The organism is Phenylobacterium sp. VNQ135, from assembly GCF_049445735.1.
Lineage (GTDB): Bacteria > Pseudomonadota > Alphaproteobacteria > Caulobacterales > Caulobacteraceae > Phenylobacterium.
Genome location: NZ_JBMSDS010000005.1, coordinates 110,750 through 165,393, shown reverse-complemented (window position 1 = coordinate 165,393; position 54,644 = coordinate 110,750). Strand labels below are relative to the sequence as shown.

Genomic DNA, 54,644 nt, shown 5'->3' with positions numbered 1-54,644 from the left:
CTGGGCGCCGCCTTCCTCTGCGCGGACCTCGGCCTGGAGCTCACCCCGCGCGAGGACCACGCCAGCTACATCGACAGCTGGCTGCAGGTGCTTGAAGGCGACCGGCGGTTCGTCTTCACCGCCGCGGCCCACGCCCAGCGCGCGTGCGACTTCCTGCACGCCCGTCAGCGGGCGAACGCCGTCGCCGCCTGAGGCCAGGCCCGGCGCGCTCAGCGCGCGCCGGGCGCTTCGCAGTAGGGGCGCAGGTCATCCGGGATCGGCATCGGCTTCTTGGGCGGCACGTCGGCGCCGCCGGTGTTGCCGTGCGGCAGCCAGCCCAGCAGCGACAGCAGCCCGCCCGTCGAAAGGCGCAACACCTGGCCCAGCACCTCGCGCGCGTCGCGGCGCCGCCAGCCGATCTTCAGCATCAGCCAGTGCGTCCAGCTGTGGGCGTCGAACCACGGCTGGCCCAGGATGTGCGCGCGCTCAGCCAGGCGGAACGCCTCGCGCAGGTCGCCCCGTGCGTATCCGACGCGCGCGGCCGCGGCCTCGCGTTCGTAGGCTTCCCGCCGCGCCGTCGTCTTCAGGTTCGCCATCTCGCCGCCTCCCAATCCGCGGCGAGCGTGCATGCTCTAGCCACTGGAGGATCAAGGCCGTTCTGCGGAGCGCTTGCAACCCTGGCGGTTTACCTCTTGCCGAACGCACCCATCGGGCGATGATGGGCAGGGGGCGCGCGACCAGCAGGAGGCGCGCAATGGCCGATGAGGAGCAACACACGCTCCTGGACGGGAAGGTCCATGTCTACCGGCGGGCCAACAGCCGGTACTGGCAGTGCTCGACCTACCTCGGCAGCCGCAACCATCGCCAGTCCACCCGAGAGGAGAACCTCGCGGCGGCCATGGACTTCGCCCGCGACTGGTACATGGACGTCTACACGGAGCATCGGGTCCGCAATCGCGGCGGCGAGATCGTCGCCGCCGAGGAAGCTCGCTTGCGCCAAGCACGCCTGCCGGCCCCGCGTGGGCGGAGCCACACCTTCACGGAGGCCGCCGAGGGATTCCTCGCCGAGTACCAGGTCCTGACCTTCGGCGAGCGCAACGCCGTCTATGTGGAGGGCAAGGTCCGACACGTGCGCCTGCGGCTGGAGCCCTTCTTCGGAAGGGCGCCGCTGCACCGCATGACCGCGGGCCGCATCCAGGCCTACCGCGTCAGCCGCATGACCCCGCCGGAAGGCGACGCGGCCAAGGCGTGGCGGCCGCCGGCCAAGAGCACCCTGCACCAGGAGTTGGTGACGCTTCGGCAGATCCTGAAGTGGGCAAACCGGCAGGGCTGGATCCATGCCTTGCCGGACATGAGCGCCCCCTACCGCCAGTCCGGCAAGATCTCGCACCGGGCCTGGTTCTCGCCCGAGGAATACAAGCGGCTTTACGAGGCCACGCGGGAGCGGGCCCGGACGCCCAGGAAAGAACGCTGGCGGGCGCAATCGGAGAAGCTGCACGACTACGTTCTGTTCATGGCGAACACCGGCCTCAGGCCCGACGAGGCCTCGCGGCTGCAGTTCAGGGACGTCAGCGTCATCTCCGATACCGGCAGCGGTGAACGCATCCTGCAGATCGAGGTGCGGGGGAAGCGTGGGGTCGGCTTCTGCAAGAGCATGCCGGGCGCGGTGCTGCCCTTCGAGCGGCTGGCCAAGCGCGGCGCGCCGGCCCAGGCCGACCTGATCTTCGGAAAGGTGCAGCGGCAGCTCTTCAACGCCGTCCTGGCGGAGCTCGATCTCAAGCACGACCGGGAGGGCAATGTCCGGACCGCCTACAGCCTGCGGCACACCTACATCTGCCTGCGGCTGATGGAAGGCGCCGACATCTACCAGATCGCGAAGAACTGCCGCACCAGCGTGGAGATGATCGAGAAGTTCTACGCCTCGCACATCGCCGGCACGATCGACGCCGCCGCGGTGAACGTCAGGAAGGCGGCGGCGCGTCCGGCGGCCGGGCCGAAGCGGCCAGGCCCGGCGCCGTCGGCGAAGGCTCCGGCTCCGAAAGCTGCGGCGCGTCGGCCGCCCGCGCGGCGATCCGCATCGCCCGCGCCTGAGGCGTCGCCACCGTGAACAGGCCCTGGAACTCCGGGTCGGCGTAGTAGCGGACCTTCTGCGCCACGACCGGCGCCTCGCCGGGCCGCAGCAGGATTTCCAGCGACGGATGCAGGCGCATCACCTCGTCGGGGGTCATCAGCTCGCGGCGGGCCAGGTGCGTGCTGGTCGACGACCCATGGGTGCTGAAGAACTGGTTTGGGGCGCGCGAGACGGATGTGCCGGACGTCTCATACGCCACGGTGGTGGCGCCCAGCGACTTCGAGATCCACTCGGCGGTGTCGTAGTCGGCGACGTTGAAGACCTGCAGCAGACTGGCGTTGGAGAGGAAGGTGCCGGCGCGCTCGCCATAGGCGCCCCACAGCTGATGCATGTCCTGCAGGATCGGCCAGAGCTGGACGCCATAGCCGGCCATCAGGCCGAAGGCGCGCTCGATGGGCTCGAGCCGTCCGAGCGTGGCGAATTCGTCCAGCAGGAAGAGCACCGGCGGGCCCTCCTCAGCCGGCGTGCGCGCCAGTTCGCGCAGGCCCTGCGCCACCAGCAGCCGGAGCCAGCGCGCATAGGTGTCGATGCGGTCCGGCGGCAGCACCAGGAACACGGTGCACCAGGAGGTTTTCAGGTCTGAGAAGCGGAAGTCGCTGCCCGCCATGGCGGCGTTCAGCCGGGCGCTGTCGAGGAAGTGGGTGTGCCGCTGCGCCGAGGAGAGCACGCCCGCCGCCTCTCGGTCGCTCTTTGACAGATGGCGGTTGGCGGCGCGGCGGACGAGGCCGCCGGCGCTCGTGCTCTTCTGCATTTCGGCAAGCGTGCCGTCGAACTCGTCGGGGTTGCCGCTCAAGAGGTCGCGGACCGTCGCCAGCGTGCGCTCCGGCTTTGGGCGGCTGCAGGCGACGTGCAGCATCAAGCCGGCGATCAGCGCCTTGGCCTCTTCGTTCCAGTGCGCTTCGCCGAGATGCGCCGGCGGATCGTAGACGAGCGCGTCGGCCAGAACGGCGGCGTCCTCCGCGAGGTCCGGGTTGTCGGGATCGAGGACGTCCATCGGATTGTAGCGGGCCTGCGGCATGCCCGTGACGCCGAACGGGTCGAGCACATGGACGGGACCGAGCTGGCGGCGCCGGTCGTAGGTGACGCCAGTGTTCTCGCCCTTCGGGTCGAGGCAGAAGACCGAGCGATCGCAGGTCAGCAGATTGGGGATGATCGCGCCCACGCCCTTGCCTGATCGGGTGGGCGCGATGGTGAGCAGATGGCCGGACGCATCGTGGCGTAGGAGCGCGCCGCCGCGGCGGTTTTCGCGGCCGACGATGAGGCCGCGGTCGCGCCGCAGAGTCTGGCGGACGCGCTTGTCCGACGCGAACTGCGCCGAGCCGTGCACGGTGTCGTCCACCCGTTCGTAGCGAAGGCGCCAGTTGCCGAAGGCGATGACGGCGCCGAATAGGGCGCCGCAGAAGATCGACACCCGCCGCCAGATGTCGCCGGCGCCCATCACCTCGTCGATGAACCAGCCGGCAAGGCCGCCCGCAATCTGGCCCAGCACAATGCCCCAGACGACGAAGATGACGCAGAGGATGTAGCGGCCGATCACGGCGTCACCGCCGGCTGAGCGGTCAGGGACGCCTTCGCGTCTTGCTCGGCCGCGAAGGCGCGCTGCCCGCGACGGCGCCAGAGCGCCAGCGTCGCCTGCCGGTCGGCCGGAGACAGCGTCTCCGCCAGCGACAGCAGAGCGCCGTAGAGTGTCGCCCGGTCGTCGCCCACGGCATCGGCCAGACCGGACTTCTGGATCAGGCCGCCGAGTTCGATCAGCCGATGGGTGCGTTCGCGTCTTTCCACGACCCAACTCCGCGTATCTGTGCGCGCCCGGTAGGCTTCCGCCCGCCGAACGGCGGCGGCGTTGCTACGGAGCGCCCGGAGCGTGTTCCTCAGATCCGTTGCGCGGCGCGCCGCTCCGGCGTGCGCGTTGAAAGAAGGCGGCGCCCTTGCGGCGCCACGCCTCCTTCGCGGCCGCGTCCTTCTCTTCGACGGCGCTGAGCAGGACGCCGGCCAGGGTGTCGACGTCCAAGCTGTCGGCGCCGGTGGCGGCGACCAGTTCGCCGAGCTGGGTGATCTTGCGCGCCTTGAGGCCCTTGGCCTTGTCCGCGAGCGCCTTGAGTTCGGCGTCGATATCGCGAGGTTTGCGCATGCAGGTACGCTCCTTTCAGCGGATGCGCCCCCGCCAACATGCTAGCTCAGGTTGAGTTCGTCCGCCAAGTGGGCGATGCTACACCGCCCCGCCAGTCACGAACGGCCGCAGGTCTGAGTGCGCGCTTATACGTCGTGACCGACGTCGGCTGCGGAGTGACGCCGTCATGGCGATCTATCACTTCTCGGCGAAGGTGATCAGCCGCGCCAACGGCTCCAGCGCGGTGGCCGCCGCTGCGTATCGTTCGGCGTCGCGCCTGAACGACGAGCGGCTCGGCCGGCACCACGACTTCAGCAACAAGGCCGGCGTCGTCCACTCCGAGGTCATGCTGCCCGACGGCGCACCGGAGCGTTGGCGCGATCGCGAAACGCTCTGGAACGAAGTGGAGGCCGGCGAGGCGCGCAAGGATGCGCAGCTCGCCCGTGAGGTTGAATTCGCCATCCCGCGCGAGATGAACCAGCCCGACGGCGTGCGGCTGGCGCGCGACTTCGTGCAGCGCGAGTTCGTCGACCGCGGCATGGTCGCCGACCTCAACGTGCATTGGGATGTGGCGGAGGACGGCGCGCCCAAGCCGCACGCTCACGTCATGCTGTCGATGCGCCAGGTGGAGGGTGACGGTTTCGGCCAGAAGGCGCGCGACTGGAACCGCACCAAGCTCTTGTCGCATTGGCGTGAGGCCTGGGCTGAGCATGTGAACGCGCGCCTCGCTGAACTCGACATCGACGCCGCCATCGATCACCGCAGCCTGAAGGACCAGGGGATCGACCTCGAGCCGCAGAACAAGATCGGCGCCGCGGCCTCCGGTCGCGCAGATCGCGGCGAAGTGGCGGAGCGGCTCGCCGAACATCGCGAGATCGCGCGGCGCAACGGCGAGGTCCTGGCGGCGAACCCGTCGGTCGGGCTGAACGCCATCACCCGCCAGCAGAGCACCTTCACAGACCACGACCTGATGCGCTTCGCGCACCGGCACACCGATGACCGCGAGCAGTTCCAGCGCGCCCTCTCGGCGATGCGAACGTCGCCGGAGGTGGTCGCGCTGGGCAAGGACGGCGCGGGCCGCGAGCGCTTCACAACCCGGGAGATGCTGGCGGTCGAGCAGCGGCTGGAGGACGCCGCCGAGCGGCTCGCCGCCCGCAAGGATCATGCGGTGCGCCCGCAAGAAGATGGCGGGCGCGCCGCCACCCTCGGGCGGGAGCAGTCCGAGGCCCTGGCGCATGTCACCGGCGGCGGCGATCTCTCGCTGGTCGTCGGCTACGCCGGCTCAGGCAAGAGCGCCATGCTCGGCGCGGCGCGCGAGGCGTGGGAAGCCGATGGCCTGAACGTCCGCGGCGCCGCGCTCTCCGGCATCGCGGCCGAGAGCCTGGAAGGCAGCTCCGGCATCAAGTCACGGACCCTCGCCAGTCTCGAGCACAGCTGGGCGAACGACCGCGACCGGCTCGGTCCCAACGATGTGCTGGTCATCGATGAGGCCGGCATGGTCGGCTCGCGCCAGATGGAGCGGGTGCTGGGCCATGCGGAGCGGGCTGGCGCCAAGGTCGTCCTCGTCGGCGACGTGGAGCAGCTGCAGGCCATCGAGGCCGGCGCGGCCTTCCGCGCACTCGCTGAACGGCACGGCGCGTCCGAGATCACAGAAGTGCGCCGGCAGACGGCCGACTGGCAGCGGCAGGCGACGCGGGAGTTCGCCACGGGCCGGACCTCGCAGGCGCTTGATCGCTACGCGGCGCACGGGTCTGTGGTCGAGCACGCCACGCGAGCTGATGCGCGCGTCGGCCTCGTCGAGCAGTGGGACGAGGCGCGCCGCGCCAACCCTGCGGACCGGCAGATCATGCTGGCGCACACCCGGGCCGACGTCGCCGAGCTGAACGGCCTCGCGCGGCAGCGGCTCAGAGACAGCGGCCACCTCGGCGAAGAACACCTGATCCAGACGGAGCGTGGCGAGCGAGCATTCGCCGCCGGCGACCGCATCATGTTCCTCCGCAACGAGCGCTCGCTGGGCGTGAAGAACGGCTCCCTCGGCGAAGTCGAGCGCCTGGACGGCAGCACGATCTCCGTGCGGCTCGATGGGCCGGGCGCTCGCCAGGTCACCTTCTCGACTCACGAGTACGCCCACATCGACCACGGCTACGCCGCCACCATCCACAAGAGCCAGGGCGTCACCGTTGACCGGGCGCACCTCCTGGCGACGAGCGGCCTCGACCGGCATGCGACCTACGTCGGTATGACGCGCCATCGCTCCGAGGCGACGCTGCACTATGCACGTGAAGACTTCCGCAGCCGGTCGGAGCTGGCGGCGACGCTCAGCCGCGAACGGCCGAAGGACACGACGCTCGACTACAGCGATGGGTTCGCAACGCGCCATGGCGTCACCGACAAGGATCCGGTGACACGCCGCGCCGACCGGTTCATCGCCGAGTGGACGGAGGCAAAGAGCCGATCAGCGAAGACAGGCGGCGACATCTTCGCGCGCCGGGCTGCCGAGCGGGAGTTCCATCGCCTTGCTACGCAGCTACATCGCGATCCTGAGCTGCGGCAGGCGCTGGCTCATCGGCGAAGCGAACTTGGCATCGACCAGAGCGGTCCTCAGCGCGGTTTGACAGACGAATTGGCGCGCTCAGTCGGGCGAGGGAGAGGACTCGACCGCGGTCGCTAAGGCAGCTCGTGACTCTTAGCTGACCTTCGAAAGGTCAGCTTGCGGGCGACCTCCGAGCTTGGCCGCGGCAGCTCAGGAGATGACTCTTAGCGGACCTTCGGACCTTCCGCTTGGCGGACGCGAACGCAGATTCGCTGTGTCGGTAAGTGCGACTCTAAGCGAGGTTCGGCTGTAACTTCACTGATCTGCCCGATGCAGGGGCGGCAATTTCAGTGGAAGCCGCTAGCTGCGCTCCGCCCATTTGCGAAAGACTGCAAGCACGGGTTTGGACTTGATATTAAACAGCTCAGGTTGGTTCTGGTCGAGGACAGCCCTGAGGCGACGAGGTACCTCAAAGTGCCAGAACTTTGGAGCCGACGCCTTGGTGGTGCGGCCGATTTCTTGATAGTCGCCGTTTCCGGCCCACCCAAGACCCTTCGCACCTAGAAGAAGGCCGATCTGGGAAGCATGGAAGCCAAGCTCCTCGCCGATCTGGGAGGCGGTGAGGGTATAAACGAGAGCCGCTTCAGCTGAGACCGTCGGCAGGTCCGGTTTGCAGTCGAGCCCCGCCACCCGAGCGAAGGCCTCTTCCTTCTTTCCAGTGCGGACGCCGTGCATCTCAGCAACGAGCGTCTCTATTCCATTGGTGAGACGTTCAAGGCGCGATGCCATCGCCTCGTTGGCCTCTCTCAAGATGTCGTTCTGTTCTCGAAAATGATTCTGAATTGAGGATTCTACCTGGCGCACGCGTTCTTCGATCGAGCGCGGGCGCCGCTCCGCAGGCAGGTGAAATACCTTTGCAGAGCGCGGGCCTGTCTTGTCGGGCTTTTCGGTCATGCCGCGCGAGCTCCTGTGGTCCTAAGGTCCGCCGCAGCCTGGAAGGTCAGCTCGAAAACGCGCTCCAAATAATCGTCGCTACTTTGGCCGGGACGATCACGAAGCACGTCTTCGCGTACCTCATGGAGAGCTGCCTTCTTGGCGTCCTCAATTGCCTGAGCGACCTCCTGGAAAGCATCAGGGTTATCGACGTCTGCCTCCTGCATAAATCTCAGCACGAGCGATGGATCGCCCGCCAGGAGCCGGATCAACTTGTCGGCTGTTTTGCTCTGAGGAACTTTGCCGCGCTCCCAGCGGGTCCACGTCTTTGGACCGGTCGAGAGCATCTTTTCCAAGTCAGCCTGCCGCAGGGCATACTTGCATCGGATAGCGCGAAGCTCCTCGGCCGAAAGCAAGCCATCGATGTCACGCAACGCAGCAGCCACCGCATACTCATGCCTCGAGATTTGCCCGCCCACATAGCTGACAACGCCGCATGTGCGGCACACGGTCTGCTCGTCGGAGATGGTGCGGACTTCACCGCTGTGATGGACCTCGAACAATCGCGTCTCGACAGTCCGATCTGCGGATCCGCACTCGGGGCACTGGCCCTCTTGGAGGGCGGGGCGCTCAGTCGAGCTATGCATAACGGTTGTCCTCTTTGAACGAGGTGATCACGAGCTTCTTCGAGCCGCTCGCTTCCTCGCGAATAATCAGTTTCACAAACATCCGGCAGTCGCAGAAATCGATCCAGAGTGAGTAGTAGTCCGACACTGTCCCTGGATAGTATTTCTCCGTGACCCTAGATTTGAACCAGTGGGTCTCGCCGAGTTCGAACTGCAGTACATAGAGCAGATCGTCCGAGTCGACGTTGCGCGCCCTAAGCTCTGCCATGACAGCGTCGAAGAACTCACAGTTGGTCTCGTCGGAAGCGAGCTGCCGCACAAGTTCAAGATCGTGGCTCGGCATGTCGAAGCGCCTGAAGGGTAGCACGGTGCTACCCGCAAAGCAATGGGTAGCACCGTGCTACCTCACAAGCAACGGCCTAGCAGATTGGGCACGCTCACGTACCGCTGCGCGTAGCGCGCCATGGAGCGCGTGCGAGAAGGGGGGCAGTGCTCAAGCCAACGGCAAGCGAGGCGCGGTTGAGTCGTAAATCCGAACTTAGAGCTATATCCGGCAGATCGTCGCGCCAGTAACGACAGGTGCTCCCGGCGGGTGCCCTGACGAAGAAACCCTCCGAAGCATGCATTCCTCAATGTCGCAATTGGGAGTTGCGATATTCGATTATCGTGGTTAGCTCTGGTGTAAGAGGAGACTGAAAAGATGCAGACCGCACAGACCACCGCTCTCCGGACGTCGGTACTTAAGGCCAAAACGGCCAACCCGGCGCTTCAGCGGCTCCAAGGCCGTCTTCGCTCTGACGCGCAGGTCAGCGAAGTGATCACCAGCTACGATCGGATGCATCACCGCCACAATCGCTCGTAGGCGCGAAGATGGCGCCAGCGAGGATCTCATCTTTCCTCGTCAAGGTGGCCTCCCGCTGCAACCTCGATTGCGACTACTGCTACGTCTATCACCACGCTGACGAGGCGTGGCGATCTATGCCGCAGGTTCTAAGCGACGAGAACCGGCAGGCATTCGCCCAGCGTCTGGCGGACTACGCGCGGGCCGTCGACCTGAAGCGGGCCGCGGTCATCTTCCATGGCGGTGAACCGCTACTCGCAGGTGCAGCGTCGCTTTGCTCCTTCGCCAGCTTGATCCGCGCGACGGCGGGTCCCCACACCGACGTCGATATAGGCCTGCAGACGAACGGGCTCTTGCTCGATGACGCAGCCCTCGACCTTTTTGAAGCGCACACCATCGGGGTGTCGCTCAGCCTCGATGGTCCGCGCGCTGTAAATGACCTGCATCGAACCACCCGGCGGCGGCGTTCGAGCTTTGACAAGGTAGAGGCCGCTCTGGAGCGGCTAAAGCTCAGGCCCTCAGTTTTCGCTGGCGTGATTGCGGTCATCGACGCGAGCGCGGACCCAGAGGAGCTCCTGGAATATTTCGCGGGCCATGCGCCGCCGCGCGTAGACTTCCTTCTGCCTGACGCACACCACTTGCGCCCTCCGCCGGGACGCAGCGATGACCCGGACCTGTACGTGCGCTGGCTCAAGCGAGCCTTTGACGTCTGGCTTGACCACTACCCCTCCTTGTCCGTGCGCAGCTTCGAGGCGCTCCTCGACGCCATCATGGGCTTGCCATCAGCCACGGATGCCTTCGGGTTCGGGGACGTGAGCCTGATCTCCGTCGAGACCGACGGGACATATCACGACCTAGATGTGCTGAAGGTCGTCGGCAACGGGACGCAGCTCGGCGGGGGCCTGCTGGACACCTCAATCGCCGAGGCCGCGGGTTCCGCTCGGCTTGAAGCGCATCGCCGCCTGCTTGCGAAACCTGGCCTTTGCGCGACCTGCCAGGCCTGCCCGATTTCGGACATCTGCGGCGGGGGCGCCGTACCGCACCGCTGGAGTGACGCTGGTTTCGACAATCCCACCGTCTACTGTCGCGAGATGACGGCGCTCATTGCGCACGCGCAGTCGCGCCTGAGCGAAGCGCTGGAAGCCGAGGCCGCCGAGCCAGAGCTCGACATAGACGTCGACGCCTTTGAGCTTGCGGAAACGAGCGAGGCGGTGATGGCAAGCCTGCGCGAGCGAGCGTGTCGCGCGCATCGCGACTCTCTCGATGCGGCCTTGCGCTACATCGCCGGGCTGGGTGGACGGACCGGCGCGACGGCGCTGCGCATCCTGTCGGGATCGCCAGAGCGCCTTGACAAGATCAGCTGGCAACCCGGCGTGGTGGCATGGAGCGGAGTGACGCTTGCGGCGCGCGACGGGCGAACCGTCACCGACGTGTCCGGAAGCGCGCTGAAACTCGATGCTGACTATGTTGACGACATCGAACGCCTGTGCAGCTCTGCTATCGAGATGCCGATCGTGGGCGCCGACGATCGCTGGCTCCGCCGGCCTTTCGGCGAGGCGATCGTCTTCGAGCCGGAAGCGGTCGCAGCCGTTGCGCGGCCGCTGGTCGAAGAGGCGCTTCGCATTCTTGCCAGATGGCGGCCAGCGCTGGGCCGGGAGATCGAAGCCACCAGTCCGGCCGTGCAGTTCGTCCGGGATCCGACAGCCCATCCGGAAAAGATCGTCTCGTTCAGCGATGACGCTGTTCCAGGTGCCCTATTCGTGTCCGTGCGCCAGGGGGAGGATCTAATCGACGCCTATGACCTGGCCGACTCCCTGCTCCACGAGCACCGACACCAGAAGCTTTATCTCTTCGAGCGCCGCTTCCCGACGACGCTTCCCGCCGATCTCGTGGTCTCCCCGTGGCGAGAAGATCTGCGACCCGTGTCGGGCCTGTTCCACGCCATCTTCGTTTTTGTCGAGCTGCGGCGCTTTTGGGAGCATGTCCTGGCCTCGGGGCCGCCGAGGATGCAGACCCGCGCGCGCAACCAGCTAGCGGACACGGACCGCAACTTGGCTCGCGCGTTTGAGACCCTGGAACAATGCCAGCTCACCCGTGCGGGCGCAGCGCTCGCCGCTGTGCTCCGCTCGCGCGGCACCGTCTCGCTGGCGGCCTGAGAGTGTGGCTACCCCGAGACAGGCTGCCGGACGAGCCACACGCGCGACACGCACGGCTGAGAGACTACTTCTGCGATCGTGATGCGGTGGCGACGCCGGAGGACGGTGGCTGGCGGCTGGACTTTCGCTGGCCGGACGAGCTTGAGCGGCATGTCGATCCGATGCTCGCCGGTCACCTCCGAGGGTGGGCGCCCGGGCTCGGCGAGATGGTCCAATCCGTGCGCCGGCAGGGTCGGGTCACGACCGCGCTCTACGACACGTGGACGCTGGTAAGCTGGGCCGATTGGGCGGCGAGGTCCAATCCAGGCCCGGATGCGCACCTGACCATTCTCCACGTGGACGATCATCGCGATCTGATGTCGCCGCGCCTGTTCGTCGACGGCGGCGTCTGGCGTGACCCTATCGCCGGCGGCGCTTTCGAGTTCGGGAAGCCGGACAGCGTGCGAAGGGCTCTTGAGAGCGGCGCGGTCGGTATGGGCAGCTTCCTGACGCCTGTGCTACACGGTTTCCCGGCGGCCGAAGTCAGACATCTCTGTCAGCCGCCAAAGGCACCATCGACCGCAGTCTTCGAAATTCAGCCCCATCTGCAGCGCGATGACCTGATCGACCCTGATGCGATGCGACCTGCGATCACTCTCGTACCGGCTGATCGCCATGGTCCAGGACGCTACATGCTCACCCCGGACGTGGGTGACTGGTTGAGAGATCTCGCCACCGGGCCAGTGCTCCTGCACATCGATATGGACTACTTCAACAACCGCTTCGATGGCGACGGAGACTGGGCCGAAAGACCCCAGCGACTGGATCCTCCAGCCGGCGCCGTCATCGCACGAATTCGCAGCGTGGCCGAGGCCCTTCGGCATGCCCGGCTCCTGCCCCGCATTGAGGATGCCGTTATCGCCTATTCTCCGGGCTTCTTTCCCTCGGAGCTCTGGGACCCCGCCGACCGCGCCCTGCGTGAAGAACTTGAGGCGCTCTATGCCTAAGCCGGTCCGGCGTCGCCCGTCGACCCGCCCCACACCCAAGCCTAAACCCGTCGTCCCGGTTCCGCCGGAAGAGCGGGTCTTGGCGGGCCAAGTCCGGATCGTTCGCGGGAAGGGCGGCCCCGAGACAGGCGGAGGTCCAGGCGGCGAGGCTTGGGCGATTTTTCATGAGACCAACCGCGCCGGCCGAATCTACATCAACTGGATCGACGAGCCGCCGATCGGCCCTCACGCCTCGATCCAAATCTATCTGAATCGGCAAAGCCAGGGGCGGGGTATCGGCTCCATCGCCTATCGACTGGCCAGCGAAGAGAGTCAGTACGACACCATCTACGCCCATATGCGAAAATCGAACGAGGCGTCGAAGCGGGCCGCGGCGGCGGCGGGCTACGACGACATCACCCCCGCCGACCAATCGCAGTGCTTGATGCGCTGGGTCCGGCAGCGCTGAGCTGGCGACGATGCTCGTCGCCTTCATCATCCCCTGCCTGAACGAGGAGGCGCGTGTCCGAGCAACAGCGATGTCTCTGGCAGGGGGTGGGGATCAGCTCCCAGCGGATACCGACCTCATTCTCGTCGACAATGGATCGACGGACGCCACCTGGACCATTCTTGGCGACCTTGTAGCGCTCGGGAGAGGTCGCATCCACCGGGTGCGAGAACGCAGGCGCGGCTTCGTTCCGCCCCGGCATCGCGGCGTCATGCACGCGGCCGGCCTGGCGCGCAGGCGGGGCGTTGCCACCGACGATGTGCTGATATTGCAAGGAGACGCCGACACAATCTATCTGCCTGACTATATCGACCGCATGCGCTCAGCCGCTGCCGCCAACGTCCTTCTTGAGGGATCGATTGGCCGTGTGAACGAGGGCGATCCCCGTCTGCTGGCGTATCGCGCTCTCGAGCTGAAGGTGGATCAGGTCATCCGCGCCTATGAAGTCGACGACGTCCAGGAGACGCTCGTTGACGACAAGGCGTGCGGTTATCGCCTCACTGATTACGAGCGCTGGGGCGGCCTCCAGCGTGAATACGCTGCGGACGGGTCTGAGTTACACGCCGAAACGACGCGATTGTTCCTGCGTGCTCGCGCTCTGACAGGCGCGATGCGCCATCGCGTCGAGAGCGCCAGCGCGCTGACCTCACCGCGCCGCATCCTTGAGGATCCTGTCCTCTACTTCTGCACCGCTGGATACCCTCGGGAGCGGAGTTGGGTTGCCCGTTTGAGGCGGGCGGCGGCCACGGCTGGCGGGCCTCGGGTGGCCTTGGGCGAGGACTCTAGTTACGCAAACGAAGCGGCCATCCGCTATCGGCTCGGCCACACGCTCGCGCTTTTCTGGATCCTGCCGTGGCTGACAGCAATCCTCCTTGAAGACAGCCTGCCCGACATGACGCCTGTGGGTTTTGGCCCGCACAACTTCAGCCGCAGCGACCTCGTAGAACGACCTGGAGCGGTGCTGATGCGCCTGCTGGCCATGATCGACGAACCCGAGGCAGCGCTTAGCAAGCTCCTGGATCAGCATGCCAACGAGGCGGCCCGCGCCCTCAGATGAATTACCGTGAAGCGCTTAGGCGTCATCTTTGTGCTCGCCCGCCGCAGCTTCTAGCGATTGCGCGAGCACAGCGCGATGGATCCCCGCGAACTGCTGGGCACGAGCGAGCGGCCTCTCCGCTTCGGCAAAATCATCGATGTAGGGGAAAGTCTCAGTCTCCAGTCGATCACCATATCGCTCGCGCAGCTGGTCCAGGAGAAACTCCGGATCCGCAATCAAGGCCATGGCGTCGTAGTTGTGGCGCTGGAAGTCTGTCGGTACCGGCGCGCCCGTCTCCATGCTGTAGGCTTGGCTGGTGCAAGCGGCCAGAAGTTGATCCGCCCGCAGGCCATCGCGGTCGCCTTCCAAGAAGGTACGAACTTCCGCTTTCACCTCGTCTCCAAAACCAGCGTGAACGATACCGATCAGGACCCTTACGAAGTCCGTTCCCAGCACCTCAAGGAGGGATGAGCTTTCCGCTTCCTCTCGGATACGCTCCCAAAGCGATTGGTAATGGGGGCGAGCGTCGTCTTCCCCGAGCCAGCCGCGGCGCTCTCCCTGCTGTGTCCTCCGAACGGCGCACCAGTCGAGCACCTCTGTGGCAAATCCGATGCTGGGGCTTGAGGAAATGATGAAGTCGAGGAGCTGTGATTGATCGGCGCCTGCGCGCGCGAGCAGATGCGAGAGCAGGATCGCGCATTGCCGAAAGGTGTGGTCCCCCAACATCGGCTCGCGCGTCCTTGGGATGTCCTCCGACCGCCCGGCCACCAATAGTGTTAGCCCGGTGATTGCGTCCGTCGGCAGGTCGCCCTCCCGCAGGCGGAGTTTCGAAATGAGCAGTTTAGTGGCTCGCTTTTCCCGCGCCTCGGCCCATAGCTTCCCCAGCCGGTCGGCGTCTTGGGCCTGGGCTGCGGCAATCAGGTCATCAATCGCTGCATCGGCCATGTCCCCGGCGGGGATGGCGTAGGTGAAATACCTTCGGAAATAGCCGGAGGCGCAGATGCGCTTTTCGCCAGCCCAGGTTTCTTCCCAGTCGCCGCCGTAGCTGCTTGAGGAGGTGCGAGGAAAGAGGTGCTCAACGAGCCTCTGCAGCCGCTCGATCTCTGGGTCGGAGACTTCTACGCCCAGCGCTTCGCGGAGGATGGCACCCTGCTGTGGCCGGTCGCGCCCTTCTGCCGTCGCTTTGAGAAGACGTGAGGGATGGTCGCGGATGAACGCGTAGAGATCCGGATAAAAGATCCGCACACCCTCAATAAGCATCTGATCGCCGACGTTCACCTCTCCCTTAAGAATGGGCACCGCAAATGTGAGCGCGTTGTCATACAGCCTTACTTGCCGTGGTGTTTTGAGCGCCGGCATGAGGCTGTACGCGAACTGGTTTGCAAACTCCGCCGCGCGCTGCTCATTGAGTTTGATGCCGGAGAGGTTCAGCGCCCGATCACAGGCCGAGAATGCCATGTGCTGAAGCGTTTCGGGATTTGCAGGCGGCAGGTGGAGCGGAACCTGAATAATCTTCTCCAGAAACCTCCGTCCGGCGGCTGTGTCGCCCTCGCCGTAGACCTCGCTGAGAGCGTCCGCGACCACACCGTCGTCGAAGGCGAGAACATACGAGGTGTACGGAAAATCGCCCGATAGCCGGACGAGCTTGAAGAGCGTCTGGATTTCCTTGCGGTCGAGGCGGTCAATGTCGTCAATGAAGACGACGACGCGCTTCTTGTGCTTACCGAGAATTCGCCCGACGTCATGCCGCACTTGGGCGAGCTGCCTGACTGAAAGCGCTTCACCGACCCTCTTTGCCGCGTCTCCCACCTTCGGGATGAGGCCGCCGTACGTAGCGAGCAGGCCGCCGATCTTCTCCTTCGAGAAGAGCCCGGAGCGCTCCAGGGCGTCGCCTATCGTAAGGAAGAAACTCTTGGCGATGGCCTCGGCATCGCCACTGAAGAACCACGGATTGTATTCGACCACAACTACGTCGGGATCGGGCCGCAAGGCCTCCTTGATCATGGCAAGGGCGGACGTCTTTCCGTCGCCCCACGGGCCAAATAGCCCCACGACGATACTGTCGGCCGCTGGTCGATCGGCCAGCACCCCAGCCACACGCCTCGCGAACGGTGCGCGATCTAGCCTGTCGTCGTCCGCGGTCTCGAGTGGCCGCTCGGACTGTAATTCGCCTTCGACCTGGACGGGCTTGTCGCCTAGTCCGCCGATCTCGCTAGGGGACGATCCTCCCACTCCTCCGCGCAGCCATCGCCAAAACGACTCACCTAACATGGCGCTATTGTAACCTGCCGCATTGACGCCTTGGTGTCCGCCAAGCGCGAGGTAGCCCTAGCTTAAGCTGGCGCCTGATGTCCGCTTTCCGGCCCGAGGTGAATGTGTGTTTCTGGCGCAGTGCTGACAGGCAGAGCCTAGTCGCACTTCTCCCTGTATTTTTCAGCGACGCTGTCTCTGGAGAGAAGGTAGTCGTCGACCCAAACGCGCCCATTTGACCGCGCGTTGACGTAGTAGATTTCCTTGAATCCGTAAGACGACAGTTTGCCAGCGATGGTATCTCCCTTCGACGGTGAGTGACCGCCATACCATTCGAGCAGGTAATAGCCCTGGGGCCCGTCGGCGATGAAATAGTCACACCCGGATTCCACGTGCACAACCGTCACAAGGTTCGCCGGTCGTGCCGGCGCAGCAGGCGAGGTGGAGGGCGCAGAGCGCGCGGGGCTCACGAGCACCACGTTGAGGGACTTGCCTTTGACGATCAGCTTGGATGAGGCGGGACAGATCACCGCCTCGGGCTGGTACTCGTACATGTACTCATACTCGTATTTCACCTCCCATACTGAGCCGTCACTAAGCTGAACAATCTCGCCATTGTTTCCCTTGAACGGCGAAGGCTTAGTGATCGTCACCTCATAGCAAGCGGCGGCCGCGGCGGGTGTGGGCGCGAGCAGGGCCGCCCCGAAGAACAGACCGCCCCACAATGCTAGAACTACAGTCGCACGTACGCACGCAGCCCGGCTTTGTACGCCGGCCTTTGGAGCGGCAGATGCTAGGTCACTCTTCATCTTCGCCGTCTTCCAGCGCGTCGTCGTAGGCAGCCTGGTAAGCTTCGGCAAAAGCCTCGCATCCCTCGACGAAGGAGTCGCTGTTGCCGTTACAGTCTGCTGGATCAGTGATGTCGTTCTCCTGAGCCCACTCATATCCAGCACCGTGGCCCGAACAGTCGTCCGTACACCCGTAGGGCATGCCTTGGTCGCTGTAGGTCGAGCCTGCCACCGCGTCGGCTGCGGCGTCGCTGGCCGCGTCCACTGCTTGGGCTGAAGAATAGCTTTCGCCGGGCTCGTTGCTTGTGTTGCCGATGCACTGCGACAAGCCCCACAGTGCGCCAACCACCACAAGTGCAGTCACGCAGCCGGAAGATTGCTCGCTCACTCGCAACCCTTACCGTCGCCGTCGCGATCGAGGTGAGACCCGTAGCCAGGGTCGCCGCGGCGGACAGGCGCAGCACCGGCCGCGCGAGCCGCCGCGCAATTTGGATAGTAGACGCCATCACTGGACAGCCGCTGAACCAGTCGCGGGGCGGCGGGTCGATGGCAGTGGTAGTCGCCTGTCTTTCGGTTGTTGTGACAGCCATCAGCGTTGAGGCCGCCAGGATGCGCGGCCGCGGGCGACACAAAAATCGAGCAGATCGCAACAAGTCGCCAGCCGGGAGAAGCCATGGCGCGCCCCTTTGCCAGCAGGGTGATGGCCAAGGCGCTCAACGGTCAAGCTTCAAGGGGCACGGGACTGGGGAGTGTCCGCTTTCGGCACCTCCTCGAATGTCCGCTCCTGGCGCTGTACGGACCCCCCCAGCCTTCTCGCTTGAGCGGCGAGCTTACACAGTTGGTTACACACCTGGACGCCGACGCGACGAACCATTATACTTTTCAAGACTTTATCTCAGGTGCGCCGGACTCAAAATCCGGTTCCGCAAGGAGTGTCGGTTCGAGCCCGACCGCCCGCACCAGCGCCGTCTAGCGGCCGAGCCGCCAGCCGGTGACCTGCCTCAGCTTCTCGAAGAACGACGGGTCGTAGGCCGCTTCCGGATCCTCCCGGACCAGACGGTCGATACCGTGCGCGTCCTCCCCCACCAGGATCCGCCAGCGCTCGGCCTTGACGCCCTCGAGGATGAGGGCGGCCGCCTCGGCCGCGCTGGTCGGCGCGTCCTCCACGAAACGGCGCTGCTGCTCGGCGATCATGGCCAGCAGCTCCTCGTGCGTGAACTGGTCCGGGTCGCGGCCCATCCGGGCGACACGGGCCCGCGCCGTGGCCAGATCCGGGGTCGCATCCTCGCGGCCGCTCAGCACCTTGCGGGTGTTGCCCATGATGGGGGTGCCCACATGGCCGGGCATCGCCACCGAGCACCGGATGTGGGGGGCGTTGACCCTGAGGTCGGTGATCAGCGCTTCGGTGAAGCCGCGCACGGCGAACTTGGCCGCGACATAGGCGGTGTGGGGAACGTTAGGCCCCAGGCTGCCCCACACGCCGTTGATGCTGGAGGTGTTCACGATGTGCGCCTCGTCCGCCGCCTGCAGCATCGGCAGGAAGGTGCGGACGCCCAGGTAGACCCCGCCCCAGCAGACGTTGAAGGTCCGGTCCCAGGCCTCGCGGCTGTCGGTGAACAGGCTGCCGCCGGCCCCGATGCCCGCATTGTTGAACAGCAGGTGGAGGCGATCGGTGTCGTGCTGCGCCGCCACCTCGTCGCGGAACCGCACCAGCTCGGCCTCGTCCGAGACATCGACCCTGTGCGCCGTGGCGCGGACGCCCTGGGGCGGCCCGTCCGCCTCGATGAGCGCCAGGGTTTCGGCCATCGCCGGGCGCGAGACGTCGCAGATCGCGACGCTGCAGCCCTGCGCCGCCAGTTGCCGCGCGAGCTCGCGGCCCATGCCGTCGCCGCCGCCCGTGATGACGGCGAGCTTACCGGTGAAGTCCTTCATGGCGGTTCCAGGGTTGGTTGGGGCGCGCCGGGGGCGCGGGAGGTGCTGACAGAATGTCAGTAACGGCGGGCGAGAGCAATCGCCTCGCGCTGCCCCGGCCTCAGCCGCCTCTCACCGTCTCGCGGGCCAGGCGCTGAACCTCCAGGCAGACCTGCCGCTCGGCCTCGGCGTCGCCCAGGGCGCGGTGCGCGGGCGTCTCCGGCAGGACGTTCCACCGGGCCTCGTCGATCAGCTTGTCGGCCATCGCCGTCGCGTCGTCGCGGGCGCCCATCACCTTGAGCACGTTGAGCGCCGCCTCCCGGTGCGCCTCGTCGGCGTCGCGCAGCCGCAGCGCATGCCGGGGCAGGCCGGCGGTCCGCAGCAGCAGGCTCAGCCACTGGCCGTCCCACGAGGGCGCGGTGACATAGAGCGCGTGGCCGCTGAGCTGGTCCAGCATCCGGGCGGCGACGTCCCGGTGATCGGCGCCTTCCTCGGCAAGCTGGTCGCGTGAGATCCGGTGGATCGCCTCGGCCTCGGCGTCCCAAACCGTCCAGGCCTCCGCCGGCCGTATCAGGTGGGTTTCGGAGCGGCCGTTCTCGAACACCCAGGCGACCTCGATCGGGAAGCCGCCGTCGGCGAGGGATGAGGCTTCGAAGTCCAGGAACACGCGCATGCGAGCGGAACGCGCAAGTCGCTCCGGCGTCGACGCGGAGCCTTCCGCCTGCCACCTTCCGCGTCATGACCGACGACGCACCGCCGAAAGATCCGCGCCCCAACGCCGCCCAGATGGCCTCGCCCACCTACCGCCTGGCGGCCCTCGACCAGGATTTCCTGCTGGGCTCCTCCATGCGCGGCGTGCGCTTCCTCCTGGAGTTCGCCAAGGCCGACGAGGCGATGCGCAGCTGGGGCGTCACCTCGACGATCGTGGTGTTCGGCAGCGCCCGTATCCGCGAGGACGGCCCCGATCCGCATCCCCGCTGGTACGCCGCCGCCCGGGAGTTCGGCGCGCTGGCCTCGCAACGGGGCGGCGCCTACCTCGACGGCGGGACCGAGCGGAACAACGTCATCTGCACCGGGGGCGGGCCCGGCATCATGGAGGCGGCCAATCGCGGGGCGGCCGACGTCGGCGCGCCCTCCATCGGCCTCAACATCACCCTGCCGCACGAGCAGGAGCCGAACGCCTTCTCGACGCCCGCACTGACCTTCCGCTTCCACTACTTCGCCATGCGCAAGATGCACCTGGCCATGCGCGCCAACGCCCTGGTGGTCTTCCCCGGCGGCTTCGGCACCTTCGACGAGCTGTTCGAGATCCTGACGCTGCGCCAGACGAACAAGGCCCCGCCGATCCCCATCGTGCTGTTCGACGAGAGCTACTGGCGCAAGATCGTCAACTTCGAGGCCCTGGTGGAATGCGGCATGGTCGCGGCCGGCGACCTGGAGCTCTTCCAGTTCGCCGAGACGGCCGAGGGCGTGTGGGACTGCCTGCTGAAGGGCGGACTGAAGCCCTACGGCGAGCGTGGCGCCTGGAAGGCCGCGCGCGATCAGCGGCTGGAGTAGGGCGTCGCGAACGCCCAAAGCTTGGAGGCGGTGAACGTCGCCGCCGGCGTCACCACCGCCACCACGGCCAGGCCCGCGGCGAACGGCCAGCCCGCCTGTTCCACCAGCAGCCACGTGAGCCCCTGGGTGACGCCCAGACCGAACAGGGAGACCACGAGGAACCGCAGGAACTGGCCGCCGTGCAGCGCGGGCCGGCCGAAGGTCAGCCGGGCGTTGCCCAGGTAGGACACGCCCACGGCGCAGAGATAGGCCAGCAGGTTGGCGGTCAGCGGATCCAGGCCCGCGAGATGCCGGAACGCGAGCGCCGCGGCCACGTGCGTCCCGGTGGCGGCGGCGCCGACGGCGGCGAACACCGCCGCCTGCCGCACGATGGGCCTCACGCCGGCTTCTCGGCGACCGCCAGGATCGAGACGCCGAACGGCAGGTCGGTGACGGCCAGCAGGCCGCGCTCGGCGCCGAGCAGGCCGCCCAGCAGCCGGTTCACGGGCGGCGAGGGCAGGGCCTCGTCGTCTCCGCCCTCCTGCTTCAGCGCCGCCTTGGCCAGGCGGATGGCGGCGATCGGCGGGAAGAGCAGGGTGTTGAAGTGGGTGATCCGGCGGACGTTCAGTCCCGCCCGGTCGATCAGCCGGCGCACCTCGCCGCGGACGTAGCGGCGCTTGTGGTGGTGGGCTGCGTCGTGGGCGCTCCACATCCAGGCGTAGGCCGGCACGGTGACGATCAGCTTGCCGCCCGGCTTCAGCTGCGCCGCCATCGCCGCCACCGCTCCGGCGTCGTCGTCCACATGCTCCACCACGTCGAAGGCGCAGGCGAGGTCGAAGGGCCCGCCGAAGTCCGGAATGCCGGCCGGCAGCCAGCCTTCCCGTACATCCGCCAGCCCGCGCGCGGCGGCGTACTCGCGCGACGGCCCGTCGGGCTCGACGGCGCAGACCTCGCCGAAGGCCTTCAGCATGGCGAGGTTGCCCCCGGCGCCGCAGCCCACCTCCAGCAGGCGGGCGGCGTTCGGCAATCGCAGCCGGGCGAGCTCGGCGGTCAGCACCGCGCGGCGTCCGGTGAACCACCAGTGGTCCTGCTCGATCTCGCGCAGGCGGTCGTAGATGGCGCGTTCCACTAGGCCCGATCCCCCGGCGCGTCCGCGAACCCGATCCGCTCGCGGACCAGATAGGTCGGCCGCTGCTTCACCTCCTGGTACATCCGCCCGACGTACTCGCCGAGGATGCCCAGCGCGATCATCTGCAGGGCGAAGGCGAACAGGATCACCACCATCAGCGAGGCGTAGCCCGGCACGTCGCGGCCGACGACCAGCACCCGCACGATCAGCACCACGGCCGCGGCCGCCGCCACGAGCGCGGCGACGACGCCGACGCCGGTCCAGACCCGCAGCGGGGCGGTGGTGAAGGCGGTCAGCCCGTCGATGGCGAACCGGAACAGCTTGCGATAGCTCCAGGCGCTGGTCCCCGCCGCCCGCGCCGGCCGCGCGTATGGCACGCCGGCCTGTTTGAAGCCGACCCACGAGAACAGGCCCTTCATGAAGCGGTTGCGCTCCGGCAACTGCCTCAGCGCATCCACCACCGCGCGGTCCATCAGGCGGAAGTCGCCGGCGCTGTCCGGGATGGGATAGTCGGAGAGCCCGTTGAACAGCCGGTAGAACAGGGAGGCCGTCTGGCGCTTGGCGAAGGTGTCGCTCGAGCGGTCGGTGCGGACGCCATAGACGACGTCGTAGCCCTGTTCCCAAAGGGTCAGGAACTCGGTCACCAGCTCGGGCGGGTCCTGCAGGTCGGCGTCCAGGGGCACGACCATGTCGCCGGTCGCAGCCTCGAGGCCGGCGGTCAGGGCCGCCTCCTTGCCGAAGTTGCGCGACAGGGCGACGACGCGGACGCGGCGGTCGGCCGCCGCCCGGGCGCGCAGGTCGGCCAGGGTGGAATCGCGGCTGCCGTCGTCGACGCAGACGATCTCCAGGTCAACCTCCAACGCTGCTGTGGCGGCGTCCAGCCGGTCGAAGAGCAGCGACAGCCCCTCGGCCTCGTTGTGCATCGGCACGACGAAGGAAAGCGTGCGGCCCCGGCGGGTCCGGGCGGTCATCGGCGCGTCCTCCGCTCGCCGGGCCCTTCGATCAGCATCGCCGCCCCGGCGGCGATGACGAAGGCGCAGAATACGTTCGACGGGAAGATGTAGCGTGCGTCGGCCGCGGGGCCGATGAGGAACAGCAGGGCCACGTTGGCCCAGGCGCCCGCCGTCAGCGCCAGCATCAGTCCGGTCCGCGGATCGCGCCGCCACGCCAGCAGGCCCGTCACGAGCAGGGCGGAGAGGTAGAGCCAGGCCGGACGCCGCCACAGATCGCCGGCATTGCGGTTCACATAGGCGGTGGCGATGTCCGACAGCCGCGGGTGCGCCAGGGTCACGCCCATCCGGTTGTCGTCGATGCGGCCGTGCGCGGGATAGAAGACGCCTCGCTTGGCCAGGCCCAGCTGCTCCATCGCCACCACCCGGCGATGGTCGAGATAGCACCCGAGGTGGTGCGGGATCGTCTCGCGCCAGGCCTTCTGGACGGCCCCGCCGCCGTCCGTCGGCAGGATTTCCGGCCGGTCGGACCGCGGTCCGTACGACAGCTGGACGTGGCGCGGATCGTAGGCGGCGCGCACCTGGGCCGGCGTCATCGGCCGGCCGCCGCTGACCGCGGGAGGAAGGAAGTTCCGCCCCTCGCACGCCGAGACTCCCATCAGGTCGAACAGCTGGATCTGGGCGCTCGTCACCGCGGACGGCATGCGCTTGAAGTCCGGCAAACGCCACTGCCACGAGGCCCAGGCGAGCCCGATCGAGACGGCCAGGACCGCAACCGCGAAGGCGCGCAACCCGGGCGCGGGCCTCGCCTCCAGGAACGGACGCCAGGCCATCAGCGGCGCCATCAGCGCGAACAGCGGGAACGCGTTGTAGCGAAGCGAGACGCTCACCCCGAGCATCAGGGCCGCCAGCGCCAGCAGCCACGCCTGACGTCGCTGGGCGGCCAGCAGCCAGAACGCCAGGCTCATGACCGCGAAGCTCGCCACGGTGACGTCCCGCCACTGCGACAGCGCCACGCCCAGCAGGGGCGGGACGGCGATGAACGCCAGCGCGAAGGCCGCCATCGCGGCCAGCGCCCACAGCCTGTGGCGCACCAGCAAGGTCGCCGAAAGGCCGGCGCCCAGGAACAGCAGGAAGGTCTGGGCCGCGAACAGTCCTCCGGCGCCCAGGCCCGCCTTCCGGCTCAGCCAGAAGAGATAGGTGTGCATCGGCGGCCACGTCATGTGCTCGATGCCGAGGAACGAGCGCTCCAGGGCATAGAGCGGGTCGTACGTCATCTGGCCGGGCCACGCCGGCCAGCAGATGACCAGGGCGCCCGCCGCGGCATAGGCCAGGCAGACCAGCCACATGGGCCGTCCCGGCGCCGCCGCCGGCGTAGGTCCCGCGTTCAAAGCTTCATCCCTCCCAGGGCGCAGACCCGCGCGCCGTCGCCCAGCACGCCCCAGACCTGGACGTCGCCGTCAGCCCGCAGGGCGAGCGCCCACCATCCCGTGGTCTCGGAGGTGACTTCCGGCAGCGCCGTGCGCACGTCGGGCCGGCTCGAGCCGGTTTCCCCGGCCCCGGCGATCTTCCCATCCGGGCCGACGACCAGCACCCGTGCGATCGCCGCCTTCGCCGTCCTGTCCCAGCCCCATCCCCGCAGGCGGGCGCCCGGACGCTCGCCGGGGTAGCGCGTGTCCACTTCGTCCACATTGCCGAGACAGGCCTCGGCCGGCGCGCGGGTGAAGGCCGAGTCGAGCGGGCGGCCGATCAGCGCCGCGGCCCAGGCGGGCGGCTCTGGGCGGGGTCCGGTCACCCAGGCGGGATGGTCGCAGGCGGACAGCGCGAGCGCCGCCGCCATGCTCCAGCCTCCGGCGTTCGGCCACGCCCGCATCCGTCCGTCCCTCGCTTTCGAAGGCCGCCACTTAACCGGGAACGGGCGGCGGCATCAACGCGGCGGGAGCGGCCGATCGACGAACGCCCCCGCCCGCGGGATCACCAGATGCGAACGCGCTGTTCCGGCGCCACGTACAGCTTGTCGCCGGCCTTCACGTCCCAGGCTTCGTACCAGCCGGGGATGTTCCGGATCGTGCCGTTGACCCGGTAATAGGCGGGCGAGTGCGGGTCGGTGACCACCTGCTGGCGGAGCGCCTCGTCGCGGATCTTCTCGCGCCACACCTGCGCCCAGCCGAGGAACACGCGCTGGTCGCCCGTCAGGCCGTCGATCACCGGCGCCGGCCGGCCCTTCAGCGAGGCGTGGTAGGCGTCGAGGCCGAGCGAGAGCCCGCCCATGTCGCCGATGTTCTCGCCCATGGTCAGGCCGCCCTGCACCTTCGCGCCGGGCAGGGGCTCGAACGACGAATACTGGGCGCCCAGCCGGTCGGCCTGGACCTTGAACTTCGCCGCGTCCTCGGCCGTCCACCAGTCGCGCAGCACGCCGTCGCCGTCCGACTTGCGGCCCTGGTCGTCGAAGCCGTGGCTGATCTCGTGGCCGATCACGCCGCCGATGCCGCCGTAGTTGATCGCCGGGTCGGCGTCGGGATCGAAGAACGGCGGCTGCAGGATCGCCGCCGGGAAGACAATCTCGTTGTTGGCGAAGTTGTAGTAGGCGTTGACCGTCTGGGGCGTCATGCCCCACTCGCGCTTGTCGACCGCCTGGTCCAGGCGCGCCACGTTCCGCCGCCACTGGAAGGCGCCGGCGCGCAGCGCATTGCCGTAGAGGTCGTTCGGCTTCAGCTCCAGCTTGGCGTAGTCGCGCCACATCACCGGATAGCCGATCTTGACGGTGAACTTGGCGAGCTTGTCCTGGGCCTGGGCCTTGGTCTCAGGCCCCATCCACTCCAGCTTCTCGATGCGCTCGCGCATCGCCGTGCGGATGTTGGCCACCAGATCGTCCATCTTGGCCTTGGCCTCGGGCGTGAAGTAGCGCGCCACATAGACCCGGCCGATCGACTCGCCGATCGCGCCGTCCATGAACTGGGCGGCGCGCTTCCAGCGGGCCTGCTGCTCGGGCTGGCCGGCCAGCTCCTTGTTGCGGAACTGGAAGCTGGCGTCGACGAACCGCTTCGACAGCAGGGGCGCCGCGCCGTCGGCCACGTGGAAGGCCTGCCAGGCCTTCAGCGTCTCCAGCGGCGTCTCGCCATAGACCTTGGCGAACTTCGGGAAGGCGGTGTTGGTGGTCACCACGATCCGGTCGACCTTTGGCAGCTCCGTGGCGGCCAGGTAGCGGTTCCAGTCGAAGCCGGGCGTATAGCCGCCGAGCTCGGCCGGGCTCATGGGATTGTAGGTCTTGTCGCGGTCGCGCCGCTCCACCCTGCTCCAGGAGGCCTCGGCCAGTCGCGTCTCGAAGTCGACGATGGCCTTGGCGTTCTCGGCCGGCTTCTCCCAGCCGATCATGGTCAGCATCTGCTGCACATAGGCCTGGTACTTGGCCTTCTTCTCGGCGAAGCCCGCCTGCAGGTAGTAGTCGCGGTCCGGCAGGCCCAGGCCGCCGGTGCCGGCCATCACCGCGTACTTGGTGGGCGCCTTGGCGTCGATCGAGATGAACACCGGCAGGATCGAGGCGAAGCCGGTGGTGTTGGCGCGGCCCATCAGGGCGGTGAACTCGTCCTTTGTCTTCACCTTGCGGATCTGGGCGAGCTCGGGGGCGATCGGCTTGGCGTCCAGCTTCTCGGCCAGGCCCTCGTCCATGTAGGCGGCGTATCCGGCCGCGATCTTGGCGGCGTCGGAGTCCTTCAGCTTGCCGGCCTTGGCGTCCTCCAGGATGGCGTGCAGGCGGGCGTCCGACAGCTCGCGCAGCTTGTTGAAGTTGCCCCAGCGCACGCGGTCCGACGGGATCTCGGTCGTCTTGTCCCAGGCGCCGTTGGCGAACTTGAAGAAGTCGTCGCCCGGCTTCACCGAGCGATCCATGCCCGAGAGATCGAAGCCCCAGGTCCCGTACTTCGGGCTCTCCAGCGAGGTCGCGGCGCCGGAGGCGGCGGGCGTATCGGCGAACAGCAGCGCGGTCTCGCAGGCCTGGTCGGCGCAGGCGTGCTCATGGCCCTCGCCGGCCTGGGCGGCGGCGGCGCAGGCCAGGGCGGTCGTGGCGGCGGCGGACAGCAGGAATTTGCGCGTGAAGCGGGTCATCAGGCCTTCTCTCGGAACATTGCCCCGGGTTCCCGGCGGGAACCTCCCAAGCCGCGCAGAGAAAAGGGAATTTCCGCCCCGTGCAATCGATTCCGGCGGAGCGCCGTTACCGCGGCAGCAGGCGTCGGTAGGTGCGCCGGATGACCCCGTAGCACTCGCAGGCCTGGCCCTCGAGGCCCGCGCGGTCGATGATGTCCACCACGCCGCGCCGATAGCGGATCAGCCCCTTCTCCTGGAGCTGCCGGGCCACCGCCGTCACCGTCGTGCGCTGCACGCCCAGCATGTCGGCCAGGAATTCCTGGGTCAGGGCCACGGTGTCGGCCGAGATGCGATCGTGGCAGGTGAGCAGCCAGCGGCAGAAGCGGGCCTCGACCGAATGCAGGGCGTTGCACGCCACCGACTGGATAGCGTGGCCGAACAGCGCCTCGGTGTGGCGGTCGACCAGGTCGCGCAGCTTGGCGCTCTTCTCCCAGGCCTCATGCAGCCGTTCGGCGCTGATCCTGGCGGCCTTGAGGGGCGTCTGGACGATGGCGCGGCTCAGCGACTGGCGGGGCGCGACCGCCGCCATCAGGCCCAGGGCGCCCTCGGGACCGATGGTGGCGCTCTCGATCGCCGTGCCGTTCTCCATCAGGGTCATCAGCGAAATGACGCCGTCATGGGGGAAGTAGACGGCGTCGATCAGATCGCCGGGATCGTAAAGCAGCCGGCCGCGCTCGAGCTCGACCTGAGCCAGGTGCGGAGCGATCAGCGCGTAGTCGGAAACTGGCAGCGCTTCCAGCAGGCTATTCTGCAAAGCGGGGACGGGCCTCTGCATCGGGGACTTGAAACGCGGCCGTGCGGCACGGGTTTCAAGTTATCGAGGCCATTCGACAAAGACTGTCGTGAACTCGACACTCTTCGCAAGTCAGGGTGGAAAACACATAAAATACTGGCGGGTCGTGACGGCGACGCGACGTCCAGAGTGCTCTTCGCCGCGTCGGATAGTCGACTTAACTATAGCTTACGCAACGAAACCGCGCCGAATCGAGGCGAATCATCATTTTGAAAACGCAGACGGCGCGGAACGTCTGTCCCGCGCCGTCGAACCGCCACAATCTGCGGACGAAACTTTCTAGTGCAGGTTGATGTCTTGCCGATCGCCGATGTCCGGCGTCGTCTTCGACATGTTGGCCTTCGCCACTTCGAAGGCGTACTTCACCGGCCCGCCTTCGCTGATCCAGACGCCGGCCTCCTCGCAGTCGAGGCGCAGCAGGGTCAGGCGCGGGTCATCCTTGCCTTCCGGGTACCAGGCGGCCACGTGGGCGTTCCAGTACTTGTCGATGCGGGCGCGGTCGTGGTCGGGCGTCAGCGTCCCGTCGATGCAGGCCCACAGGTCCCGACTCTGGAAGATGAAGCTGGCGTGGCCGCCGGACTGGGCCGCCGCTTCGGCCAGATCGGTGTCCTTGTAGGTATAGAACCAGATCGTGTTCGTCTCGCGCTCGACGAAGCCGGTCATCGGCTGGAAGTGGTGGCCGTCGCCGCTGATGCCGAGCATGCCGGTGTGCTGGCCCTTCTCGATGGCCTCCCACATGCGATCTTCGATTTCGGCGGGAGTGAGCTTGTCGTGGGCCATGGCGGCGCCTCCAGGTTCGCTTCAGGGGTCGGCCCCTGAACCCGTCGGCGTCGTCACGGTTCCGCTCGGCGCCTCTCGTACACCACCTCGCCGTCGACGACCGTCAGCACCGCGTGGCCCTTGGGGATCTCGGCCTCGGGCGCGGTCATCAGGTCGACGGAGAAGGCCGTGAGGTCGGCCCGCTTGCCCGGCTCGATCGTTCCGAGCTCGTCCTCTGCGAACCGTGCGAAGGCCGCGTTGCGGGTGAACAGCTTCAGCGCCTCGGCGCGGGAGAGCGCCTCGGCCGGCCGCCAGGCGGGCGTCGCGAAGCCCTGCAGGTCCTTGCGCGCCACCGCGGCGTAGAACTCGATCAGCGGATCGCCGCGCTCCACCGGCGCGTCCGAGCCGCCGACCACCACCGCCCCCGCCTCCACGAGGCTCTTCCACGCGTAAGCGCCGTCGAGCCGCCGGTCGCCCAGGCGGGCCGGAGCGAAGTGGAGGTCGCCGATGGCGTGGCTGGGCTGCATCGAGGCGATCACCGCATCGCGCGGGAAGCGGGCGATGTCCGCCGGCCGCAGGATCTGGGCGTGCTCGATCCGCCAGCGCGGCGCCCGCATCCGCACGTTCGGCGGCGTGGCGGCGAACACCTGCTCGTAGAGGTCCAGCACCACGGCGTTGCCGCGGTCGCCGATGGCGTGCGTCGCCACCTGGACGCCCGAGGCATAGGCCGCTGTCATCTGGGCCTTCATCTGTTCGGGCGGAGTCCGGATCAGGCCGCTCGTGGAATGGGCGTCGGCGTAGGGTTCGAACAGCGCGGCCCCGCGCGAGCCGAGGGCGCCGTCGGCATAGATCTTCACCGTGCGCGTGGTGATGCGTCCGTCCGGGCTCTGCCGCGGCCCGCTCTCGAACAGCGGGCTCGCCTCGGCCGCGTCGACGGCGTTGTAGACCCGCAGCGGCGCCTGCCCCTTCGCCGCCAGGTCCTCCAGCAGCGCTACGTCGGCCCAGTCCACGCTCATGTTGTGGACGCCGGTCCAGCCGTAGGCGGTCTCGACCTTGAACGCCGCGGCGTAGGCCGCCCGCTTCTCGGCCTCGTTCTGCGGCTGCTGCAGCTTGGCGACCAGGGCCATGGCGTTGTCCACCAGCATGCCGGTCAGCCGCCCGTCCTTGTCCTTCAGGATCTCGCCGCCGGGCGGCGCCTTCGTCGTCTCGTCCACGCCGGCCGCCTTGAGCGCGGCGCTGTTGGCGACCAGCGCATGGCCGTCGGCGCGCACCAGCAGCACCGGACGGTCGGCGGTGAACGGATCGATGTCCTTGCGGTCCAGGAAGCGGCCCTCCGGCCACCCGGTCTCGATCCAGCCGCGGCCCCACACCGGACCGGCGCCCGGCCGCGCCTCGAGATGGGCGCGGACCCGGCCCGCCGCCTCGGCCGCGCTCTTCGCGCCCTCCAGGTTCAGGCTCAGCTCACGCTCGCCGACGCCCCGCAGATGCGCATGGCCGTCGGTGAAGCCCGGGAACAGCGCCGCGCCCCGAAGGTCGACGACGCGCGTGTTCGGCCCGACCTGCGCCTGCGCCCCGGCGCGCGCTCCGACATAGGCGATGCGGCCCTCCCGCACGGCCACCGCCTGGGCCTCGGCCGCGCCGTCGACGCCTGTGTGGATGGGGCCGCCCCAGATGACCAGGTCCGCCTTCGGACTCGCGTCCGGCGCCGCCGTGGCGCAGGCGGCGAGGGCGAGGCAGGCGAGGGCGGCCGGCAGGGCCGCGGGAGTCAGGGTCCGCATTCCGCCAAGCTAGTCGCGCCCCGGCCCCTCGCGCCAGTCCCGGCCGTCAGTGAAGCTCGTCCTCGCCGCCGAGGCAGTGCTCGTAGATCACCCGGGCGGTGCCGCTGAGCGTGTTGGCGGCGCTGGTCAGCGCGGCGTTGCCGACGTAGCTCTCCGCCGCCTCGGCCAGCCGCAGCAGCTCCTCGGCCACGGCCGAAAGCTTCAGATAGACCTCCCGGTCGGAGAGGGGCGGGCGGGCTTCGGACGCATCGGCCATGGCCGTGGTTGTGGGCTGCGTCGCCGCGTGTGGCCAGGGTCCGCGCCCGCGGCCTTTCGGCAACAGTTCGGATTTCGCTGTTACCGGGTCCTAGCAACGGAGATTCCACCTGCGGTAATCCTCCGCCCACGAAGCGTGGCCGTCGGGAGCCGCGCCAGGGAGGAAACTGGAATGCACATCGGCAAGACCCGCCTGACCGCGCATGTGAGCCTGCTGGCCCTCGTCATGGCCCTGCCCGCCGGCGCGGCGTTCGCCCAGACGACGGCCTCGGCCGAAGTCGAGGAACTGGTCGTCACCGCGCGGAAGCGGGACGAAGCCCTCATCGACGTGCCGTTCTCGGTCGCCGCCCAGAGCGAGGCGGTGATGCGCGCCCGCGGCGTCACCAACATCGAGGACCTGTCGCGCACCGTCGCCGGCTTCACCGTCCAGAACCTCGGCCCCGGCCAGAGCCAGGTCGCCATCCGCGGCATCTCCGCCGGCCAGATCGTCCGCGACCAGCCGGGCGTGAAGGAGCAGGTGGGCGTCTACCTCGACGAAAGCGTCATCTCGCTGTCGCTGTTCACGCCGGACCTCGACCTCTTCGACCTCAACCGCGTGGAGGTGCTGCGCGGGCCCCAGGGCACCCTGTTCGGCTCGGGCTCGCTGTCGGGCACCCTGCGCTACATCACCAACCAGCCCGACGTCGGCGGGTTTTCGTCCACCGTCGAGGCCACGGCCAGCAAGGTCCAGGGCGGCGATGTCGGCGGCGAGCTCAAGGGCGCCGTGAACATCCCGTTCGGCGGCAATGCGGCCCTGCGCGTCGTCGGCTACGCCACCAAGTACGCGGGCTTCATCGACGCGGTGCAGCCGGACGGCTCGATCGACGACAACGTCAACGACGGGACGCGCTGGGGCGTCCGCGCCGCCCTCCGGTTCGAGCCGAGCGACAACCTCGCGATCACGCCGCGGGTCCTCTACCAGTCCATCGAGGTCGACGGCTTCAACCGGGTCGACATCTACAACGTGCTGGCCAACGAGTTCACCACCACCCGGCCGCCGGTCCGCCTGGGCGGCACGAAGCAGTTCACCCAGTTCGGCGAGAAGTTCGAGGACGACTTCTTCCTGGCCGACCTGAACGTCGAATACGACCTCGGCGACCTGACCTTCACGTCCATCTCCAGCTTCACCGACCGCGACGTGCTGGTCTACCGCGACGCCACGGCGCTGACCGGCTCCATCACCGGCGGCTCGCTGGGCCTGCCGCCCGCGGTCTACAATCTCGACGCCCCGCTGATCGACACCACGGACGTGAAGTCCTTCACCCAGGAAGTGCGTCTGGCGTCCGACAACGACGGTCCGCTGTCGTGGGTGGCCGGCGCCTTCTACAGCCATATCGACCGCGACTACGCCCAGGACCTGCAGGTCGCGGGCTTCGAGGCGCTGACCGGCATCCCGACGGCGGGCCCCGCCGCGCCGCGCGACAGCCTCTACTATTCGACCGTGCCCTATAAGCAGAAGCAGATCGCGATCTTCGGCGAGGCGACCTATTCGGTGACCGAGCGCCTGGACGTCACCGCCGGCCTGCGCTGGAGCGACTACAAGGAGACCCGCGAACTCACCTTCGACGGCATCTTCGCCGAGCGCACCATCGGCGTGCCCGGCAAGACCAAGGCCGACGCCTGGGCGCCGCGCGTGATCGTCGCCTACGAGGTGAACGACGACGTGACCCTCAACGCCCAGGCCTCCAAGGGCTTCCGGCTGGGCGGCATCAACGACCCGCTGAACCGGCCGCTCTGCACCCCGGCCGACTTCGCCACCTTCAACGCGCTGTCCGAGCCCAGCTTCGGCAACGAGACGGTCTGGAACTACGAGGCCGGCATGAAGGCGCGCCTCGGCGGCGGCGCGGGCTCGCTCACCCTTGCCGGCTTCTACGCCGACATCGAGAACCTGCAGGCCACCATCGACGCGGGCTCCTGCTCGTCGCGGGTGATCGTCAACGTGCCCAAGGCGAAGTCGGTCGGCTTCGACGCCGAGATCGCCTGGCGCTTCGGCGACAACTTCGACGTTGCGGCGTCCGCCTCGTACAACGACGCCAAGCTCACCTCGAGCGTGACGGACGCCGCCGGCCAGCCCATCCAGGGCCTGCGCGACGGCAACCGCCTGCCCACGGTGCCGAAGTTCCAGGCCTCGTTCAGCGTCGGCTACACCCGGGAAATCTCGCCCGGCCTCGACGCCTTCGCGAACCTGACCGCCCAGCACGTCGGCAAGCGCTATACCCAGATCTCCGATCAGGAGGCCAACCCGCGCACCGTGCCGCTGTTCCCGAACATCGGGGCCGGCACGGCGTCCGCGCTGATCTTCCCGCTGGAGCTGCCCAGCTACGAGATCGTCAACCTGCGACTGGGCGTCCGCGGCGAGGACTGGGAGGCCGCGGCCTTTGTCAACAACCTGGGCGACGAACGCGCCTGGCTCTCCGTCGACCGCGAGCGCGGCCTGCGCGCCCGCTACGGCTTCCAGACCAACGCGCCGCGCACCTACGGCGTGACGGTGCGCAAGTCGTACTAGGCTTCGGGGCGGCCCTCCTGCGCGGGGGGGCCGCATACCGCAGTTACGAGCATAGTCCGTGCGGGCGGCCGCGCCCGGTGCTAAGGCCGCCCGCCATGGACGCTCTCCGCCGCCTCCTGGGCCGGCTCGCAGGCTCCCGCGGCCTCCAGGCCTGGGCCTGGGCCGCCGGCCTCGTCGCCCTCACCTTCGCCGTCCGCCTCGCGCTGCAGCCCATGCTGGGCGACGCCCTGGCGCACTCCGCCTTCTATCCGGCCACCGTCCTCGCGGCCTATGCGCTCGGCCGCCGCTACGCCGTCGGCGTCATGCTCGCCGCCGCGATCCTGGGCTTCTGGTGCTTCGCCCTGCCGCACTTCGCCTGGAAGACCGAGCCCAAGGCCTTCATCTCCCTGATCCTGTTCACGCTGAACGCCGGCGTGCTCGTCTATGTGATCACCAGCCTGACCCGCGCCCTGGACGACGTGGCGGTGAAGCTCGGCCGCGCCCAGGCCGCCGCGGTCAGCCACGCCGGCCTCTTCCGCGAACTCAACGAGCGGATCAGCCTTCACATGCGGCTGGTGGCCGGCGTCCTCCAGCTCCAGGCCAAGGGCGAGCCCGAGCCGCAGGTGGCCGACAGCCTCAAGAAGACCATGGAGCGGTCGCTGCTCATCGCCCGCGTCCACCGCGAGCTGGGCGGCCACGCCGAAGATCAGCCCGTCGAGTTCACCGCGTTCGCAGGCGCGCTGGCCCGTGCGATCTGCCAGTCCAAGGGCCAGCCGCCCGAGCGGGTGACCGTCGAGGGGCCCGAACTGGTGCTGCCGGGCGACGAGGCCGTTTCCCTGGGCGCCGCGCTCGCGGAGGGCCTGGCCGCCCTGCTCGACACGAAGCCCAGCCACGGCCTGCGCCTCGGCGTCTCGGCCGACGCCGGAACCCTCCGCATCGCCATCGCCGAAGCCGGCGGCGGTTCGTCGGCGGCGCTCGTCTCGGTCAGCAACGGCTATCTCCTCCGCGCGATGGCCGAACAGCTCGGCGCCGCGGTGGCGCTGCGGGCGGACAGCGAAGGCTCGGCCCTGGTCCTCAGCCTGCCGCGGGCTGCGGCCGAGCCCCGCCTGGCGACCCTGCACTGACCGCGGCCGCGCGCGACGGTTGCGGTCCTGCGCCCATAGGTAATTTTCGACGTCTTTAACGTTCGCACGGCAGATTCCGCGCGGTTGGAAGCCGGGGCGGCATGCGTACGACGAAGTCATTGCGGGGGGCGCGCGATCTCCGGGCGCTGCAGTCCACCGGAGCGACGAGCCGGGTGCTCAATCTCGCGCTGGTGGCCGCCCGCCACAGCGGCGATCCCGACTATGTGGACCGGCCGTTCTTCCGCAGCCGCACCCTGAACACCTGCATCCTGGTGAAGCATCGCGTGCGGGCGGACGAACAGTTCGTCTTCGACTACGCGCCGGCCACGGCCACGAAGATCATCCTGCCCTTCGCGCACAGCGACCTGGCCCTGGGCGCACGCTCCATGTTCGTCGGCCAGCGCGGCTGGCGCGAGATGGTGCGCGACATCTGCGAGGACACGCCCGATCTCACCCGGGACCTGAAGCTCCTGTCGGTCCTGGACCGGCTGCCCTCGCTCGATCCGTTCCTGCTGCGCGAGCAGATCAAGCGGCACGGGTTCACCGTCGGGCGCTGCTACTTCGGCCTCTCGCCGGCCGACTCCGACCGCATGCAGGCCTTCGTGAGCGACGAGATCTCCAAGCTGATCGATCTGGCGTTCGCGGGCCGCGAAGGCGGCGGCGACGTCGCGCGCATGGTCGAGATCCTGCTGTCGTCCGAAGTGGACGAGCGGCTGGAGCCGCTCCGCGTCACCCTCGGCCTCGAAGGCGAGGCGTACAGGGAAGGCGTCTTCAGCTGGAAGGGCTTCCTCTACTACAAGTGGGCGCTCGCCGACCTGTGGCCGAACCTCGATGCGGTCCTCCACGAACTGCGCACGCTGAAGGTCATCGGCGAGCGCGAGGACCCGGACCTGACCCGCTATGTCGAGCAGGCCCGCAAGCGCCTCGAGATCGCCATCCTCCAGCACCGCAAGGACGTGGTCGAGACGCTGCGCGTCTATGACCGGGCGTTCGGCGACCTCACGGAGAACGGCAAGCCGGCCGCCTTCCGCGAATTCCTGGTCAAGGCGCCCGACATGTTCGCCATGCTGGGCGAGCGGATCGGCTCGATCTCCCACGTGGCGAGCTTCTGGCGCTACCGCTTCCCCAGCCGGGGACAGCCGGCTTCGGTCGCGGCGCTGGCCGAGATCCTTCAGGACTTCGAGGCGAGCCTGGCCGTGGACGCCGACCTGCTCAGGCTGCGCGCGGCCGGCTGAGGCGCGGGAACCGCTCCGGAGTCCGTGGATTCCCTTGGCGACAGCCTAGGGAGCCTGACCATGAGCAGCCGCGAACTCATCGATACCGGGACCGACAAGCGCTACGTCCGCCGCGACGAGAAGGGCCGCTTCAAGGAAAGCGACGACGTGGGCCGCTCGCTGGCCGCCGACCGCCGCACCAAGTCCAAGACGGTCGCCAAGAAGGGGCAGGGCGACCGCGGCGACCGGAAGACGAACTGAGGCCTACTCCAGCGCCTGCGGAAACGCCGGCATGGCGGCGAAGTCGTCCGGTACGTGCTCGCGCACGACGCGGGCCTTGGTCTGCGCCGCCAGGGCCTCGATCTTCTCGTAGCTCGCCAGCGTCTTGGCGCGGTCGACGTTGAACCGGGGCACCCGCTTGGCGGCCCGGCTCTCGGCGATGTGCCAGAGGTCGCCCGTCAGGATCACCGGGCCCGCCTTGGGCAGCTTGACCAGAAGCACCGTGTGGCCCGGCGTGTGGCCCGGGGCGGGGATCACCTGCACCGTCCCGTCGCCGAACACGTCGTGCGGACCCTCGCCCTCGACGGCAACGGTCCTGGCGCCTTCCAGCGCCGCGTAGGCCTTGAACTGGGCCTCGTCCGCGCGCTGCTGCGGCCGGAAGGCATAGGCCTTCTCGTCGGGATCGACGATCCAGGTCGAAGCCGCGAACAGCCCCGCGTTGCCGATGTGGTCGAAGTGGCTGTGGCTGACGGACAGGTACTCGATGTCCTTGGGCTCCAGCCCCAGCTGCTTGAGCTGGGCCAGCAGCTTGTCGCGCGAGGCCGGCACGCCGGTGTCCCAGATGAGGTCGCCCTTCGGATGCCGCACCAGGTAGCAGGGCACCACCATGTCCGTCTTCCGGCCCTTGTAGGCGCCGTCGTCGGCGAACATGTCGGCGTCCTCCAGGGAGAGCTTGCCGCAGTCCATCGTGTAGAGCTTCACCGCCGGCGCGGCCTGCGCCGCCCCCGCCAACATCAGCCCGGCGGCGAGCGCCAGGGCGGCCGTGGTCCGCAGCGTCATGGGGTCCCTCCCGAACATCGTTCGGGCGCAACCTGCGCCAGCCGGCGCGGCTTGTCACGACGGCGCGCGGCCTAGTTCGCCCGGGTCGGAGCCGCCGCCCTGGCCTCCGCTTCCTGCACGCGGGCTCCGCCGAGGATGTTCGCCAGCGAGTAGTTCCCCTCGTGGCAGGCGTATTCGTAGATCGGCCCCTTGGCCGGCCGCCACGGCATCTCCGCCCGCCAGGGCCAGGCGAAGGTCGCCGGGTCGTCGACGGTGAACGCATAGAGGATGCTGTCCGGCCCCGTGCGCGTCAGCCGCTCGCGGACGACGGCCGTCTGCGTGTAGGTCATCCCGCCGGTCATGCTGCCGGCATAGGCGCCCTGCGGATTGTGGTTGGTGGTCTCCATCACCAGGCTGTCGCCCTCGAACCAGCCGACGGTCTCGCCCATCCAGCGCGGCGCGTTCGGATGATGGATCGGCCGGGGCGCCGTCGGTCCGGCGATCAGCTTCACGATCCGCACGTCATGGTTCATCTCGATCAGGATGGCCACGTGGTCCTTGGTCTGCAGGATCTGGTAGTGGCCGTTGAAGCCGCTGTTCATCATCGGCGGGCCCTCGGGCGACCCGATGGCGGTCAGGCATCGCTCGTCGGTCGGACGTGTCTCGTAGCTGTCGTAGCCCTTGCCCCGCCCACGCTCGCGCGTCCGCGCGCGGCCTTCCTCGGTGAACGGAAGGCGCCCGTCCTCCGGCTCCACGATCCAAGACGAGCGCCACTGGCCGTTCACCCTGGCGGGCTTCAGGTCCATCTCGAGGAAGTCGGAATTGTCGACCGCCTTCGTCTCCTCCGGCGCGGGCGCCGCGGGGTCGCTGGTCGGCCGGATCAGCACGTCCACCATCCTTCGGAACTCGTCGCCCATCGCCTCGGCCTCGGCGTCGCTCAGCACCAGGGCCTTCACGCCGGGCGGCCGCTGCAGCCAGGTGATCGAGGTGTTGGTCCAGATCCCCGACAGGTCCGGCTGCCCCAGGCGGTTGCGCGGCGCCTTATAGGCGTGTTCCGCCGCCTCCGCCGCCCCTGCCGCCAGAGCCACCGCCAAACCCACAACCGCCCACCGCATCGCCAAGCCTTTCCAGCCTGGCGACAACTTCGCGCGGCGGCCGGCCCCTAGGCCATGACGGCCGGTTGCAACCGCGTGATCGGTGGTGACAGTCGGGCGGGCGGCCGTCGCGGCGCCCAGCTTTCAAGGTTGAAATCCTGTGGGAGCCTCATGCCCGCAAGATGGGCGTAGAAGAAGGGCGGAAAGCCCAGGCATCGAGGGAGGCATGGTGATGCGCAGCACGCTTGTCGTGGCGGTTTCGGCTCTGGCCCTGTTCGGCGCGGCGGAGGCCGCGGCCCAGGCCGCCAAGGCTCCGGCGAAGGCCGAGGCTCCGGCCGTCAATCCGACGATCCGCCAGCCGGGCTGGAAGACGCCCCGCACCGCCTGGGGCGCGCCCGACCTCGAGGGCTACTGGTCCAACGCCACGCTCACCCCGCTGACCCGCAACCCGCGGCTCACGCCGAAGGCGACCCTCAGCGCCCAGGAGGCGATGCAGATCGAGAAGATCTGGGCCAAGGCCCTGGCCGATTCCGACGCCCAGACCGATCCGGACAAGTCCACCGAGCAGCTCCAGGCCGAGTTCACCCAGTCCGAACTGGTGAAAATCCGCCCCGACTTCGTGGCGGCCGGTGGCGACGTCGGCGGCTACAACACCTTCTGGATCGATCCGGGCAACCACATCATGGAGGTCAACGGCGAGTACCGGACGTCGCTTCTGACCACGCCCAACGGCCAGTTCCCGCCGCGCAAGGCCGGCGCGCCCACCTCGGGCATGAACTACCGCGACAGCTACGACAGCTACGAGGTCCGCGGCACGGGCGACCGCTGCATCATGGGCTTTGGCCGCAACGCCGGTCCGCCGATGCTGCCCAACGGTTACTACAACAACAACTATCGCATCGTGCAGGGCCCGGACTCGGTGGCCATCCAGGTCGAGCTGATCCACGACAGCCGGATCGTGCGCCTGAACGGCAAGCATCGCACCGACGGCGTCCGCCCGTGGATGGGCGACTCGATCGGCTGGTACGAGGGCGACACCCTGGTCGTCGAGACGACCAACATCCCCGAAGGCCAGGCGCTGGCCGGCGCGTGGAAGAACCTCAAGGTCACCGAGCGCTTCACCCGCGTCTCGGACACCCGCCTGAACTACCAGTTCACGGTCCAGGACCCCGACGTGTGGGATGCGCCCTGGGGCGGCGAGTACAACTTCTACCCGCTGAACGGCGTCATCTATGAATACGCCTGCCATGAGGGGAACTACGCCCTGCCGGCCATCCTCGCGGGCGCCCGCCACGCCGAGGAGCAGGCCGCCGAGGCCGCCAAGGCCAAGGCCGCCGCTCCCGCCAAGGGCGAGGCCAAGGGCAAGAAGGGCGCGGACTAGGGGCGATCTGGCGGGCCGCTAGCCGGCCCGGCGGCCCCACTCGCGGTTGATGGCCAGCGCCACCAGCGTGCAGATCGCGCCCGACAGCAGGTAGGCGCCCACCGACCAGAGGCCCACGCGCGTGGCCAGGAACAGGGCGACGAGCGGCGCGAAGCCCGCGCCGATCAGCCAGGCCGAGTTGGCGACGATCGCCGCGCCCGTATAGCGGTGGTGCGGCGGGAAGCTGTTGTTCACCACGCCCGACGACTGGCCGAACGCCAGGCCCAGCAGGGCGAAGCCGACGAGCATGTAGGCGATCTCGCCGATCCGCCCGGCGTTCAGCAGCTGCGGGGCGAAGCCGCTGTAGGCGCCGATCAGCACCGCCGAGACGCCCAGCAGCGCCCGGCGGCCGACGCGGTCGGCGATCAGGCCCGACGCCATGACGGCCAGCAGCCCCACCACCGCGCCCAGGGCCTCGATGACCAGGAAGCGGACCGCCGTCTCGCCCTCGAACAGCGTCACCCACGACAGCGGGAAGACGGTCACCAGGTGGAACAGTGCGAAGCTGGCCAGCGGAGCCAGCGCGCCCACCGCAATCGTCCGCCATTCCGCGAACAGGGTGACGAAGGGCGGCGAGGGCTGCAGCTCGCGGCTCTCGAACAACCGCTCGAACTCGGGCGTCGCCACCAGCCGCAGCCGGGCGAACAGGGCCACGACGTTGATGGCCAGGGCCACGAAGAAGGGATAGCGCCAGCCCCAGCTCAGGAAGTCGCCGGCCGACAGCACGAGCAGGAAGTAGCTGAACAGGGCCGAGGCCACGAGCAGGCCCAGCGGTGCGCCCAGCTGCGGGATCATGGCGAACCAGCCCCGCCGCTCGGGCGGGGCGTTCAGCGCCAGCAGCGAGGGCAGGCCGTCCCAGGCGCCGCCCAGCGCCATGCCCTGCAGGAAGCGGAACGTGGCCAGCATTACGGCGGCGAACACGCCCACCTGCTGGTAGGTCGGCAGCAGCGCGAGCGCCATGGTCGAGCCGCCGAGCAGGAAGAGGGCGATGGTCAGCTTCACGCCGCGGCCGTGCCGCCGGTCGATGGCCGTGAAGAGCAGGGTGCCGAAGGGCCGCCCGACGAAGGCCAGGGCGAAGATCGCGAAGGAATAGAGGGTGCCCGTGACCCGGTCGACGTACGGGAACACGATCGTCGGGAACACCAGCACCGAGGCGATCGCATAGACGAAGAAGTCGAAGAACTCGCTGGTCCGGCCGATGATCACGCCGATGGCGATCTCCCCGGGCGCCACACGCTGTTCTCGCGCGTTTACGAGGCGTGCGTCGCGCTCCAGCGGCGTGGAAGTCGACGCAGCGGCCGCTTCAGTCATGACGTCATTCTCCCGCCGTGCGGTCCGCTGCCGCGGATCACAACCGGAAACTCCTAGCCACAACGCCCGGGCGCGCAGAACGATCTGCATCGACGTCCGAACGCGACGCTCCGCACTCCTGGCCGCCGGCGCCGCGGCGCTCCTGGCCGGGTGCCAGCGCGCCGTCCTCGACCCCGCCGGCGACGTGGCGCTCCAGCAGCGCAACCTGATCTACATCTCCACCGGCCTGATGCTGCTGATCATCGTGCCGGTCATGGTGCTGATCGTGGTGTTCGCCTGGCGCTACCGGGCCGGCGCCCGCGACGCGACCTACGACCCGAAGTTCGACCACTCCACGACGCTGGAGCTGGTCATCTGGTCCTGCCCACTGCTGATCATCATCGCGCTCGGCGCGCTGACCTGGTCCAGCACCCACCTCCTCGATCCGTTCCGGCCGCTCGACCGCATCGCCCCCGGCAAGCCCACGCCCGCCGGGCAGCAGCCGCTGCGGGTGCAGGTCGTGGCGATGGATTGGAAGTGGCTGTTCATCTACCCCGAGCAGGGGATCGCCACCGTTAACGAGCTGGTGCTGCCCGTCGACCGCCAGGTCCGGTTCGACATCACCTCCACCAACATGATGAACACCTTCTACGCGCCCACCATGGCGGGGATGGTCTACGCCATGCCCGGCATGCGCAGCACGCTGCACGCCGTGCTGAACCGGCCGGGCCAGTACGAAGGCTTCTCGGCCAACTACAGCGGCGCCGGCTTCTCCGACATGCGCTTCCGGCTGCACGGCGTGGACCAGGCCGGCTTCGACCGCTGGGTCGGCGGCGTGAAGGCCGGCGCTCAGCCGCTGCAGACCGCCACCTACCTGGCGCTCGAGAAACCCTCCGAGAAGGTCCCGCCCATGCGCTTTGGCGGCGTCGCGCCCGACCTCTTCGACCGCGTGGTCAACCGCTGCGTCGCGCCGGGGACGCCCTGCATGCACGAGGTGATGGCGAAGGACCGCGCCTCGGACCGTCGCGGCGCCCCGATGGTCCCCGGCCGCAACGGCCATCCTCCGCACGGCGTGAAGCCCGAAGGCGCGCTGCAGAAGTCGCCGGACGAGATCGCCCCCGTGCCCAACGTCACCAAGCCGCGCCAGCCCGGCGTGCCCGGAAACACCCAGCCGCACTCGCCGCACAACCGCGACATGTCCGTCCTTCGTCTCCCCAACGCTCCGGACGCCCTCGTCCGGGGCCAGGGCTGAGCCGCCGGAGCCCTCGATGTTCGACCAGACCTTCTGGAAGCTGATCTTCGGGCGCCTGTCGTGGGAATCCTTCCCCGTCCACGAGCCGATCCTGCTCGTCACGTTCGTCGTCGTACTGCTGGGCGGGCTCGGTCTCGTCGCCGCCGTCACGCGCTACAGGCTCTGGGGCTGGCTCTGGCGCGAGTGGCTGACCAGCGTCGACCATAAGAAGATCGGGATCATGTACGTGATCCTGGGGATCATCATGCTGCTGCGCGGCTTCGCCGACGCGCTGATGATGCGGGCCCAGCAGGCCATCGCCTTCGCCGGGAACCAGGGCTACCTGCCGGCCCACCACTACGACCAGATCTTCACCGCCCACGGGACGATCATGATCTTCTTCGTGGCCATCCCCCTGGTCGTCGGACTGATCAACATCGTCATGCCGCTGCAGATCGGCGCGCGCGATGTGGCCTTCCCCTTCCTCAACAATCTCAGCTTCTGGCTCACCGTCGCCGGCGCCCTGCTGGTGATGGTGTCGCTGTTCGTGGGCGAGTTCTCCCGCGCCGGCTGGCTGAACTACGTGCCCGTCGCCAACCTCCAGAACAGTCCGGACACAGGGCCCGACTACTACCTCTGGGCGCTGCAGATCGCCGGCGTCGGAACGACGCTATCCGCCATCAACATGGTCACGACGATCATCAAGATGCGCGCGCCCGGCATGACCATGATGAAGATGCCGGTCTTCTGCTGGACGGCCCTGTGCAGCAACGTGCTGGCCATCGCCATCTTCCCGGTGCTGACCGGCGCCTTCGCGCTGCTCATGCTCGACCGCTACGTCGGGACCAACTTCTTCACCAACGACCTTGGTGGGAACCCGATGATGTACTGGAACCTGGTGTGGATCTGGGGCCACCCCGAGGTCTACGTCCTGATCCTGCCCGCCTTCGGGATCTTCTCCGAGATCACCTCCACGTTCTCGGGCAAGCGGCTCTTCGGCTACTCGTCGATGGTCTACGCCACCGTCGTGATCACCATCCTGTCGTACCTGGTGTGGCTGCACCACTTCTTCACGATGGGCTCCGGCGCCAGCGTGAACTCGTTCTTCGGCATCGCCACCATGGTGATCTCGATCCCGACGGGCGCGAAGATCTTCAACTGGCTCTTCACCATGTACCGCGGCCGCATCCGCTTCGAGCTGCCGATGATGTGGGTGGTGGCCTTCATGCTGACCTTCACCGTGGGGGGCATGACGGGCGTGCTGCTGGCCGTGCCGCCCGCCGACTTCGTGCTGCACAACTCGCTGTTCCTGGTCGCCCACTTCCACAACGTCATCATCGGCGGCGTGGTGTTCGGCCTCTTCGCCGGGATCGCCTACTGGTTCCCCAAGGCCTTCGGCTTCCGGCTGGACCCGTTCTGGGGGAAGGTCTCGTTCTGGGGCTGGGTGATCGGCTACTGGGTGGCCTGGACGCCGATCTACGTCGTGGGCCTGATGGGGACCACGCGCCGGGTCCGCCACTTCGACGACCCCTCGCTGCAGCCCTGGTTCGTGATCGCCGCTATCGGCGCGCTGATCATCCTCGTCGGCATCCTGGCCTTCGTCATCCAGATCGCCGTGAGCATCCGCAACCGCGAGGCGCTGCGCGACACGACCGGCGATCCCTGGGACGGCCGCACCCTGGAGTGGTCCACGTCCTCGCCCCCGCCGCCCTACAACTTCGCCTTCACGCCGGTCGTCCACGACCTGGACGCCTGGTACGACATGAAGTCCCGCGGCCATTCGCGGCCGCAGACGGGCTTCCGGCCCATCCACATGCCCAAGAACACCGGGGCCGGCGTGATCCTCTCGGCGCTCGCCATGGTCCTGGGCTTCGCCATGGTCTGGTACATCTGGTGGCTGGCGGCGCTCAGCTTCGTGTCGCTCGTGGCCTACGCGATCCTGCACACCTTCGAGTACGACCGCGATGACTTCATCCCGGCCGACGAGGTGGCGCGCATCGAGGCCCTCCGCCCCGTGTCGGGAGAGGCCTGAGATGAGCCGGACCGAAGCCGCCGCGCCCGAGAGCGCCACCTTCTACGTCACCGAGGAGGAGCACGCCCACCCCGGCGGGGCCACCTACCTGGGCTTCTGGATCTACCTGATGAGCGATGCGCTCATCTTCGCCACCCTGTTCGCCACCTACGGCGTGGTCTCCGCCAACTATGCCGGCGGTCCTGGGCCGGCGCAGGTCTTCGAACTGCCGCTGGTGGCGCTCAACACCGCCATGCTGCTGCTGTCCTCGATCACCTACGGCATGGCGATGATCGACATGGAGGCCGGCCGGACGCGCGCGGTCCAGGGCTGGCTTGCGGTCACCGCCCTGTTCGGCCTCTCCTTCGTCGGCATCGAACTCTACGAGTTCGCCAGTCTCATCGCCGAGGGCGCCACGCCCCAGCGGTCGGCCTTCCTGTCCGGCTTCTTCGCCCTGGTCGGCACGCACGGCCTGCACGTCGCCTTCGGCCTGATCTGGATCTGCGTCCTGCTGGCCCAGGTGGGCCGCCGCGGCCTGATCCCGGAGAATTGCCGCCGCCTCGCGTGCCTGGGCATGTTCTGGCACCTGCTGGACGTGGTCTGGATCGGCGTCTTCACCTTCGTCTACCTGCTGGGAGTCCTCCGTTGAGCCGTCCCCACGCCGAGGCCCAGCCCCACGCCGACGCCCACCTGGCGACGTCCAGCCACGGCAGCCGCCGCGGCTACCTGATCGGCTTCGGCCTGTCGGCGGTGCTCACCGCCATCCCATTCTGGCTGGTGATGACCGGCGCGCTGGGCGATCCCGTCGTCACGGCCGCGGTCGTGGTCGGCCTGGCCTTCGTGCAGATCGTCGTCCACACGCTGTTCTTCCTGCACGTGAACACCCAGTCCGAAGGCGGCTGGACGCTGCTCGCCCTGCTGTTCACCGTCGTGATCGTCGCCATCGTGATCAGCGGGTCGCTGTGGATCATGTACCACCTGAACGGCAACATGATGCCGATGCCGCCAGAGACCATGGCCGAGACCATGCCCACCCAGTGAGGATGGGCCGGTGAAGCGCAGCCTCTTCGCCGGCGCGCTCGTCCTGCTCGCGATCGTCTTCGCCACGCTGGGCGTGTGGCAGCTCGAGCGGCGGGCCTGGAAGCTCGACCTGATCGCCCGGGTCGAGGCCCGGCTGCGGGCGCCGCCCGGGCCCCTGCCGGACTCCGCGGCCGAACACGACGCCTACACCCGCGTCCGCGTCCGTGGCGTCTTCCTCCACGACCGCGAGACCCTGGTCCAGGCGCTGACCGAGCGGGGCGCCGGCTGGTGGGTGATGACCCCGCTGCGGACCGACACGGGCCGTGTCGTGCTGGTCAACCGCGGCTTCGTTCCGCCCGGGCGGCGCGATCCCGCCAGCCGCGCCGCCGGGGCGCCCTCGGGATCCGTGACGGTCACGGGGCTCCTGCGCCTCACCGAGCCGAGGGGAGGGTTCCTCCGCCGCAACGATCCCGCCGCCGGCCGCTGGTATTCCCGCGACGTCGCCGCCATCGCCGCCGCCCGCGGCGTCGGCCCCGCCGCGCCCGTCTTCATCGATGCCGACGCGTCCCCCAACCCGGGCGGCTATCCTGTGGGCGGCATGACGGTGGTCAGGTTCCGCAACAGCCACCTGGTCTACGCCCTGACCTGGTTCGGCCTCGCGATCCTCAGCCTGGCCGGTCTGGCGCTGGTGGTCCGCTCCGGGCGCCCGCAGGCCCTGTTTGCGCCAGATCATTGACCCCGCCCGCGGCTTGCGGCCCAAGCTGGGATCGGCCAAGGCAGGGACGGCAGGGGGCAAGGCGAATGGCGCGGCTGAAGACGCATCTGGAGCGGCACGCGGTCGCCCGCGTGGGGTGGCTTCGCGCCGCGGTGCTGGGCGCCAACGACGGCATCGTCTCGACGGCGAGCCTCATCGTCGGCGTCGCCGCCGCCGAGACCGCCCGCGGCGGTCTCGTCCTCACCGGCCTCGCCGGCCTGGTGGCCGGCGCGATGTCGATGGCCGCCGGCGAATACGTCTCGGTCAGCTCCCAGGCCGACAGCGAGGCCGCCGACCTCGCCAAGGAGCGGCTGGAGCTCGCCACCGCCCCCGAGCAGGAGCTCGACGAGATGACCGCCATCTACGTCGCCCGCGGCCTCACCCCCGACCTCGCCCGCCAGGTGGCCGAGCAGTTCAACGCCGGCGATGCGCTGGCCGCCCACGCCCGCGACGAGCTCGGCATCTCGACGCACACCCAGGCGCGCCCGGTGCAGGCGGCGCTGACCTCGGCGCTCACCTTCTCGGTCGGGGCGGCCCTGCCGCTGGCGGTCGCCGCGACCGCGCCGATGGCCCACATGATCCCGGCCATTTCGGCTGCGGCCCTGGCGTTCCTGGCCCTGCTCGGGTGGGTCGGCGCGCGCCTGGGCGGCGCAAGTCCTTGGAAGCCGATGCTGCGCGTCACCTTCTGGGGCGCGCTGGCGCTCGCCGCCACCGCACTGATCGGCAAGGCATTCGGCGCGGTGGTCTGAGGCGCCGGCCGCGACGCCTTCAAACAAGCGCCGCCTTGGGCCAGTCTGCGGGCTTGGCAGGCGAGGGCTTGAGTCGGTGGCGGACGAGCGGACGGACTGGCGGTCGAAGCGGTCTCTGGCGCTGGCCGCGGCGGTGGGTGCCGCCCTCGTCTGGACCACCTTCAGCGGCGCCGTCGTGAAGTCCCTCACGCCCGGCCTCGACGTCGCCTACGCCCGCTCGGTCCTGGCCAATCTCAGCGACCTTGTGATGATGAGCTTGCTCGTCGGATCTGTCGCTCGCGCGGGTCCGTCGCGCCTGTTCGGCCTGACGGGGCTCGGCCGCCCCATCACGACACCCCTGCTGTGGGCCGCCTTCATCTTCATTCCCGCCGTGCTGGTCGCCGCGCTTGCGGCGCCGGTCTCGCGCGAGTTCACCGGCCTCGACCTCTTCTGGCAGGGCGCCGGCTTCCCCGTCTTCGAGGAGGTGATCTACCGCGGCCTCGCCATCGGCGCGCTGATCCGTTGGGCGGGCTGGCGCTGGTGGGCCGCCTGCCTCGCGCCGGCAGTCATGTTCGGCCTCGTCCACGCCGGCCAGGGCTCCGACCCGGGCAGCATCGCCGGCGTCGTGGCGGTCACCGGCCTGGGCGGCCTGCTGTTCGGCTGGCTGTTCGTGCGCTGGGACTTCAACCTCTGGCCGCCCATCCTGCTGCATATCGGCATGAACAGCCTCTGGATCGTCTTCGCCCTCGGCGAGAACGCCCTCGGCGGCTGGCTCGGCAATGCGCTGCGCCTGGCGGTGGTCGCGGCCGCGATCCTGCTCACCTGGCGCATGGCGCCGCGTCCTCGCCCCGCCTGATCCGGCGAAGACTTCGGTCCGGGCAGAACCCCTCCGGCCTTCGCGCGTATGTCTCCTGAACCGGAGTCGCCGCGTGTTCGAGTTCTCCAGCTACCACGTGCTGCTCGCGGCGCTGGGGCTCGCCATCATCCTGGCCTACTGGCTGCCGCGGTTCTTCTCCGGGCGCGAGCCGGCCGCCTCGGCGCTGCTGATCGGGCTGGGCTGGATCATGTTCGGCTGGATCGAGGGTCTGCCCGACGCCATCAGCCCGATCGCGACCCCGAAGCCGTGGGAAATCGTCAGCGAGCTTTGCGTGATCGCCGGGCTGTTCGGCGTCGGGCTGCGCATCGATCGGGTCGCCAGCGCCGCCCCCTGGCGACCGACGCTGCGCCTGCTGCTGTTCGGCATGCCGCTGACGATCGCGAGCATCGCGGTCCTGGGATGGCAGTCGGCCGGCCTGACCTTGGCCGGCGCTCTGCTTCTGGGGTCGGTTCTCGCGCCGACCGATCCCGTCCTGGCCGCCGATGTGCAGGTCGGCCGCCCCACCGAAGGCGGCGAGCATCCGGTGCGCTTCACCTTGACCACGGAGGCGGGCCTCAACGACGGACTGGCGTTCCCGTTCGTACACCTCAGCCTCGCGGTGGCGGCCGCGGCCGCCCTCACGCCCGACCTGTTCGCCGCGTGGGGCGCGCGCGACGTGGCGTATCGGATCGTGGTCGGGGCCGCCTGCGGGGCGGCGGTCGGGTGGCTGCTGGGTCAGGTGCTGTTCCGGTTTCCGCGCGAGAACGCGCTGGCCGAAACCGAGGCTGGCGTCTTCGCCCTCGCCGGGGTCCTGGTGGCCTACGGATTGACCGAGCTCGCCGAGGGGTACGGCTTCATCGCAGCGTTCGTTTCCGGCCTCACCTTGCGCCGCGTGGAGTCCGACCACGCCTTCCACGTCCGGCTGCACGATTTTTCCGAGACGCTCGAACACGCCCTGACCGCCATGCTGCTCATCGCCCTGGGCGCCTCCATGCCGGCGCTGATGCGCGAACTCGACCTCGCCGGCGCGCTTCTCGGCCTGTCGCTGATCCTGATCATCCGGCCTCTCGCCGGTCTGCTGTCGCTCGCGGGCACGCGCCTGCGTACGCGGGAGCGTCTGGTGGTCGCATTCTACGGCGTGCGAGGGGTGGGTTCGATCTACTACCTCGGCTACGCGGGCGGCCACATGGCGCTGGCGAACGAGGCCCGGCTCTGGGCCATCACCGCGTTCGTCATCCTGGTCTCGACGGTCGTCCACGGGTTCTCGGCGGCTTTCGCGGTCGAGCGGGCAACGGGCGAGAAGCCGGGCGACTGACGGTCGGCTACGGACCCTGCACGACCTCTGGTATCTCCTCCTCGCGCACCCTTGCGAAGCGCCGCCGCCGAAGGTCTCCCATGCCGACCGACTTCGACCTCGTCCTCGCCTACCCGCAGTGGCAGGGCTCCGGGCGTTCCGAGAACCTGCGCCGGGGCGCTAAGGCCGCGGCCGAGGTCTGCGCCCGCTATGGCCCGCTGGCGTCGGCGCCGTTGTCCGGCGACGGCGAGGCGAGGGGCGGGATCAACCGCTGGACGGCCATTCTCGACCAGTTCCGCGCCGCTCGGGCGATCCTGGCGGAACGCCGTCCGGACCGGGTCCTCACCGCGGGCGGAGACTGCGCCTGCGACGTGGCGGTCATCGACCACCTGCGCCGTCGCCACCCGGACCTGACGGTGATCTGGGTCGACGCCCACCTCGACGCCAACACGGCGGCCACCTCGCCCAGCGGCAATTTCCACGGCATGCCGGTCGCGACGCTGATGGGCCAGGCGCCGGCCGACCTCGCGCCGCTGCTGGCGCCGCCGCTGGACCCGGCGCGCTTCCGCTATGTCGCAGCCCAGGTCGGCGACGACGGCGAGTGGGCCTTCCAGCGGGAGAAGGGCCTGGAATGGCTGAGGCCCGGCGAACGCATCGAAGGCCCCGTCCACATCCACTTCGACCTCGACGCCCTCGACCCGGCCGAATTCCCGCACCTCGCCTATCCCGAGGGACGGCTCCGCATCGACGACGGGCTGGCGCTGGTCCGCACCGTCGCCGGCTGGGGCGGCCTTGTGGGCCTGACGATCACCGAGTTCGCGCCGGCCGACGACGAGGCCGCTCGCGACGGCGCCCGCGTGATCGACAGCCTCTGCCGGGCGGCGCTCGGCCGCTGACCGACCCTCAGCCGGCGCCTACCCCGGCCGGTGGATGGCGCACAGCTTGTTGCCGTCCGGGTCGCGGACGTAGGCCAGGTGCATCGGGCCCAGGCTGCCCTCGCGGAGGCCGGGCGGGTCTTCGATGGACACGCCGCCGTTGGCCAGGGCCGCGTCGTGGAACGCCTTCACCTGCTCGGGCGATGAGCACTTGAAGCCGATGGTGCCGCCGTTGGCGCAGGTGGCCGGCTCGCCGTTGATCGGCTCGCTGACGCAGAAGGTGCCGCCGTCGTTCATGTAGAACAGTCGCGTGTGGCCGCTGGGCGCCGTGTTGCGGAACGGCTCGCCGGCGCCCAGCGTCCCCAGCACCGCATCGTAGAAGCGCTTCGAGCGCTCCAGGTCGTTGGATCCCACCATCACGTGATTGAGCATGCGTTCCTCCCTCAGGCCTGCATGCACAGGTTCAAAGCACGCTCCCGGCCGGCGGGCCAGACCCCTCATGGATGACGGGGCGACAAGCCGACGGCCGCCGCTCACGCGCCGGCGGCCGACCCTGCCTTGCGGTTCCACGCCCCGCGCTCGGCGAAGACGCGCGTGACCTCGGCCATGTTCTCCGTGCCCCAGGTGCAGAGGGGCACGAGCGCTTCGGCCAGGCCGCGGCCGAGCGGCGTCAGGCTGTAGTCCACCCGCGGCGGGACCTCCTTGTAGTCCGTGCGCTTCACGAGGCCGTCGGCCTCCAGCTCCTTGAGCTGCTGGATCAGCATCTTGTCGCTGACGTCGCGGATGGCGCGGCGCAGCTCGCCGTAGCGGGTCGGGCCGTCCTGGGCGAGGAAGTACACGATCAGCGGCTTCCACTTGCCGGCGATGACCCGCAGCGTCGCGTCCAGGCCGCAGGTGAAGCCGGGCAGGGTGGGCGTGCAGGCCTCGCCGGACGGCAAGGCGGGGGTGCGAGGAGATGTCGACATTTCTGGGCACTTACCAAAAGGTGCATACTTGTCGATAGGTGTGTGCCGCTCCAGCTGAGTTCAACCTCAAGCAAGGAGCACATCATGAAGAGGTTGGACGGCAAGACGGCGGTCATCACCGGCGGCGGCAGCGGCATCGGCCTGGGCGCCGCCAAGCGGTTCGCAGAGGAGGGGGCCTTCGTCTACATCTTCGGCCGGCGCCAGGCGGCCTTGGACGCGGCGCTGGCCCAGCTTGGCCCCGACGCCCGCGCGGTGGCAGGCTCCGTCACGGAAGCGGCTGACCTCGACCGGCTGTACGCGCAGGTGAAGGCCGAGCGCGGCGGCGTCGACATCGTGTTCGCCAACGCCGGCACGGGCGCCTTCGCGCCGCTGGGCGAGATCACGCCCGAGCACTACGACCAGACCTTCGACGTCAATGTGAAGGGCCTCATCTTCACGGTGCAGAAGGCGCTGCCGCTGATGGGGCCGGGCGGCTCCATCATCCTCACCGGCTCGAGCACCGGCGTCATGGGCACGCCCCAGTTCAGCGTCTACAGCGCCACCAAGGCCGCGATCCGCAACCTGGCCCGGAGCTGGGCCCTCGACCTCCAGGGCACGGGCATCCGCGTCAACGTGCTCTCGCCGGGGCCGACGCGGACGGATCTCGCGATGGAGGTCGTCGGCGAGGCCGAGTTCGAGGCCATGGGCGCCGGCACCCCGATCGGCCGCATCGGCGAGCCCAGCGAGACGGGCGCGGTCGCCGCCTTCCTAGCCTCGGCCGACAGCAGCTTCATGACCGGCGGCGAGGTGTTCGTCGACGGCGGGCTGGCCCAGGTCTGAGCTCCAAACGAAAGCCCCGCCGGCGTCTCCGCCGGCGGGGCTCCCGCATACAGAGGCTCGAAAAGCCGCTGACCTAGTAGCCGTTGATCCGGGCGTAGCGGTCGCGGTGGTAGGCCTGGTTGCCGAAGGCGGCTTCCGCCGCCCGGGCGCGCTTCAGGTAGAAGCCCGAGTCGTGGGCGTCGGTCATGCCGATGCCGCCGTGCATCTGGACCATCTCGTTCGACACCAGGTGGAAGGTGTCGCCCATCTTGGCCTTGGCCAGGCTGACCAGCTCGGGCACGTCGGGGCTGTCGTTATCGATGGCGGTGAGCGCGGCTTCCACCGTCGAGCGGGCCAGCTCCAGCTCGGTGAACATCCTGGCCGCGCGGTGCTGCAGAGCCTGGAAGCTGCCGATCACCTGGCCGAACTGCACGCGGGTCTTCAGGTAGTCCAGCGTGGTCTCGAAGGCCTGGGTGGCGGCGCCCAGCATCTCGGCGGCGAGGCCGGCGCGGGCGCGGTCCAGCACCTTCTCCAGCGTGGACGCGCCGCCCGACAGCGGCTCGGCGGCCGCGCCGTCGAACTCGACGTTGGCCGCGCCGCGGCTGTCGGCGAGCTGCAGGCGGGTGCGCTTCACGCCCGCGTCGTCGGCCTTCACGAGGTAGAGGCCAACGCCGTCCGGACCCTTGGCGGAGACCACCAGCAGATCGGCGGCCATGCCTTCCAGCACGAAGGTCTTCTTGCCGGTGATCTTGCCGCCGCTGAACGACGTCTCGACCTTCTCCGGGTTGTGGTGCGGGCCCTCGTCGATCGCCAGCGTGGCGACGATCGCGCCCTCGGCGATCTTCGGCAGCCAGGCCTGCTTCTGCTCTTCCGAGCCGCCCAGCACGAGCGCGGAGGCCGCGCCCAGGGCCGAGGCCAGCAGCGGGGATGCGGTCAGCGTGCGGCCGGTCTCCTCCAGGATCAGGCCCATCGCCAGGTAGCCGAAGGCCGAGCCGCCGTACTCCTCGGGGATGATCACCCCGGCCCAGCCCATCTCGGCCATCTCGTTCCAGGCGGCTGTGTCGTAGCCCAGCTCGGCGCCGCTATCGCGCATCTTGCGGAAGGCGGTGACGGGGCTCTTGTCCTGCACCCAGCTCTTGGCCGCGTCGCGCAGCATGTTCTGTTCTTCGGTCAGAACGGCCATGTTCGTGTTTCCCTAAATCTCTGTCTTTGCTGCGTGATCAGGCGGACTTGGTGGTGTCGGGCAGACCCAGGATCCGCTTGGAGATGATGTTGTTCTGCACCTCCTGCGAACCGCCGTAGATCGTGGTCGCCTTGCCGCCCAGCCAGTTGCGGACGAAGGTCAGCTCCTCTTCCGAGAAGCCGTCGCCCTCCCAGCCAAGGCCCTGGTGGCCCAGGATCTCGATGGCCAGTTCGGCGCGCTCCTGAAGGGTCTGGGTCGCGGCGTTCTTCATGATCGAGCTGGCGGCGGACGGCGCTTGGTTGCCCTTGGCTTCCTGCATCGCGCGGATGGCGGTGAGCTGGAAGGCCTTCAGGTCCATCGCGTTCTTGGCCACGCGGACGCGCAGGTCGCCGTCGGCGATGCGGCCCTTCTCGTCGAGCCCGACGTACTCCTTGGCGAGCTGCTCGGGCGCCCGGCCGGAGCCATAGCGGCCGGCGCTGCCGCCGCCGCCCGACAGGCCGTTGCGCTCGTGCTGCAGCAGGCGCTTGCCGATCGTCCAGCCGCCGTTCAGCGGCCCGACCAGGTTCTCCTTCGGCACCTTCACGTCGGTGAGGAAGGTCTCGCAGAACGGGCTGTTTCCGCTGATCAGCTGGATCGGCCGCACTTCCACGCCGGGCGTCCGCATGTCGAACAGCACGAACGAGATGCCCTCGTGCTTCTTCGTGAAGTCGGTCCGCACTAGGCAGAAGCACCAGTCGGCCCACTGCGCCCCGGACGTCCAGATCTTCTGGCCGTTCACCAGGAAGTGGTCGCCCTTGTCCTCGGCCCGCGTCTGCAGGGCGGCGAGGTCCGAGCCCGCGCCGGGCTCGCTGAACCCCTGGCACCACTGGATCTCGCCGTTGGCGATCTTCGGGATGTGCTCGGACTTCTGCGCCTCGTTGCCGTATTCCAGCAGGGTCGGGCCGAACATCATCGTGCCCATGCCGACGATGGGGTTGTAGGCGCCGGCGCGGCCGAACTCCTGGTTCACCACCCGCGCCTCGGCCGGCGACAGGCCGCCGCCGCCGTACTGCCTAGGCCAGGTCGGCACGCCCCAGCCCTTCTCGCCGACCGCAAGGCGCCAGGCCTTCTGGTCGGCCGTCTCGCTCGCGCGCTCCGGCCCGATCGCCGGGCCCTTGCCTTTCAGCGACGGCGGGAAATTCGCCGCCACCCAGTCCCGCACCTCCGTGCGGAAGGCGTCCAGGTCGCCCCCTCCGAAATCAGCCATCGTAATATCTCCGGCTCAATGATCGTTTTTGAAAAATAATCAGATACTTGAACTTACTTCGGGTCCGGCAGTCCGAGGACCCGCTTGGCGATCACGTTCAGGTTGATCTCGGACGTGCCGCCCTCGATGGAATTGGCCTTGGTGCGCAGCCAGCCGCGGACCGCCAGGATCTCGGCGGGCTCATAGCCCTCGCCCGACCACCCCAGGCCCTGGTGGCCCATGGTCTCCACCATGAGTTCGGACCGCTCCTTGGCGAACTCGGCCGCGGCGTACTTGATGATCGAGGTGGCGGCCGAGGGGCCGTTGCCGGCCTTCGATTCCGCCGCCGAGCGGGCGATGGTCTGGCGCAGCGCGGCGAAGTTCATCTTGTTGGCGGTGATCCGCGCGCGCAGGTCGCCGTCCTCGATGCGGCCGTTCTCGTCGACGCCCACGTACTGCTTGGCGATCTTGCCTAGGTCGCCCGCCGCGCCGCCGGCGCTGCCGCCCTCGCCGAAGCCGGCCGAGATGTTCTGGCGCTCGTACTGCAGCAGCCGCTTGGCGATCTCCCAGCCGCCGTTCACCCGGCCCACCAGGTTGCCCTTCGGGACCTTCACGTCGGTGAAGAAGGTCTCGCAGAACGGGCTTTCGCCGCTGATCAGCGGGATCGGCCGCGTCTCGACGCCCGGCGTCTTCATGTCGATCAGCACGAAGGAGATGCCCTCATGCTTCTTCGTCGTGTCGGTCCGCACCAGGCAGAAGCACCAGTCCGCCTTGTCCGCATAGCTGGTCCAAACCTTGCTGCCGTTGATCAGCCAGTGGTCGCCCTTGTCCTCGCACTTCGTCTGCAGTCCCGCGAGGTCGGAGCCGGCGCCCGGCTCAGAATAGGCCTGGCACCAGCGGATCTGGCCGTTGATGATCTTGGGCAGGTGCTCGCGCTTCTGCTCCTCGTTGGCGTATTCGAGCAGCACGGGGCCCAGCATCCAGACGCCGAACGAGGCCAGCGGCTGGCGATAGCGGCCGGCGGCCAGCTCCTCGGCCAGCACGCGGGCCTGCTGCGGCGAAAGGCCGCCGCCGCCGTATTCCTTGGGCCAGGCCGGCGCCGTCCAGCCCTTCTCGGCGACGCGGCGCATCCAGACGATCTGCGGATCGTCCGAGCCTTCGAACGGACGCCCGCCCCAGATCGCTTCGGGGTCGGTCTTGGCGTTCGCGTCTCGCAGTTCGGGCGGGTAGTTCGCCTCCAACCACGCGCGGACCTCGGTGCGGAATGCGTCGAGCTCGGCGCCGCCGAAGTCGGCCATGGCGTCCTCCCATTTCGAAAAACCAGTGGGCCGCAACTCTAGCGCCGGGCGGGGCCGGGGCAAGAGGAATGAAACAGTTGTTTGAGCGCGCCATCGCCAGTTCGGCTATGCACCCGGCGTGCGATTCCTGAGGGACCTCAAACCGGCCGCCTTCGCCGCCGCGCCCGCGGTGGCCGCCCTGCTGGCGCTGGGCTGCGGCGTGACGCTGCTCGCCTCCGGCGCGCGGCCGTCGGAGCCCGAACGCTTCGTCCAGCTCATGGCCACCACGCCGGTGCTGCTGATCGAACTCAGTCACCTGCTGTCAAGCCTGCTCGGCCTCATCCTGGTCATCCTGGCGTTCGGCCTGCGCGCCCGCCTGGGCGCCGCCTGGGCCGCGACCATGGTCGTGCTGCTGGTCGCCGCGCCGCTCAGCCTGGAGAAGGGCATCGTCTGGGAGGACACCGCCGCGCTGCTCGTCGCCGCGGCGCTCCTGGCTCCTTTCCAGAAGGCCTTCCCGCGCACCGCCCGGCTGTCGCGGATGGAGGTGACGCCGGGCTGGCTGGCCTCGGCCGCCTGCCTGCTCGCCGGCGCCGGACTGATCGGCTTCTGGTCC

At 68.7% G+C, this 54,644-nt stretch carries 55 protein-coding genes, 1 tRNA gene and 1 pseudogene (2 of these 57 running past the window's edge); 26 read left to right on the top strand and 31 right to left on the bottom strand.

Annotated elements, in window-relative coordinates; genetic code table 11:
* On the top strand, window positions 1–192 hold the end of the coding sequence (locus ACO2Q0_RS18480; protein ID WP_423353002.1) for an ArdC family protein. Its footprint begins 720 nt before the window's first position; 192 of the gene's 912 nt are visible here — the last part of the coding sequence; its start codon lies off the left edge, out of view; it ends in the stop codon at window positions 190–192.
* A gap of 17 nt (window positions 193–209) precedes the next feature.
* Here ACO2Q0_RS18480 and ACO2Q0_RS18475 read toward each other — a convergent pair whose 3' ends face one another.
* Window positions 210–575, bottom strand: a complete 366-nt coding sequence (locus ACO2Q0_RS18475; RefSeq protein WP_293383834.1) for a DUF3703 domain-containing protein — start codon at window positions 573–575, stop codon at window positions 210–212.
* Window positions 576–733: 158 nt separating this feature from the next.
* Here ACO2Q0_RS18475 and ACO2Q0_RS18470 point away from each other — a divergent pair, with 158 nt between their 5' ends.
* Window positions 734–2,086, top strand: a complete 1,353-nt coding sequence (locus tag ACO2Q0_RS18470) for a tyrosine-type recombinase/integrase (protein WP_423353001.1) — start codon at window positions 734–736, stop codon at window positions 2,084–2,086.
* 19 nt (window positions 2,087–2,105) lie between these two features.
* Here ACO2Q0_RS18470 and ACO2Q0_RS18465 read toward each other — a convergent pair.
* From ACO2Q0_RS18465 to ACO2Q0_RS18455, 3 genes and pseudogenes are all read right to left on the bottom strand, one after another.
* A pseudogene (locus ACO2Q0_RS18465) lies at window positions 2,106–3,548 on the bottom strand (type IV secretory system conjugative DNA transfer family protein); the annotation flags it as partial.
* Between the two features lie 95 nt (window positions 3,549–3,643).
* Window positions 3,644–3,892: a conjugal transfer protein TraD gene (locus tag ACO2Q0_RS18460; RefSeq protein ID WP_423353000.1), complete on the bottom strand. Its 249-nt coding sequence runs from the start codon at window positions 3,890–3,892 to the stop codon at window positions 3,644–3,646.
* 64 nt (window positions 3,893–3,956) lie between these two features.
* Window positions 3,957–4,241: a conjugal transfer protein TraD gene (locus ACO2Q0_RS18455; RefSeq protein WP_374470341.1), complete on the bottom strand. Its 285-nt coding sequence runs from the start codon at window positions 4,239–4,241 to the stop codon at window positions 3,957–3,959.
* 166 nt (window positions 4,242–4,407) lie between these two features.
* Here ACO2Q0_RS18455 and traA point away from each other — a divergent pair, with 166 nt between their 5' ends.
* Window positions 4,408–6,891: a Ti-type conjugative transfer relaxase TraA gene (gene traA, locus ACO2Q0_RS18450; RefSeq protein ID WP_423352999.1), complete on the top strand. Its 2,484-nt coding sequence runs from the start codon at window positions 4,408–4,410 to the stop codon at window positions 6,889–6,891.
* Between the two features lie 222 nt (window positions 6,892–7,113).
* Here traA and ACO2Q0_RS18445 read toward each other — a convergent pair whose 3' ends face one another.
* From ACO2Q0_RS18445 to ACO2Q0_RS18435, 3 genes are read right to left on the bottom strand one after another with little or no spacing between them, the layout of a single operon-like run.
* Window positions 7,114–7,707, bottom strand: coding sequence for a hypothetical protein (locus tag ACO2Q0_RS18445; protein ID WP_423352998.1), 594 nt, complete (start codon window positions 7,705–7,707; stop codon window positions 7,114–7,116).
* On the bottom strand, window positions 7,704–8,333 hold the full coding sequence (locus ACO2Q0_RS18440; protein WP_423352997.1) for a type II TA system antitoxin MqsA family protein: 630 nt from the start codon (window positions 8,331–8,333) through the stop codon (window positions 7,704–7,706). The genes ACO2Q0_RS18445 and ACO2Q0_RS18440 overlap by 4 nt, the downstream gene beginning before the upstream one ends.
* Window positions 8,326–8,655 (bottom strand): hypothetical protein, encoded by a 330-nt coding sequence (locus ACO2Q0_RS18435; RefSeq protein WP_423352996.1) that lies wholly within the window; start codon window positions 8,653–8,655, stop codon window positions 8,326–8,328. The genes ACO2Q0_RS18440 and ACO2Q0_RS18435 overlap by 8 nt, the downstream gene beginning before the upstream one ends.
* Window positions 8,656–9,012: 357 nt before the next feature.
* Here ACO2Q0_RS18435 and yhhA point away from each other — a divergent pair, with 357 nt between their 5' ends.
* The 5 genes from yhhA to ACO2Q0_RS18410 all read left to right on the top strand — a co-directional run bounded on the left by yhhA (window position 9,013) and on the right by ACO2Q0_RS18410 (window position 13,839).
* A complete protein-coding gene (gene yhhA, locus ACO2Q0_RS18430; protein ID WP_423352995.1) occupies window positions 9,013–9,174 on the top strand; it encodes a YhhA family cyclophane-containing RiPP in 162 nt (53 codons plus the stop codon).
* An 8-nt stretch (window positions 9,175–9,182) separates the two neighbouring features.
* A complete protein-coding gene (gene yhhB / locus ACO2Q0_RS18425; protein WP_423352994.1) occupies window positions 9,183–11,309 on the top strand; it encodes a cyclophane-forming radical SAM/SPASM peptide maturase YhhB in 2,127 nt (708 codons plus the stop codon).
* An 86-nt stretch (window positions 11,310–11,395) separates the two neighbouring features.
* On the top strand, window positions 11,396–12,295 hold the full coding sequence (locus tag ACO2Q0_RS18420) for a hypothetical protein (RefSeq protein ID WP_423352993.1): 900 nt from the start codon (window positions 11,396–11,398) through the stop codon (window positions 12,293–12,295).
* Between the two features lie 79 nt (window positions 12,296–12,374).
* Window positions 12,375–12,743, top strand: a complete 369-nt coding sequence (locus tag ACO2Q0_RS18415; RefSeq protein ID WP_423352992.1) for a GNAT family N-acetyltransferase — start codon at window positions 12,375–12,377, stop codon at window positions 12,741–12,743.
* Window positions 12,744–12,753: 10 nt separating this feature from the next.
* Entirely contained in the window at window positions 12,754–13,839 is a 1,086-nt protein-coding gene (locus tag ACO2Q0_RS18410; protein ID WP_423352991.1) for a glycosyltransferase family 2 protein, read from the top strand.
* Window positions 13,840–13,854: 15 nt separating this feature from the next.
* On the opposite strand, the gene ACO2Q0_RS18405 is transcribed toward ACO2Q0_RS18410, so the two are convergent.
* From ACO2Q0_RS18405 to ACO2Q0_RS18390, 4 genes are all read right to left on the bottom strand, one after another.
* Window positions 13,855–16,089 carry a KAP family P-loop NTPase fold protein gene (locus ACO2Q0_RS18405; protein WP_423352990.1) on the bottom strand — a complete coding sequence of 745 codons (2,235 nt, stop codon included), beginning with the start codon at window positions 16,087–16,089 and terminating at the stop codon, window positions 13,855–13,857.
* A gap of 137 nt (window positions 16,090–16,226) precedes the next feature.
* Window positions 16,227–16,793: a hypothetical protein gene (locus tag ACO2Q0_RS18400; protein WP_423352989.1), complete on the bottom strand. Its 567-nt coding sequence runs from the start codon at window positions 16,791–16,793 to the stop codon at window positions 16,227–16,229.
* 73 nt (window positions 16,794–16,866) lie between these two features.
* The gene (locus ACO2Q0_RS18395) at window positions 16,867–17,244 is read right to left on the bottom strand and encodes a hypothetical protein (protein WP_423352988.1); all 378 of its coding nucleotides are present in this window, start codon (window positions 17,242–17,244) and stop codon (window positions 16,867–16,869) included.
* Window positions 17,241–17,564, bottom strand: a complete 324-nt coding sequence (locus ACO2Q0_RS18390; protein ID WP_423352987.1) for an excalibur calcium-binding domain-containing protein — start codon at window positions 17,562–17,564, stop codon at window positions 17,241–17,243. The genes ACO2Q0_RS18395 and ACO2Q0_RS18390 overlap by 4 nt, the downstream gene beginning before the upstream one ends.
* 116 nt (window positions 17,565–17,680) lie before the next feature.
* Between ACO2Q0_RS18390 and ACO2Q0_RS18385 the strand changes: the two genes are divergently transcribed.
* Window positions 17,681–17,818: transfer RNA gene (locus tag ACO2Q0_RS18385), tRNA-Leu, on the top strand.
* A 7-nt stretch (window positions 17,819–17,825) separates the two neighbouring features.
* On the opposite strand, the gene ACO2Q0_RS18380 is transcribed toward ACO2Q0_RS18385, so the two are convergent.
* Together ACO2Q0_RS18380 and ACO2Q0_RS18375 are read right to left on the bottom strand one after the other, a co-directional pair.
* Window positions 17,826–18,788, bottom strand: coding sequence for an SDR family NAD(P)-dependent oxidoreductase (locus ACO2Q0_RS18380; protein WP_423352986.1), 963 nt, complete (start codon window positions 18,786–18,788; stop codon window positions 17,826–17,828).
* Window positions 18,789–18,888: 100 nt separating this feature from the next.
* Complete coding sequence (locus tag ACO2Q0_RS18375) at window positions 18,889–19,440, bottom strand: hypothetical protein (protein WP_423352985.1); 552 nt, start codon at window positions 19,438–19,440, stop codon at window positions 18,889–18,891.
* 65 nt (window positions 19,441–19,505) lie between these two features.
* On the opposite strand from ACO2Q0_RS18375, the gene ACO2Q0_RS18370 reads away from it, so the two are divergent.
* The gene (locus tag ACO2Q0_RS18370) at window positions 19,506–20,324 is read left to right on the top strand and encodes a TIGR00730 family Rossman fold protein (protein ID WP_423352984.1); all 819 of its coding nucleotides are present in this window, start codon (window positions 19,506–19,508) and stop codon (window positions 20,322–20,324) included.
* On the opposite strand, the gene ACO2Q0_RS18365 is transcribed toward ACO2Q0_RS18370, so the two are convergent.
* The 10 genes from ACO2Q0_RS18365 to ACO2Q0_RS18320 all read right to left on the bottom strand — a co-directional run bounded on the left by ACO2Q0_RS18365 (window position 20,309) and on the right by ACO2Q0_RS18320 (window position 30,111).
* Window positions 20,309–20,704, bottom strand: a complete 396-nt coding sequence (locus ACO2Q0_RS18365) for a GtrA family protein (RefSeq protein ID WP_423352983.1) — start codon at window positions 20,702–20,704, stop codon at window positions 20,309–20,311. The two genes, ACO2Q0_RS18370 and ACO2Q0_RS18365, sit on opposite strands and share 16 nt — an antisense overlap.
* Window positions 20,701–21,432, bottom strand: a complete 732-nt coding sequence (locus ACO2Q0_RS18360; protein WP_423352982.1) for a class I SAM-dependent methyltransferase — start codon at window positions 21,430–21,432, stop codon at window positions 20,701–20,703. Before ACO2Q0_RS18360 ends, ACO2Q0_RS18365 begins: the two co-directional genes overlap by 4 nt.
* Window positions 21,432–22,403: a glycosyltransferase family 2 protein gene (locus ACO2Q0_RS18355; protein WP_423352981.1), complete on the bottom strand. Its 972-nt coding sequence runs from the start codon at window positions 22,401–22,403 to the stop codon at window positions 21,432–21,434. Before ACO2Q0_RS18355 ends, ACO2Q0_RS18360 begins: the two co-directional genes overlap by 1 nt.
* Window positions 22,400–23,773, bottom strand: coding sequence for a hypothetical protein (locus tag ACO2Q0_RS18350; RefSeq protein WP_423352980.1), 1,374 nt, complete (start codon window positions 23,771–23,773; stop codon window positions 22,400–22,402). The genes ACO2Q0_RS18355 and ACO2Q0_RS18350 overlap by 4 nt, the downstream gene beginning before the upstream one ends.
* Window positions 23,770–24,255, bottom strand: coding sequence for a hypothetical protein (locus ACO2Q0_RS18345; protein WP_423352979.1), 486 nt, complete (start codon window positions 24,253–24,255; stop codon window positions 23,770–23,772). Before ACO2Q0_RS18345 ends, ACO2Q0_RS18350 begins: the two co-directional genes overlap by 4 nt.
* Window positions 24,256–24,356: 101 nt before the next feature.
* Complete coding sequence (locus ACO2Q0_RS18340) at window positions 24,357–26,486, bottom strand: M13 family metallopeptidase (RefSeq protein ID WP_423352978.1); 2,130 nt, start codon at window positions 26,484–26,486, stop codon at window positions 24,357–24,359.
* Window positions 26,487–26,592: 106 nt separating this feature from the next.
* Window positions 26,593–27,300 (bottom strand): Crp/Fnr family transcriptional regulator, encoded by a 708-nt coding sequence (locus ACO2Q0_RS18335; RefSeq protein WP_423352977.1) that lies wholly within the window; start codon window positions 27,298–27,300, stop codon window positions 26,593–26,595.
* 297 nt (window positions 27,301–27,597) lie between these two features.
* Complete coding sequence (locus ACO2Q0_RS18330) at window positions 27,598–28,098, bottom strand: pyridoxamine 5'-phosphate oxidase family protein (protein ID WP_423352976.1); 501 nt, start codon at window positions 28,096–28,098, stop codon at window positions 27,598–27,600.
* A 53-nt stretch (window positions 28,099–28,151) separates the two neighbouring features.
* On the bottom strand, window positions 28,152–29,855 hold the full coding sequence (locus ACO2Q0_RS18325; RefSeq protein ID WP_423352975.1) for an amidohydrolase: 1,704 nt from the start codon (window positions 29,853–29,855) through the stop codon (window positions 28,152–28,154).
* Between the two features lie 46 nt (window positions 29,856–29,901).
* On the bottom strand, window positions 29,902–30,111 hold the full coding sequence (locus tag ACO2Q0_RS18320; protein ID WP_423352974.1) for a hypothetical protein: 210 nt from the start codon (window positions 30,109–30,111) through the stop codon (window positions 29,902–29,904).
* A 171-nt stretch (window positions 30,112–30,282) separates the two neighbouring features.
* Between ACO2Q0_RS18320 and ACO2Q0_RS18315 the strand changes: the two genes are divergently transcribed.
* From ACO2Q0_RS18315 to ACO2Q0_RS18300, 4 genes are all read left to right on the top strand, one after another.
* Window positions 30,283–32,655, top strand: a complete 2,373-nt coding sequence (locus tag ACO2Q0_RS18315; protein ID WP_423352973.1) for a TonB-dependent receptor — start codon at window positions 30,283–30,285, stop codon at window positions 32,653–32,655.
* A 95-nt stretch (window positions 32,656–32,750) separates the two neighbouring features.
* Entirely contained in the window at window positions 32,751–33,758 is a 1,008-nt protein-coding gene (locus ACO2Q0_RS18310) for a DUF4118 domain-containing protein (protein ID WP_423352972.1), read from the top strand.
* A 101-nt stretch (window positions 33,759–33,859) separates the two neighbouring features.
* Window positions 33,860–34,993 (top strand): hypothetical protein, encoded by a 1,134-nt coding sequence (locus ACO2Q0_RS18305; RefSeq protein ID WP_423352971.1) that lies wholly within the window; start codon window positions 33,860–33,862, stop codon window positions 34,991–34,993.
* A 60-nt stretch (window positions 34,994–35,053) separates the two neighbouring features.
* Entirely contained in the window at window positions 35,054–35,233 is a 180-nt protein-coding gene (locus ACO2Q0_RS18300; protein WP_423352970.1) for a hypothetical protein, read from the top strand.
* Between the two features lie 3 nt (window positions 35,234–35,236).
* On the opposite strand, the gene ACO2Q0_RS18295 is transcribed toward ACO2Q0_RS18300, so the two are convergent.
* Window positions 35,237–36,031 (bottom strand): N-acyl homoserine lactonase family protein, encoded by a 795-nt coding sequence (locus ACO2Q0_RS18295; protein ID WP_423352969.1) that lies wholly within the window; start codon window positions 36,029–36,031, stop codon window positions 35,237–35,239.
* A gap of 71 nt (window positions 36,032–36,102) precedes the next feature.
* On the bottom strand, window positions 36,103–37,125 hold the full coding sequence (locus tag ACO2Q0_RS18290; protein ID WP_423352968.1) for a hypothetical protein: 1,023 nt from the start codon (window positions 37,123–37,125) through the stop codon (window positions 36,103–36,105).
* Window positions 37,126–37,336: 211 nt separating this feature from the next.
* Between ACO2Q0_RS18290 and ACO2Q0_RS18285 the strand changes: the two genes are divergently transcribed.
* Window positions 37,337–38,485: a hypothetical protein gene (locus ACO2Q0_RS18285; RefSeq protein ID WP_423352967.1), complete on the top strand. Its 1,149-nt coding sequence runs from the start codon at window positions 37,337–37,339 to the stop codon at window positions 38,483–38,485.
* A gap of 18 nt (window positions 38,486–38,503) precedes the next feature.
* Here the strand turns inward: ACO2Q0_RS18285 and ACO2Q0_RS18280 are convergent, their stop codons facing one another.
* Window positions 38,504–39,835, bottom strand: a complete 1,332-nt coding sequence (locus ACO2Q0_RS18280; RefSeq protein WP_423352966.1) for an MFS transporter — start codon at window positions 39,833–39,835, stop codon at window positions 38,504–38,506.
* A gap of 82 nt (window positions 39,836–39,917) precedes the next feature.
* Here ACO2Q0_RS18280 and cyoA point away from each other — a divergent pair, with 82 nt between their 5' ends.
* From cyoA to ACO2Q0_RS18235, 9 genes are all read left to right on the top strand, one after another.
* A complete protein-coding gene (gene cyoA, locus ACO2Q0_RS18275; RefSeq protein ID WP_423353356.1) occupies window positions 39,918–41,066 on the top strand; it encodes a ubiquinol oxidase subunit II in 1,149 nt (382 codons plus the stop codon).
* A gap of 16 nt (window positions 41,067–41,082) precedes the next feature.
* Window positions 41,083–43,077, top strand: a complete 1,995-nt coding sequence (gene cyoB / locus ACO2Q0_RS18270) for a cytochrome o ubiquinol oxidase subunit I (RefSeq protein ID WP_423352965.1) — start codon at window positions 41,083–41,085, stop codon at window positions 43,075–43,077.
* A 1-nt stretch (window position 43,078) separates the two neighbouring features.
* A complete protein-coding gene (gene cyoC / locus ACO2Q0_RS18265; RefSeq protein ID WP_423352964.1) occupies window positions 43,079–43,705 on the top strand; it encodes a cytochrome o ubiquinol oxidase subunit III in 627 nt (208 codons plus the stop codon).
* The gene (cyoD, locus tag ACO2Q0_RS18260; protein ID WP_423352963.1) at window positions 43,702–44,097 is read left to right on the top strand and encodes a cytochrome o ubiquinol oxidase subunit IV; all 396 of its coding nucleotides are present in this window, start codon (window positions 43,702–43,704) and stop codon (window positions 44,095–44,097) included. The genes cyoC and cyoD overlap by 4 nt, the downstream gene beginning before the upstream one ends.
* A 10-nt stretch (window positions 44,098–44,107) precedes the next feature.
* Window positions 44,108–44,812 (top strand): SURF1 family protein, encoded by a 705-nt coding sequence (locus ACO2Q0_RS18255; protein ID WP_423352962.1) that lies wholly within the window; start codon window positions 44,108–44,110, stop codon window positions 44,810–44,812.
* Window positions 44,813–44,877: 65 nt separating this feature from the next.
* On the top strand, window positions 44,878–45,579 hold the full coding sequence (locus tag ACO2Q0_RS18250; RefSeq protein WP_423352961.1) for a VIT1/CCC1 transporter family protein: 702 nt from the start codon (window positions 44,878–44,880) through the stop codon (window positions 45,577–45,579).
* A gap of 76 nt (window positions 45,580–45,655) precedes the next feature.
* Window positions 45,656–46,414: a lysostaphin resistance A-like protein gene (locus ACO2Q0_RS18245; protein WP_423352960.1), complete on the top strand. Its 759-nt coding sequence runs from the start codon at window positions 45,656–45,658 to the stop codon at window positions 46,412–46,414.
* A gap of 73 nt (window positions 46,415–46,487) precedes the next feature.
* Window positions 46,488–47,729 carry a cation:proton antiporter gene (locus tag ACO2Q0_RS18240; protein ID WP_423352959.1) on the top strand — a complete coding sequence of 414 codons (1,242 nt, stop codon included), beginning with the start codon at window positions 46,488–46,490 and terminating at the stop codon, window positions 47,727–47,729.
* A gap of 80 nt (window positions 47,730–47,809) precedes the next feature.
* Window positions 47,810–48,604, top strand: a complete 795-nt coding sequence (locus ACO2Q0_RS18235) for an arginase family protein (RefSeq protein WP_423352958.1) — start codon at window positions 47,810–47,812, stop codon at window positions 48,602–48,604.
* Between the two features lie 18 nt (window positions 48,605–48,622).
* Here the strand turns inward: ACO2Q0_RS18235 and ACO2Q0_RS18230 are convergent, their stop codons facing one another.
* Window positions 48,623–49,015, bottom strand: coding sequence for a VOC family protein (locus tag ACO2Q0_RS18230; RefSeq protein ID WP_423352957.1), 393 nt, complete (start codon window positions 49,013–49,015; stop codon window positions 48,623–48,625).
* Between the two features lie 101 nt (window positions 49,016–49,116).
* Entirely contained in the window at window positions 49,117–49,548 is a 432-nt protein-coding gene (locus ACO2Q0_RS18225) for a winged helix-turn-helix transcriptional regulator (protein WP_423352956.1), read from the bottom strand.
* Between the two features lie 84 nt (window positions 49,549–49,632).
* On the opposite strand from ACO2Q0_RS18225, the gene ACO2Q0_RS18220 reads away from it, so the two are divergent.
* A complete protein-coding gene (locus ACO2Q0_RS18220) occupies window positions 49,633–50,367 on the top strand; it encodes an SDR family NAD(P)-dependent oxidoreductase (RefSeq protein ID WP_423352955.1) in 735 nt (244 codons plus the stop codon).
* Between the two features lie 73 nt (window positions 50,368–50,440).
* Here the strand turns inward: ACO2Q0_RS18220 and ACO2Q0_RS18215 are convergent, their stop codons facing one another.
* Genes ACO2Q0_RS18215 through ACO2Q0_RS18205 form a run of 3 tightly spaced genes read right to left on the bottom strand, consistent with a single transcriptional unit; the run spans window position 50,441 to window position 54,052 of the window.
* Window positions 50,441–51,529 (bottom strand): acyl-CoA dehydrogenase family protein, encoded by a 1,089-nt coding sequence (locus ACO2Q0_RS18215; protein WP_423352954.1) that lies wholly within the window; start codon window positions 51,527–51,529, stop codon window positions 50,441–50,443.
* 37 nt (window positions 51,530–51,566) lie between these two features.
* Entirely contained in the window at window positions 51,567–52,775 is a 1,209-nt protein-coding gene (locus ACO2Q0_RS18210) for an acyl-CoA dehydrogenase family protein (protein ID WP_423352953.1), read from the bottom strand.
* A gap of 53 nt (window positions 52,776–52,828) precedes the next feature.
* On the bottom strand, window positions 52,829–54,052 hold the full coding sequence (locus tag ACO2Q0_RS18205) for an acyl-CoA dehydrogenase family protein (RefSeq protein ID WP_423352952.1): 1,224 nt from the start codon (window positions 54,050–54,052) through the stop codon (window positions 52,829–52,831).
* Between the two features lie 118 nt (window positions 54,053–54,170).
* On the opposite strand from ACO2Q0_RS18205, the gene ACO2Q0_RS18200 reads away from it, so the two are divergent.
* Window positions 54,171–54,644, top strand: the start of a protein-coding gene (locus tag ACO2Q0_RS18200) for a GNAT family N-acetyltransferase (protein WP_423352951.1). 1,182 nt of this gene lie beyond the right edge of the window; the window shows 474 of its 1,656 coding nt (coding positions 1–474); its start codon is at window positions 54,171–54,173; its stop codon lies beyond the right edge, outside the window.

Coding starts and splice junctions, on each gene's coding strand:
- ACO2Q0_RS18475 (WP_293383834.1), bottom strand. CDS start 575: ATGGCGAACCTGAAGACGACGGCGCGGCGGGAAGCCTACGAACGCGAG.
- ACO2Q0_RS18470 (WP_423353001.1), top strand. CDS start 734: ATGGCCGATGAGGAGCAACACACGCTCCTGGACGGGAAGGTCCATGTC.
- ACO2Q0_RS18455 (WP_374470341.1), bottom strand. CDS start 4,241: ATGCGCAAACCTCGCGATATCGACGCCGAACTCAAGGCGCTCGCGGAC.
- traA (WP_423352999.1), top strand. CDS start 4,408: ATGGCGATCTATCACTTCTCGGCGAAGGTGATCAGCCGCGCCAACGGC.
- ACO2Q0_RS18445 (WP_423352998.1), bottom strand. CDS start 7,707: ATGACCGAAAAGCCCGACAAGACAGGCCCGCGCTCTGCAAAGGTATTT.
- ACO2Q0_RS18440 (WP_423352997.1), bottom strand. CDS start 8,333: ATGCATAGCTCGACTGAGCGCCCCGCCCTCCAAGAGGGCCAGTGCCCC.
- ACO2Q0_RS18435 (WP_423352996.1), bottom strand. CDS start 8,655: ATGCCGAGCCACGATCTTGAACTTGTGCGGCAGCTCGCTTCCGACGAG.
- yhhA (WP_423352995.1), top strand. CDS start 9,013: ATGCAGACCGCACAGACCACCGCTCTCCGGACGTCGGTACTTAAGGCC.
- yhhB (WP_423352994.1), top strand. CDS start 9,183: ATGGCGCCAGCGAGGATCTCATCTTTCCTCGTCAAGGTGGCCTCCCGC.
- ACO2Q0_RS18410 (WP_423352991.1), top strand. CDS start 12,754: ATGCTCGTCGCCTTCATCATCCCCTGCCTGAACGAGGAGGCGCGTGTC.
- ACO2Q0_RS18405 (WP_423352990.1), bottom strand. CDS start 16,089: ATGTTAGGTGAGTCGTTTTGGCGATGGCTGCGCGGAGGAGTGGGAGGA.
- ACO2Q0_RS18380 (WP_423352986.1), bottom strand. CDS start 18,788: ATGAAGGACTTCACCGGTAAGCTCGCCGTCATCACGGGCGGCGGCGAC.
- ACO2Q0_RS18375 (WP_423352985.1), bottom strand. CDS start 19,440: ATGCGCGTGTTCCTGGACTTCGAAGCCTCATCCCTCGCCGACGGCGGC.
- ACO2Q0_RS18370 (WP_423352984.1), top strand. CDS start 19,506: ATGACCGACGACGCACCGCCGAAAGATCCGCGCCCCAACGCCGCCCAG.
- ACO2Q0_RS18355 (WP_423352981.1), bottom strand. CDS start 22,403: ATGACCGCCCGGACCCGCCGGGGCCGCACGCTTTCCTTCGTCGTGCCG.
- ACO2Q0_RS18345 (WP_423352979.1), bottom strand. CDS start 24,255: ATGCGGGCGTGGCCGAACGCCGGAGGCTGGAGCATGGCGGCGGCGCTC.
- ACO2Q0_RS18340 (WP_423352978.1), bottom strand. CDS start 26,486: ATGACCCGCTTCACGCGCAAATTCCTGCTGTCCGCCGCCGCCACGACC.
- ACO2Q0_RS18335 (WP_423352977.1), bottom strand. CDS start 27,300: ATGCAGAGGCCCGTCCCCGCTTTGCAGAATAGCCTGCTGGAAGCGCTG.
- ACO2Q0_RS18330 (WP_423352976.1), bottom strand. CDS start 28,098: ATGGCCCACGACAAGCTCACTCCCGCCGAAATCGAAGATCGCATGTGG.
- ACO2Q0_RS18325 (WP_423352975.1), bottom strand. CDS start 29,855: ATGCGGACCCTGACTCCCGCGGCCCTGCCGGCCGCCCTCGCCTGCCTC.
- ACO2Q0_RS18320 (WP_423352974.1), bottom strand. CDS start 30,111: ATGGCCGATGCGTCCGAAGCCCGCCCGCCCCTCTCCGACCGGGAGGTC.
- ACO2Q0_RS18315 (WP_423352973.1), top strand. CDS start 30,283: ATGCACATCGGCAAGACCCGCCTGACCGCGCATGTGAGCCTGCTGGCC.
- ACO2Q0_RS18310 (WP_423352972.1), top strand. CDS start 32,751: ATGGACGCTCTCCGCCGCCTCCTGGGCCGGCTCGCAGGCTCCCGCGGC.
- ACO2Q0_RS18305 (WP_423352971.1), top strand. CDS start 33,860: ATGCGTACGACGAAGTCATTGCGGGGGGCGCGCGATCTCCGGGCGCTG.
- ACO2Q0_RS18300 (WP_423352970.1), top strand. CDS start 35,054: ATGAGCAGCCGCGAACTCATCGATACCGGGACCGACAAGCGCTACGTC.
- ACO2Q0_RS18295 (WP_423352969.1), bottom strand. CDS start 36,031: ATGACGCTGCGGACCACGGCCGCCCTGGCGCTCGCCGCCGGGCTGATG.
- ACO2Q0_RS18290 (WP_423352968.1), bottom strand. CDS start 37,125: ATGCGGTGGGCGGTTGTGGGTTTGGCGGTGGCTCTGGCGGCAGGGGCG.
- ACO2Q0_RS18285 (WP_423352967.1), top strand. CDS start 37,337: ATGCGCAGCACGCTTGTCGTGGCGGTTTCGGCTCTGGCCCTGTTCGGC.
- ACO2Q0_RS18280 (WP_423352966.1), bottom strand. CDS start 39,835: ATGACTGAAGCGGCCGCTGCGTCGACTTCCACGCCGCTGGAGCGCGAC.
- cyoB (WP_423352965.1), top strand. CDS start 41,083: ATGTTCGACCAGACCTTCTGGAAGCTGATCTTCGGGCGCCTGTCGTGG.
- cyoC (WP_423352964.1), top strand. CDS start 43,079: ATGAGCCGGACCGAAGCCGCCGCGCCCGAGAGCGCCACCTTCTACGTC.
- ACO2Q0_RS18250 (WP_423352961.1), top strand. CDS start 44,878: ATGGCGCGGCTGAAGACGCATCTGGAGCGGCACGCGGTCGCCCGCGTG.
- ACO2Q0_RS18235 (WP_423352958.1), top strand. CDS start 47,810: ATGCCGACCGACTTCGACCTCGTCCTCGCCTACCCGCAGTGGCAGGGC.
- ACO2Q0_RS18230 (WP_423352957.1), bottom strand. CDS start 49,015: ATGCTCAATCACGTGATGGTGGGATCCAACGACCTGGAGCGCTCGAAG.
- ACO2Q0_RS18225 (WP_423352956.1), bottom strand. CDS start 49,548: ATGTCGACATCTCCTCGCACCCCCGCCTTGCCGTCCGGCGAGGCCTGC.
- ACO2Q0_RS18220 (WP_423352955.1), top strand. CDS start 49,633: ATGAAGAGGTTGGACGGCAAGACGGCGGTCATCACCGGCGGCGGCAGC.
- ACO2Q0_RS18215 (WP_423352954.1), bottom strand. CDS start 51,529: ATGGCCGTTCTGACCGAAGAACAGAACATGCTGCGCGACGCGGCCAAG.
- ACO2Q0_RS18210 (WP_423352953.1), bottom strand. CDS start 52,775: ATGGCTGATTTCGGAGGGGGCGACCTGGACGCCTTCCGCACGGAGGTG.
- ACO2Q0_RS18205 (WP_423352952.1), bottom strand. CDS start 54,052: ATGGCCGACTTCGGCGGCGCCGAGCTCGACGCATTCCGCACCGAGGTC.